General features: G+C 36.7%; 72 protein-coding genes, 2 tRNA genes and 1 pseudogene. 9 read left to right on the top strand and 66 right to left on the bottom strand.

Going from position 1 to position 54,714, the window contains the following annotated elements:
* Nucleotides 1-146: 146 nt before the first annotated feature.
* The 18 genes and pseudogenes from KQI94_RS07530 to KQI94_RS07445 all read right to left on the bottom strand — a co-directional run.
* On the bottom strand, nt 147-602 hold the full coding sequence (locus KQI94_RS07530) for a hypothetical protein (protein ID WP_002380802.1): 456 nt from the start codon (nt 600-602) through the stop codon (nt 147-149).
* Entirely contained in the window at nt 602-1,246 is a 645-nt protein-coding gene (locus KQI94_RS07525; protein WP_002385663.1) for a major tail protein, read from the bottom strand. The genes KQI94_RS07530 and KQI94_RS07525 overlap by 1 nt, the downstream gene beginning before the upstream one ends.
* Nucleotides 1,243-1,605, bottom strand: a complete 363-nt coding sequence (locus KQI94_RS07520; protein ID WP_002385662.1) for an HK97-gp10 family putative phage morphogenesis protein — start codon at nt 1,603-1,605, stop codon at nt 1,243-1,245. Before KQI94_RS07520 ends, KQI94_RS07525 begins: the two co-directional genes overlap by 4 nt.
* A complete protein-coding gene (locus KQI94_RS07515; protein ID WP_002385661.1) occupies nt 1,595-1,933 on the bottom strand; it encodes a hypothetical protein in 339 nt (112 codons plus the stop codon). The genes KQI94_RS07520 and KQI94_RS07515 overlap by 11 nt, the downstream gene beginning before the upstream one ends.
* Nucleotides 1,923-2,249 (bottom strand): phage head closure protein, encoded by a 327-nt coding sequence (locus KQI94_RS07510; RefSeq protein ID WP_002365100.1) that lies wholly within the window; start codon nt 2,247-2,249, stop codon nt 1,923-1,925. The genes KQI94_RS07515 and KQI94_RS07510 overlap by 11 nt, the downstream gene beginning before the upstream one ends.
* Nucleotides 2,227-2,517, bottom strand: a complete 291-nt coding sequence (locus KQI94_RS07505; protein ID WP_002385660.1) for a head-tail connector protein — start codon at nt 2,515-2,517, stop codon at nt 2,227-2,229. The genes KQI94_RS07510 and KQI94_RS07505 overlap by 23 nt, the downstream gene beginning before the upstream one ends.
* A complete protein-coding gene (locus KQI94_RS07500) occupies nt 2,510-3,874 on the bottom strand; it encodes a phage major capsid protein (RefSeq protein WP_002415255.1) in 1,365 nt (454 codons plus the stop codon). The genes KQI94_RS07505 and KQI94_RS07500 overlap by 8 nt, the downstream gene beginning before the upstream one ends.
* A 12-nt stretch (nt 3,875-3,886) precedes the next feature.
* Complete coding sequence (locus KQI94_RS07495) at nt 3,887-4,459, bottom strand: HK97 family phage prohead protease (RefSeq protein ID WP_002385658.1); 573 nt, start codon at nt 4,457-4,459, stop codon at nt 3,887-3,889.
* Nucleotides 4,431-5,657 carry a phage portal protein gene (locus KQI94_RS07490; RefSeq protein ID WP_010714098.1) on the bottom strand — a complete coding sequence of 409 codons (1,227 nt, stop codon included), beginning with the start codon at nt 5,655-5,657 and terminating at the stop codon, nt 4,431-4,433. The genes KQI94_RS07495 and KQI94_RS07490 overlap by 29 nt, the downstream gene beginning before the upstream one ends.
* An 18-nt stretch (nt 5,658-5,675) precedes the next feature.
* Nucleotides 5,676-7,403 (bottom strand): terminase TerL endonuclease subunit, encoded by a 1,728-nt coding sequence (locus tag KQI94_RS07485; RefSeq protein WP_010706848.1) that lies wholly within the window; start codon nt 7,401-7,403, stop codon nt 5,676-5,678.
* Entirely contained in the window at nt 7,400-7,852 is a 453-nt protein-coding gene (locus tag KQI94_RS07480; RefSeq protein WP_010714099.1) for a P27 family phage terminase small subunit, read from the bottom strand. Before KQI94_RS07480 ends, KQI94_RS07485 begins: the two co-directional genes overlap by 4 nt.
* A gap of 110 nt (nt 7,853-7,962) precedes the next feature.
* Nucleotides 7,963-8,337, bottom strand: coding sequence for an HNH endonuclease signature motif containing protein (locus KQI94_RS07475; protein WP_002365108.1), 375 nt, complete (start codon nt 8,335-8,337; stop codon nt 7,963-7,965).
* Nucleotides 8,337-8,744, bottom strand: a complete 408-nt coding sequence (locus KQI94_RS07470) for a hypothetical protein (protein ID WP_010714100.1) — start codon at nt 8,742-8,744, stop codon at nt 8,337-8,339. Before KQI94_RS07470 ends, KQI94_RS07475 begins: the two co-directional genes overlap by 1 nt.
* Before the next feature lie 155 nt (nt 8,745-8,899).
* A tRNA-Trp gene (locus KQI94_RS07465) sits at nt 8,900-8,971 on the bottom strand.
* 300 nt (nt 8,972-9,271) lie between these two features.
* A complete protein-coding gene (locus KQI94_RS07460) occupies nt 9,272-9,739 on the bottom strand; it encodes an ArpU family phage packaging/lysis transcriptional regulator (RefSeq protein ID WP_002358088.1) in 468 nt (155 codons plus the stop codon).
* A gap of 207 nt (nt 9,740-9,946) precedes the next feature.
* Nucleotides 9,947-10,180, bottom strand: coding sequence for a hypothetical protein (locus tag KQI94_RS07455; RefSeq protein WP_010714101.1), 234 nt, complete (start codon nt 10,178-10,180; stop codon nt 9,947-9,949).
* Between the two features lie 182 nt (nt 10,181-10,362).
* Nucleotides 10,363-10,545 carry a hypothetical protein gene (locus KQI94_RS07450; protein ID WP_010714102.1) on the bottom strand — a complete coding sequence of 61 codons (183 nt, stop codon included), beginning with the start codon at nt 10,543-10,545 and terminating at the stop codon, nt 10,363-10,365.
* Nucleotides 10,546-10,558: 13 nt separating this feature from the next.
* Nucleotides 10,559-10,732, bottom strand: a pseudogene (locus KQI94_RS07445) (DUF3850 domain-containing protein); the annotation flags it as partial.
* Between the two features lie 305 nt (nt 10,733-11,037).
* Here KQI94_RS07445 and KQI94_RS07440 point away from each other — a divergent pair.
* Nucleotides 11,038-11,856 (top strand): DUF4393 domain-containing protein, encoded by an 819-nt coding sequence (locus tag KQI94_RS07440; RefSeq protein WP_010714105.1) that lies wholly within the window; start codon nt 11,038-11,040, stop codon nt 11,854-11,856.
* A gap of 157 nt (nt 11,857-12,013) precedes the next feature.
* Here the strand turns inward: KQI94_RS07440 and KQI94_RS07435 are convergent, their stop codons facing one another.
* The 12 genes from KQI94_RS07435 to KQI94_RS07380 all read right to left on the bottom strand — a co-directional run bounded on the left by KQI94_RS07435 (nt 12,014) and on the right by KQI94_RS07380 (nt 18,523).
* A complete protein-coding gene (locus tag KQI94_RS07435; RefSeq protein ID WP_002395701.1) occupies nt 12,014-12,220 on the bottom strand; it encodes a hypothetical protein in 207 nt (68 codons plus the stop codon).
* A gap of 18 nt (nt 12,221-12,238) precedes the next feature.
* Nucleotides 12,239-12,841, bottom strand: a complete 603-nt coding sequence (locus KQI94_RS07430) for a hypothetical protein (RefSeq protein WP_010714107.1) — start codon at nt 12,839-12,841, stop codon at nt 12,239-12,241.
* A gap of 19 nt (nt 12,842-12,860) precedes the next feature.
* A complete protein-coding gene (locus KQI94_RS07425; protein WP_010706850.1) occupies nt 12,861-13,331 on the bottom strand; it encodes a DUF1064 domain-containing protein in 471 nt (156 codons plus the stop codon).
* A 148-nt stretch (nt 13,332-13,479) separates the two neighbouring features.
* On the bottom strand, nt 13,480-13,749 hold the full coding sequence (locus KQI94_RS07420; RefSeq protein ID WP_002393796.1) for a hypothetical protein: 270 nt from the start codon (nt 13,747-13,749) through the stop codon (nt 13,480-13,482).
* A gap of 138 nt (nt 13,750-13,887) precedes the next feature.
* Nucleotides 13,888-14,739, bottom strand: a complete 852-nt coding sequence (locus KQI94_RS07415; RefSeq protein ID WP_002370005.1) for an ATP-binding protein — start codon at nt 14,737-14,739, stop codon at nt 13,888-13,890.
* Between the two features lie 11 nt (nt 14,740-14,750).
* Nucleotides 14,751-15,539 (bottom strand): DnaD domain protein, encoded by a 789-nt coding sequence (locus KQI94_RS07410; RefSeq protein WP_010714108.1) that lies wholly within the window; start codon nt 15,537-15,539, stop codon nt 14,751-14,753.
* Between the two features lie 15 nt (nt 15,540-15,554).
* Nucleotides 15,555-16,370 carry a PD-(D/E)XK nuclease-like domain-containing protein gene (locus KQI94_RS07405; RefSeq protein ID WP_216454350.1) on the bottom strand — a complete coding sequence of 272 codons (816 nt, stop codon included), beginning with the start codon at nt 16,368-16,370 and terminating at the stop codon, nt 15,555-15,557.
* Nucleotides 16,333-17,349 (bottom strand): RecT family recombinase, encoded by a 1,017-nt coding sequence (locus KQI94_RS07400; RefSeq protein WP_002393794.1) that lies wholly within the window; start codon nt 17,347-17,349, stop codon nt 16,333-16,335. Before KQI94_RS07400 ends, KQI94_RS07405 begins: the two co-directional genes overlap by 38 nt.
* A 102-nt stretch (nt 17,350-17,451) precedes the next feature.
* A complete protein-coding gene (locus KQI94_RS07395; protein WP_002370012.1) occupies nt 17,452-17,676 on the bottom strand; it encodes a hypothetical protein in 225 nt (74 codons plus the stop codon).
* Complete coding sequence (locus tag KQI94_RS07390; RefSeq protein WP_002385643.1) at nt 17,673-17,972, bottom strand: hypothetical protein; 300 nt, start codon at nt 17,970-17,972, stop codon at nt 17,673-17,675. The genes KQI94_RS07395 and KQI94_RS07390 overlap by 4 nt, the downstream gene beginning before the upstream one ends.
* A gap of 66 nt (nt 17,973-18,038) precedes the next feature.
* Nucleotides 18,039-18,218 (bottom strand): hypothetical protein, encoded by a 180-nt coding sequence (locus KQI94_RS07385; protein ID WP_010785685.1) that lies wholly within the window; start codon nt 18,216-18,218, stop codon nt 18,039-18,041.
* A gap of 35 nt (nt 18,219-18,253) precedes the next feature.
* Entirely contained in the window at nt 18,254-18,523 is a 270-nt protein-coding gene (locus KQI94_RS07380) for a hypothetical protein (protein ID WP_002385641.1), read from the bottom strand.
* Between the two features lie 75 nt (nt 18,524-18,598).
* On the opposite strand from KQI94_RS07380, the gene KQI94_RS07375 reads away from it, so the two are divergent.
* Complete coding sequence (locus tag KQI94_RS07375; RefSeq protein WP_002385638.1) at nt 18,599-18,913, top strand: hypothetical protein; 315 nt, start codon at nt 18,599-18,601, stop codon at nt 18,911-18,913.
* On the opposite strand, the gene KQI94_RS16720 is transcribed toward KQI94_RS07375, so the two are convergent.
* Together KQI94_RS16720 and KQI94_RS07370 are read right to left on the bottom strand one after the other, a co-directional pair.
* Entirely contained in the window at nt 18,894-19,022 is a 129-nt protein-coding gene (locus KQI94_RS16720; protein ID WP_002385637.1) for a hypothetical protein, read from the bottom strand. The genes KQI94_RS07375 and KQI94_RS16720 overlap by 20 nt on opposite strands.
* Before the next feature lie 15 nt (nt 19,023-19,037).
* The gene (locus KQI94_RS07370; protein ID WP_002385636.1) at nt 19,038-19,214 is read right to left on the bottom strand and encodes a helix-turn-helix transcriptional regulator; all 177 of its coding nucleotides are present in this window, start codon (nt 19,212-19,214) and stop codon (nt 19,038-19,040) included.
* Nucleotides 19,215-19,297: 83 nt separating this feature from the next.
* Here KQI94_RS07370 and KQI94_RS07365 point away from each other — a divergent pair, with 83 nt between their 5' ends.
* Nucleotides 19,298-19,681, top strand: a complete 384-nt coding sequence (locus KQI94_RS07365) for a DUF2513 domain-containing protein (RefSeq protein ID WP_002385635.1) — start codon at nt 19,298-19,300, stop codon at nt 19,679-19,681.
* Here the strand turns inward: KQI94_RS07365 and KQI94_RS07360 are convergent.
* Nucleotides 19,678-19,887 carry an MW1434 family type I TA system toxin gene (locus tag KQI94_RS07360; RefSeq protein WP_002415277.1) on the bottom strand — a complete coding sequence of 70 codons (210 nt, stop codon included), beginning with the start codon at nt 19,885-19,887 and terminating at the stop codon, nt 19,678-19,680. The genes KQI94_RS07365 and KQI94_RS07360 overlap by 4 nt on opposite strands.
* Before the next feature lie 305 nt (nt 19,888-20,192).
* On the opposite strand from KQI94_RS07360, the gene KQI94_RS07355 reads away from it, so the two are divergent.
* The 4 genes from KQI94_RS07355 (at nt 20,193) to KQI94_RS07340 (ending at nt 23,010) form a co-directional block, all read left to right on the top strand.
* On the top strand, nt 20,193-20,525 hold the full coding sequence (locus tag KQI94_RS07355; protein WP_002385633.1) for a helix-turn-helix transcriptional regulator: 333 nt from the start codon (nt 20,193-20,195) through the stop codon (nt 20,523-20,525).
* An 18-nt stretch (nt 20,526-20,543) separates the two neighbouring features.
* On the top strand, nt 20,544-20,888 hold the full coding sequence (locus KQI94_RS07350; protein WP_002385632.1) for an ImmA/IrrE family metallo-endopeptidase: 345 nt from the start codon (nt 20,544-20,546) through the stop codon (nt 20,886-20,888).
* 57 nt (nt 20,889-20,945) lie between these two features.
* Entirely contained in the window at nt 20,946-21,674 is a 729-nt protein-coding gene (locus KQI94_RS07345; protein WP_002385631.1) for a potassium channel family protein, read from the top strand.
* Nucleotides 21,675-21,828: 154 nt separating this feature from the next.
* Nucleotides 21,829-23,010: a site-specific integrase gene (locus KQI94_RS07340; protein WP_010774242.1), complete on the top strand. Its 1,182-nt coding sequence runs from the start codon at nt 21,829-21,831 to the stop codon at nt 23,008-23,010.
* 102 nt (nt 23,011-23,112) lie between these two features.
* Here the strand turns inward: KQI94_RS07340 and rpmG are convergent, their stop codons facing one another.
* The 6 genes from rpmG to KQI94_RS07310 form a co-directional block, all read right to left on the bottom strand.
* Nucleotides 23,113-23,262, bottom strand: a complete 150-nt coding sequence (gene rpmG, locus KQI94_RS07335) for a 50S ribosomal protein L33 (RefSeq protein WP_002356321.1) — start codon at nt 23,260-23,262, stop codon at nt 23,113-23,115.
* Nucleotides 23,263-23,387: 125 nt separating this feature from the next.
* Entirely contained in the window at nt 23,388-25,526 is a 2,139-nt protein-coding gene (locus KQI94_RS07330; protein WP_024041710.1) for a penicillin-binding transpeptidase domain-containing protein, read from the bottom strand.
* A 164-nt stretch (nt 25,527-25,690) separates the two neighbouring features.
* A complete protein-coding gene (thrS, locus tag KQI94_RS07325) occupies nt 25,691-27,628 on the bottom strand; it encodes a threonine--tRNA ligase (protein WP_002368775.1) in 1,938 nt (645 codons plus the stop codon).
* A gap of 396 nt (nt 27,629-28,024) precedes the next feature.
* Complete coding sequence (locus tag KQI94_RS07320) at nt 28,025-28,204, bottom strand: 2-hydroxymuconate tautomerase (protein WP_002356318.1); 180 nt, start codon at nt 28,202-28,204, stop codon at nt 28,025-28,027.
* A gap of 165 nt (nt 28,205-28,369) precedes the next feature.
* Entirely contained in the window at nt 28,370-29,815 is a 1,446-nt protein-coding gene (locus KQI94_RS07315) for a L,D-transpeptidase family protein (protein WP_002368773.1), read from the bottom strand.
* Between the two features lie 146 nt (nt 29,816-29,961).
* The gene (locus KQI94_RS07310) at nt 29,962-30,825 is read right to left on the bottom strand and encodes an aminoglycoside 6-adenylyltransferase (RefSeq protein ID WP_002368771.1); all 864 of its coding nucleotides are present in this window, start codon (nt 30,823-30,825) and stop codon (nt 29,962-29,964) included.
* Nucleotides 30,826-30,946: 121 nt separating this feature from the next.
* Between KQI94_RS07310 and KQI94_RS07305 the strand changes: the two genes are divergently transcribed.
* Together KQI94_RS07305 and KQI94_RS07300 are read left to right on the top strand one after the other, a co-directional pair.
* Nucleotides 30,947-31,528: a YdcF family protein gene (locus KQI94_RS07305; RefSeq protein ID WP_002359392.1), complete on the top strand. Its 582-nt coding sequence runs from the start codon at nt 30,947-30,949 to the stop codon at nt 31,526-31,528.
* Between the two features lie 157 nt (nt 31,529-31,685).
* Complete coding sequence (locus KQI94_RS07300; protein ID WP_002389875.1) at nt 31,686-32,630, top strand: endo-beta-N-acetylglucosaminidase; 945 nt, start codon at nt 31,686-31,688, stop codon at nt 32,628-32,630.
* A gap of 278 nt (nt 32,631-32,908) precedes the next feature.
* On the opposite strand, the gene KQI94_RS07295 is transcribed toward KQI94_RS07300, so the two are convergent.
* The 27 genes from KQI94_RS07295 to KQI94_RS07165 all read right to left on the bottom strand — a co-directional run bounded on the left by KQI94_RS07295 (nt 32,909) and on the right by KQI94_RS07165 (nt 54,633).
* Nucleotides 32,909-33,739: a DUF6287 domain-containing protein gene (locus KQI94_RS07295; protein ID WP_002368769.1), complete on the bottom strand. Its 831-nt coding sequence runs from the start codon at nt 33,737-33,739 to the stop codon at nt 32,909-32,911.
* Between the two features lie 234 nt (nt 33,740-33,973).
* Nucleotides 33,974-34,693: a YebC/PmpR family DNA-binding transcriptional regulator gene (locus tag KQI94_RS07290; RefSeq protein WP_002356305.1), complete on the bottom strand. Its 720-nt coding sequence runs from the start codon at nt 34,691-34,693 to the stop codon at nt 33,974-33,976.
* Between the two features lie 86 nt (nt 34,694-34,779).
* Nucleotides 34,780-35,967: a nucleotidyltransferase gene (locus KQI94_RS07285; protein WP_002368768.1), complete on the bottom strand. Its 1,188-nt coding sequence runs from the start codon at nt 35,965-35,967 to the stop codon at nt 34,780-34,782.
* An 80-nt stretch (nt 35,968-36,047) separates the two neighbouring features.
* Nucleotides 36,048-36,788, bottom strand: coding sequence for a class I SAM-dependent methyltransferase (locus KQI94_RS07280; RefSeq protein ID WP_002356302.1), 741 nt, complete (start codon nt 36,786-36,788; stop codon nt 36,048-36,050).
* A gap of 1 nt (nt 36,789) precedes the next feature.
* Complete coding sequence (gene rsfS, locus KQI94_RS07275) at nt 36,790-37,128, bottom strand: ribosome silencing factor (protein ID WP_033072556.1); 339 nt, start codon at nt 37,126-37,128, stop codon at nt 36,790-36,792.
* 46 nt (nt 37,129-37,174) lie between these two features.
* Nucleotides 37,175-37,765 carry a bis(5'-nucleosyl)-tetraphosphatase (symmetrical) YqeK gene (yqeK, locus tag KQI94_RS07270; protein ID WP_002368767.1) on the bottom strand — a complete coding sequence of 197 codons (591 nt, stop codon included), beginning with the start codon at nt 37,763-37,765 and terminating at the stop codon, nt 37,175-37,177.
* Nucleotides 37,743-38,402 (bottom strand): nicotinate-nucleotide adenylyltransferase, encoded by a 660-nt coding sequence (locus KQI94_RS07265; protein ID WP_002368765.1) that lies wholly within the window; start codon nt 38,400-38,402, stop codon nt 37,743-37,745. The genes yqeK and KQI94_RS07265 overlap by 23 nt, the downstream gene beginning before the upstream one ends.
* A gap of 17 nt (nt 38,403-38,419) precedes the next feature.
* Nucleotides 38,420-38,731 (bottom strand): ribosome assembly RNA-binding protein YhbY, encoded by a 312-nt coding sequence (gene yhbY / locus KQI94_RS07260; protein WP_002356298.1) that lies wholly within the window; start codon nt 38,729-38,731, stop codon nt 38,420-38,422.
* Between the two features lie 23 nt (nt 38,732-38,754).
* Nucleotides 38,755-39,864 carry a ribosome biogenesis GTPase YqeH gene (gene yqeH, locus KQI94_RS07255; protein WP_002381381.1) on the bottom strand — a complete coding sequence of 370 codons (1,110 nt, stop codon included), beginning with the start codon at nt 39,862-39,864 and terminating at the stop codon, nt 38,755-38,757.
* The gene (locus KQI94_RS07250; protein WP_002356296.1) at nt 39,861-40,388 is read right to left on the bottom strand and encodes a YqeG family HAD IIIA-type phosphatase; all 528 of its coding nucleotides are present in this window, start codon (nt 40,386-40,388) and stop codon (nt 39,861-39,863) included. The genes yqeH and KQI94_RS07250 overlap by 4 nt, the downstream gene beginning before the upstream one ends.
* Before the next feature lie 221 nt (nt 40,389-40,609).
* A complete protein-coding gene (locus KQI94_RS07245; RefSeq protein ID WP_002368763.1) occupies nt 40,610-41,398 on the bottom strand; it encodes an acetyl-CoA carboxylase carboxyl transferase subunit alpha in 789 nt (262 codons plus the stop codon).
* 1 nt (nt 41,399) lies between these two features.
* Nucleotides 41,400-42,266 carry an acetyl-CoA carboxylase, carboxyltransferase subunit beta gene (accD, locus tag KQI94_RS07240; RefSeq protein WP_002356293.1) on the bottom strand — a complete coding sequence of 289 codons (867 nt, stop codon included), beginning with the start codon at nt 42,264-42,266 and terminating at the stop codon, nt 41,400-41,402.
* 94 nt (nt 42,267-42,360) lie between these two features.
* Entirely contained in the window at nt 42,361-43,731 is a 1,371-nt protein-coding gene (locus KQI94_RS07235; protein WP_002359385.1) for an acetyl-CoA carboxylase biotin carboxylase subunit, read from the bottom strand.
* Nucleotides 43,732-43,738: 7 nt separating this feature from the next.
* The gene (fabZ, locus tag KQI94_RS07230) at nt 43,739-44,164 is read right to left on the bottom strand and encodes a 3-hydroxyacyl-ACP dehydratase FabZ (RefSeq protein WP_002356286.1); all 426 of its coding nucleotides are present in this window, start codon (nt 44,162-44,164) and stop codon (nt 43,739-43,741) included.
* 3 nt (nt 44,165-44,167) lie between these two features.
* On the bottom strand, nt 44,168-44,656 hold the full coding sequence (accB, locus tag KQI94_RS07225; protein ID WP_002368761.1) for an acetyl-CoA carboxylase biotin carboxyl carrier protein: 489 nt from the start codon (nt 44,654-44,656) through the stop codon (nt 44,168-44,170).
* A 1-nt stretch (nt 44,657) separates the two neighbouring features.
* A complete protein-coding gene (fabF, locus tag KQI94_RS07220) occupies nt 44,658-45,893 on the bottom strand; it encodes a beta-ketoacyl-ACP synthase II (protein ID WP_216454349.1) in 1,236 nt (411 codons plus the stop codon).
* A gap of 18 nt (nt 45,894-45,911) precedes the next feature.
* Nucleotides 45,912-46,649 carry a 3-oxoacyl-[acyl-carrier-protein] reductase gene (gene fabG / locus KQI94_RS07215; protein ID WP_002356283.1) on the bottom strand — a complete coding sequence of 246 codons (738 nt, stop codon included), beginning with the start codon at nt 46,647-46,649 and terminating at the stop codon, nt 45,912-45,914.
* A 3-nt stretch (nt 46,650-46,652) separates the two neighbouring features.
* Nucleotides 46,653-47,582, bottom strand: a complete 930-nt coding sequence (gene fabD, locus KQI94_RS07210) for an ACP S-malonyltransferase (protein ID WP_002356280.1) — start codon at nt 47,580-47,582, stop codon at nt 46,653-46,655.
* Nucleotides 47,583-47,614: 32 nt separating this feature from the next.
* Entirely contained in the window at nt 47,615-48,571 is a 957-nt protein-coding gene (gene fabK, locus KQI94_RS07205) for an enoyl-[acyl-carrier-protein] reductase FabK (RefSeq protein ID WP_002356279.1), read from the bottom strand.
* Nucleotides 48,572-48,707: 136 nt separating this feature from the next.
* Nucleotides 48,708-48,935 carry an acyl carrier protein gene (locus KQI94_RS07200; protein ID WP_002356278.1) on the bottom strand — a complete coding sequence of 76 codons (228 nt, stop codon included), beginning with the start codon at nt 48,933-48,935 and terminating at the stop codon, nt 48,708-48,710.
* Nucleotides 48,936-48,987: 52 nt separating this feature from the next.
* Nucleotides 48,988-49,953: a beta-ketoacyl-ACP synthase III gene (locus KQI94_RS07195; RefSeq protein ID WP_002368755.1), complete on the bottom strand. Its 966-nt coding sequence runs from the start codon at nt 49,951-49,953 to the stop codon at nt 48,988-48,990.
* A 15-nt stretch (nt 49,954-49,968) separates the two neighbouring features.
* The gene (locus KQI94_RS07190; protein ID WP_002362455.1) at nt 49,969-50,409 is read right to left on the bottom strand and encodes a MarR family winged helix-turn-helix transcriptional regulator; all 441 of its coding nucleotides are present in this window, start codon (nt 50,407-50,409) and stop codon (nt 49,969-49,971) included.
* Nucleotides 50,410-50,798: 389 nt separating this feature from the next.
* Nucleotides 50,799-51,029: a YkuJ family protein gene (locus KQI94_RS07185; protein ID WP_002379802.1), complete on the bottom strand. Its 231-nt coding sequence runs from the start codon at nt 51,027-51,029 to the stop codon at nt 50,799-50,801.
* A gap of 100 nt (nt 51,030-51,129) precedes the next feature.
* Nucleotides 51,130-52,020: an NAD(P)-dependent oxidoreductase gene (locus tag KQI94_RS07180; RefSeq protein WP_002356274.1), complete on the bottom strand. Its 891-nt coding sequence runs from the start codon at nt 52,018-52,020 to the stop codon at nt 51,130-51,132.
* A 72-nt stretch (nt 52,021-52,092) separates the two neighbouring features.
* Nucleotides 52,093-53,316, bottom strand: a complete 1,224-nt coding sequence (bgsB, locus tag KQI94_RS07175) for a cell wall glycolipid biosynthesis glucosyltransferase BgsB (RefSeq protein ID WP_002389260.1) — start codon at nt 53,314-53,316, stop codon at nt 52,093-52,095.
* Nucleotides 53,317-53,362: 46 nt separating this feature from the next.
* Entirely contained in the window at nt 53,363-54,367 is a 1,005-nt protein-coding gene (gene bgsA / locus KQI94_RS07170) for a cell wall glycolipid biosynthesis glucosyltransferase BgsA (protein ID WP_002368752.1), read from the bottom strand.
* A gap of 192 nt (nt 54,368-54,559) precedes the next feature.
* Nucleotides 54,560-54,633, bottom strand: a tRNA-Asn gene (locus tag KQI94_RS07165).
* Between the last annotated feature and the right edge of the window lie 81 nt (nt 54,634-54,714).

Genomic DNA, 54,714 nt, shown 5'->3' with positions numbered 1-54,714 from the left:
ACTTCTGGGTGGTTCAAACTCCGTATTACTTACTAACCACTGAATATATGACTTAAGCCACAAGTTGGGAGTTGCTTTTAAAAAAAAGTCCTCACTCCATCCCAAAAGAGTGAGAGCTACATATAAATAAAAAGCCCACGGCGTTCCTATTTCCGTTGAGGCTTTTTCTTTTTGTTTTTCCTTTTTTTCGGAGTTTGATAATCTTGTGGCTTCTTGGATTTTTTTAAGTCTTCAACTTGAAAATTCTGCTTTGCAAATATTTCCATACATGCACCATAAATTTCAACAATTGTGGCACTCATACCTAAAAACTTAAAAATGGTTTCTGGCGTTTCTTCCAATCCACCAGTTCTTAGCATGCCGTAAATCAATGCACGCATAATTTTTAAATCAGAAGCTGATAAATCTTTTGATGAAATACGACCACCACTCTTGTTAATCATTTCATTCATATCTGCTTCAAATTTTGAATAGTCATCATCATAAACATCAGCAATATACTCCATTGTTTCCATCGTTAACAAAATGGGAAACTGATGCCCTTGAATAGTAACTGTGGGTGTATCTGAAATAACAATCCCATAATCCGCTAATTTTGCCATTATTCACTGCCACCTCCACGTGAAGGACCTGCTAGTTTCTTCCATTGTTCTTCGTCATAAACAGGTTGTGCGATAAATTTTTCAAATAGTTCTATTGAAGCACTATCCCGATTAGAATCAAAACTTGAATACATAACATTATTGTATGTTAAACCAGTTGAAACAAAGTTAGCAGTTACATCATCAATTTTGGTTTCATCTTCTGCAGTAGTGTATTCTTCATCAATAACATTTGATAACTGCGTTTTAGGATACCAAACAGCTTTTTTTCCACCATTTTCAATATTTCCGATAAACCCAAAGGCAAAATAAGGAAATTCTCGCGCAGTGTTTTTACCAAAAGTCACTCCACTTTGAGCGATTAATCCTTTTATTTCATCCATCACCGCAATAGGAATGCCCACATGATCTAGCGCAATTTCATGTTTCGTTTCACGACTTACGCGTCGGAACATTTTACTTGATGCCCATTTTTCTAAAGCTGTTCCATTTCCTTTAATTCCCAATTTTGTGGCTATTGGCAAACGAACAACCTCGCCAAATGCTGGTTCTGTACCTACTGCATCTTTTGTGGTCATCATGGCAATTAAGATGTCATCTAAGCCTTCAAAATAATACACATCTTGTTTTCCCAATTTACTCATCCTTTCCATAAATCTAATATTTGTTGAGTCATAATTTTTTCAATTTGATCTTTATTTTGTTCAAATGTTCCACTGGCAAAATGTTGCGCTTTTTGATTTACTGTTCCATTTTCAGCGAATCGCCAATAAAAAGCTGTATCTTCAAAAGCTACTTGTACTTCATTATCTTTAATATTTACTTTCACTTGATCAACCATGTGCTTCTTTTTTAGAAGCGATTTAGGTATATTGGGTAGTAATTTTTCCATATAAAAATTAGCTGCAGCGGTTAATGATTCTATTGATAATTTTGTCGCATCTACTTGCGAAAGCTTTCCTAAATAGTCTGCCATATCTGCAAAACCATTATTATTTTCCATCTTCAATACACCTCACATATGTGTAAAAATTTGTCACAGTATCATCATTTTCATCGCCTTGAATGCCTACAAAATCAGTGTAAGGAATACCAGCTTCCTCCAATGCATTTTCTAAAGCAATTAAATCCTTTTCAGTACCTGTTGTATAAAAAGAGATTTGATAGTAGGGCATTCGTCTATGCACTTTAGACGATGCCATTTTTTTACCTTGACTAACATTTGAATAAACAATATATGGATAGTCCGTTCCTTTTTCCGCTTTATCACGTGTCACAGGTACGCCTACTGATTTCAGAGTTATTCTCAATTTTTCAAAACTAATCGACATAAGCCAAACTCAACTCCATTTCTCGTTTATCCATATTTGTGTAAATACGAGTGATTTTATAGGTCACAGAATCGATTCTAACAGCGCTAAACTTTTCTGTGATAGATTTATCCAATCTCACTTTAATCCGTCTGACAACGTCTGTTTTGGCTTGCTGTGAAAGATATTTTTCTTGTGCAGTTACTCCAATATCTTCGTACCATAAAAGCCTATTAAGTTTATAGGTCGTAACTACTTTATCGTTCGAATCTGTTTCTTCTTTTACATTTAGCAAGTCCGCTTTCCATCGAAACCTATTCGTCTGCCTCTTCGGCATGTTGAATCACTCCTTGGATGATAAATGGCGTGATCGCATTCAACGCCTTATCTAATTCATCTTCTGAAACACGATATTCATAAGCAATACCAGCAACCATCAAAATTAAATATTCTTCTTGCCCTCCAGTTGCAGTTTTTACATAATTTTTTGCCATATTTAAATAAAAAGAGAGCATGGAATCATCCATCCCCTCTTCAAAATGAATATGTGCTTTGAATTTTTCTTCTAAAGATAATGTTTCAGCTTCGTTATTCACATTAACCACCTACTGGTTTTGTAATTTCATAACGATAAACAGCCGGCTCGAATGGTGAGTAAACTAATTGGCCATCTAACAAGTTGTAAATTTGGAAACCAACTTGATTTTTTCCAGAGAATTTTTCAACCAATTTTTGAATTTCTAACGCTCCAATAACTTCTTGAATTTTGAAAGCAGAAAAATCACCAAAATATAATACTGGTGTATCTGGTTCACCTTTTTTATCTGCTGCATCGGTCCAATCAACTGGATAACCAACTAATTGATAACCAATACCACCTTCTGCTTGCGTGAATGGTCGTAACAATGGGAATCCATCATCTGTTTTCATTTTTTCAATAGCAGTTAAAGCTGCACGATTAATAATAAAACGACCTTTTTTCATTACTTCTGTTACTGGTGTATTTTTAAATTCAATCAATGCATCATATAATTTTTGACCAGCACCTGCAGCTGTTAAATCTACAGGTTTTTCAAATGCAACAGCTTTTTTAGCTAAAGCTCCTGGGTTTTCATTTCCTGCATCGTCGCCATTAAACATATAATTAATTTCTTTGCGAACATATGCTTTTTTCAATTCTTCTACAACAATATCTTCTACTGGCACACCAGACATTTTTAATAGTTTTTTCGTTACAGTTGCTAATGCATCAAATTCTGCTGGATCAAGTAGAATTTCATCAAATTGAATCGCTGTTTCAGTAATATCTGTCGTACGTTCTTTTTTGTTTACATTAGCCTCTGCTTTTTTCACAAGAATTGGATACTTCACATCGCCAGCCGTGCGAATCACAGTTCCGTATTTACGCAATAGGTTTTCTTCTTGAGCATAAGAAATCACTTCGGATGCAATCACTTCTGGTACTGTCACTGAACCATTGCCTGTTTCAATACCTAATGCACGTGCTTCACTTTCTGAAATATTACCAATAACAAAATCAGCAAATGCTTTACGAATTTGTTTTTCACGTTGTTCATTAGACATCACATTTCTAGCCTCCATTCCTTCATGAATTGTGCGTAACAAACCATCACGCTGTTCTTGGCTAATCATGCCGCCACGATTTTCTTCGTTTTTATCATCGTTGTTTCCGTTCGTATCTTTCTCACGATCTTCTTTACTTTCATCATCAGTATTATCAGATTTAGCGGTCCCGTCATCGCCTTCACCATCACCAGATTCTGAATTATCATCCCCTAATTCAGCTTTAATGGCTTTTAATTCATCGATTAAACCATCAATTTCTTCATTAACTGAATCTAAATCTGCTTCACGCACTTCTCCAGATTCAATTTTGCCTTGTAAATCACTTAATCGTTTCTCGTGACGAGCTTGTAATTGACGCAATAATTCTTTGTTCATAATAAATTCCTCCTACGCTTCAAGCGCTGTTTTGATTTTTTCAATTAATTTTTTTCTAGTTTTAATATCTTGCTTCATTTCTTGTTTGTTTCTTGATAGTGCTGCTTCTGTATCTTCATAAGCAGGTAAAGAAACAATAGAAACTTCATACAATTCGACTTCATGGATAGTTCTTAAAACTGGGTCTGAACTATAATCCCAAGTTTCTTCCGTTGGATAAAAACCAAAGCTACACTGATTAATGTCCCCACGTGACATTGATTGAATCAAGTCATTGGCAACAGTTGTATTGGGCAACTCAACTTCAAATCGTAGTCCCTTATCATCTTCTTCAAGTTTCAAAGTTCCACTTCTTGTGCGCCCTAATACTTTGCCCCAGTCATGATCGAATAAACAACGAACATCAGAATTTGACAAAGCACGACTGAAAGCTCCAGGCTTAATCACTTCATTTAGGCCTTCCCATAATTCTGTTGGACTATTAAACACCGCCGCATAACCAGTAACAATCTGTGTTTGACTATCTTCTTCGCTTCTTGTTTTAAGGTTTGTGATGTCAAATGTCCGAATTTCCTGTTTCTTCATTCTTACCACCTCCCTTCAAGTCATCCTCTGTTGTCAATGAGTTATCGGTAGCATTCTTTTTGCCGATTTCCGTTAAATCATTTGAAATATAGACGGCTTGTGTTGCTTCAGTATTTTGTCTAGGAAAACCAAGCATTTCTGCCACATTATCAGGACTGGTAATACCAGTTCGAACAATGTTGTACCCAATATTTGTTTTGGTGGAATAAGGTACAAAGTCCAAAATATTAATTTTCCATTCCACTCGATAACCAGAATTAGGCATAAAAAAAAGAGCCGAGTAATGCTCGCTCTTATTTTTTAATATTGGTTTAATTGCTTTGTTGTGCAGATACATCATTGCTTTTTCAATATCTGTTCTCATTAATGCTTGATAAGTATTTACATCTATTCCTAAAAATTTTCCTAGGTCTTTTTTGTAAACACCCAAATAATTAAGAATAGCTGCATCATCAATTGGGCTTTTTAAAGTATCAATTGAGTATCCTTTGCCCAAAGGAATCATTTTAACTGAATGACTATCATTATCTTGCGTTTCTTCCAACTGATTTAAAATAGCTTTTACTATCTTTTGTTGAGCGCTGTTATTTGGATTGATATGCGCATCCAGCTTTAACAAGAAAGCGAGCAAGCCGCCTTTCTTATATTTTTCTGTCAAAACCTTTTCAGCACTTAAAACACCTTCTAGTGTGCTTTTTGCAAGATCAATAATTCCAGCACCTTTTAAGGAATCCACACCAATATTTTTTATATGACGAATCATACTCCCTGGTATTGGTTGGCCATTCATTGAAAATCTTTCAATCAAACGATCATCTAATTTCGTTTGAACACCATATCCCAAATGTAACTGGTCATTATCTGTAATAGGAAAAGCTTCTCCATTGATTAACAATGTATTTGTTTCAAGCTTTGCAAATTCAAAACCAGTTAAATAATCATTAGGATTTTTCAATATGTTTAACAAGAAATGATTTTTCACTTCCTCGCCATCAGGCCCAATTACTACTGGTTCTGCTAGTGCAACTTGATTAGAAATATCTTGTACCAATTCATAAACATCAGACGATTCCATAATAGAAGAATCGTTAACAAAACGTTGTGAATATCTTGTTACATTGCCATAAATATCTTCAATCCAGCCACGCTTTTCCAAAAATCCATAGACTGCATTTGAAAGTCTATCTCTTAGCTTCAAAATCTCACCGCCTCTCTATTATCGATAGATAGAATCTAAATATTCATCCATATCATCTTCGTTGACATCAATCATTTGATCCATTGTTTCCTTATGCGCACAAAGGAAAGCAACAAATCCATCAATCTTTCTCTTTGACTGGTTTTTACTTGGTACTTTACGGCCTTGAAAATCCATTTTGACAACCACATTTAAAGCGCAATACAAAAATAAAGGATTATCAAACATAATCCTTTGCTCATAAAATAATCGCTCGGCATCTTCAAGCGGCGAGTTCAATACTCTTGCGTACTGATCAACTTGCACACATTCCAAGCCTAAATTTTCCAATTTTTCAACTAATCGGTCACTCATCGCTGGATCATAATTGACTTGTTGAACATCATAAAAATCCATGCAATCTTCAATAAAATGAAATATTTGTTCTTGATCAATTAACTTACCATCGCAAAATTCAACAAATCCTTGTTCTGCTAATTCAGAATATGGCACATTATCTTCCTTTTCTCGAAAATCAATATTTTCACTAGGAATAAAATATAATTGTTTTACTTTGAGTATCGCTTTTCCTTCGGCATCCCATGTAGGAAAATTTAATGATACACAAGTTAAATCTCGACTTTTAGATAAGTCCAAACCAATCCAACATGGCTCACCACTTAAGTTACCTAATTCATTTGTGGGAACCAAACACGGTTCCACTTGATCTTGTTCAAAGAAATTATCTGCACCATTCACAAACACATCTAAATGCTTCGTTAAAAATTCAGCTTTCGAGTGAGCGGAACGTTGCGCAGTTTTAAAGGCTGATTCTAAAGCAGACAAATCAACAGATATTCCCCAGTTAGGATTGCACATTTCCCAAACTTTTCTATCTGTCCAATCGTATCCCTTATTTGGTTCATAAATCAAAACAAAGTTTGAATCATTATCATCGCGCTTCAAGACTTCTTTTGCTTCTTTATAAACACGAATACCAACCGAACTACTTCCTTTACCAGCTGTAGAAATATTAAACATTAACGGCTGTGGCAATGAAATTTGTGCAGATTTAAAGTTATCGTACTGTTCCATTTTCTCTTGTTTATGCAGCTCATCATTTAAAACAAAATATGGATTGGAACCTTCTATGTTATCAATGTTTTTTGTCTGAACAATAAACTTATTTGTATAAGCCATATCTCCATGTAAATAGTCATACGTAATACTTGAAACGGTGCCTTTTGGACCTTTAAATATTTTAGTCCCATCTAATAGCACTGGATTATTTAGGATAGTAGCGGCAAAAGGCTTAGCAGCATACTGGGCTTGCGCAAAATCAGAAGCACATGCATAGCAATCGACAGATAAGGCACCTTCGCCATACATAGCATATCCCAACGCCCCTACGGCTATTAATGTTTTCCCATTTTTCTTTGGTATTTGTACGTATGCCTCACGAGTAACACGGACTACTTGCCCTTTTTCATTTTCTTTTACCCAGCCATAAATCCAAGAATAAATGAATTTTTCCCATGGCTCTAAAAGAAATGGTTTACCTACCATATCGCCTTTTGTATGAACAATAAAAGATTCTACCCAGTCCATCATTTCATTTGCACGATCAACATCAAACCAAATATCTTTTCGTTTCTTCCATCGATACCAACGATCTATTGCTAAACGAACCGTTTTCGGATATTTCTTAGGATGTTTTCGAACTTCTTTCGCAAATAAATCAGCATAATTTACACCAGGTTCAATCATGTTTCATTCCCTGCCTTTTTACGCCATTTTTTCCGATGTTCTGCCAATTCATTTACAGGCTTTTCTTCTGGCCGTTTCATTTCTTCATCTGCTCTAGCTGTTGAACCACCAGTAATTTGTCTGCCTGTTTTTGACTTATTGGTCAATCCTAATAAATCCAATGCTTTCATTTTTTTATCGGCCCAAACTTCGACTTGTTGCGCTAGTGGATGCTTGCTATTGTTAGTAGCTCCAGCCTTGTTTGTTGTTTTTTGGGTTTCGGGAAATCCTTTTTCTTTCCACAGCATGTATTTGTATTGGTAAACTTCAAAAATATCCAAGTATGATTCAATCAATGGATCAAGAGTAATAGTGTATAAATCAGACTTGCGCATAATTTCTAAAATTCGCGTTTTTTCGTGATTAACTTTTTCATCAATAATCGCTTTGCGTTGCGCTTTTGTGGTCATTTTTTATACACCCCCCTTTTATTTTTAAAATTTTTGACCTAACGACACGCGTGACTGCCCCCTACCCTATCCCCCGACAAAAAATTTGAATCAGATTTGATAGGGGGGCTTCATTTTTTAAAATAAGATGGAAAAACTTTTTTCTCATCTGCTTCATTTTCTTCAATCACATGACACTTCGGACACAACAAACGAATATTGTTTGGATCAAGTTTGAGCATTTCGTTCTTCTTGATTGGAATCACATGATGCCGATGCGCTTGCCTTCCAAATACAAAACGGCCACATCTTTGACAGCAACCACCTTCTCTTTCATAGACAAAGTCAGCGACATCTTGCCATTCTTTTGTTCGATAAAATGATTTGTTATCATGATGATAAACATTGATTGGCTTTTTCTTTTTTCTTGACTTCCTAGCATGTTCGGAACAATAAGCTCCTTTTTCTGTTGTATTAGAGCAACCTTCAAACTGGCAATAGCGCATTATTCAGATTCTTTAATAATATTGAGAATTTCACCTTTTGCACGTACAGCACTTGGAATCTCAATACCTTTTCGTTTTGCATATTCACGCAATTCTTTTACATTCATTTCTTCTAATACAACAGATTCATCATCAGACGGAACAAGCTCATCTTGTTCTTCATCATCAGCAGCACTTGCAGTTGTTAATAATCGTTCGCCTTTAATTCCATCAGTATCAATCGTTACATTCCCTACAGTAATTGGTAATCCACCAACATGTAAATCAGCTTCTTTACTTAGCATTGATTCAGGATTTTCAGTAACTTCAAAATCAGGTTCTTGACCTTTAGGTACAAACACATTTCTTTTTTCTTCGGTATCCCAATACTCTGAACCAGATGCTGAACTTCTAATTAATACACGCATTGTCTTACTTATCCCCTTTCAAAATGAAAAATCTACTACACTTAAAACAAAAAGGACTGCATATAAATGCAGCCCTAGTGAAAGGTAGTAGCGCCAATTTGTTTGTCCGAACATTTATTGACGATCTATTTTATTTAAGCAGCTTATGCCACTTACTGGAACAATAGGACTCGAACCTATACCAACGGTTTTGGAGACCGCTGCTCTGCCGATTAAGCTATGCTCCATTAACTCTCGCAAACCTGTAGAAAAAAGAGAGAGGAAATTCACCTCACTTCTTTAGTTTTATAATTGGTGGTTTGCGAGAGAATTTAAATGAGATCACAAGTGACTAAACGAAGAAAGTAGAATTTTTTTACTTCCTTGTAATCTCAAATCAAAAAAATAAGTAGGCAATCGTTCCGTTTAAATTTTGTGTAAGTGTGTCGCATTTCTTATTTTTTTGACACTATCATAATAACTCGTTTAGAAGGTATATGAAGTGTAGATAAAGTGTATAAAAGAGGTATAAAAAGTGTAATAAATGGCTACTTAAAAGCAACCAGTTCCAGCGCTGAAGCAAATTGAACAATAATCATGTTAGATTCTTGTTTCACTGATTCTTCGCTGATGCAGTTTCGTTGCGCTGCTAGATAGATTGGATTACCGTTGATATATCGATCATAGAAGATTCTTTTTCTTCGCTCGGTAACATCTGGTTTGTGCGGATGCTGAATCGCAGAATAACCTCTAACAAAAAGCTTATGCAAATAATCAAACTCTTCTTGGGCTTCTTCTTTCTGGATTAACATTTGCTCGGCTTCAAAAGTGTTTTTGGCCGTGGATGGTGGAACCAAAGAGAATGAAGCTGTTACTTTTGGTTCCCTCGGCTGGCCAACACGACATCTAGCAGCAAGATAGGCAGACAGGAACACACTGACGTTATGTTTAGTTTGCTCCATATCTACGTCCTTTGCATCCGGTGTTTCATATTTCTTTACGTCAAAAAGTACCATCCTTTGATTCCCCCGTTTGTGATTTGTGGTATAATGATAACGACTTTTCCACAAGGTTATCCACACATTATCCACAGTCGGAGAAATCCGGCTTTTTTTGTTGGCAGCTTTCTTTACTCATGATAAAATATTTTTATTGTGACCAATGTTTGGGGCAAAGTAACCTCACATATCACAAGCTACCACTTTTCTGGTAAAATATTCTTCTTAGTCAACCATTGGTCGGTTGGCTTTTTTATTGTTTAATTCGACCGTTATCGGTCTACCATATTTCAAAATTTTCCAAGTACCATCTTTCATATTGGTTTTATTCATATGATTTCTTTCATCACGAGCTATCGTATAATCGAAAAATAAATCGGCTTGCTCTGCTCCATGTAAGTATTCAACATAAACGCCATCGACTTGCCTTCCTATGATATAAACTTCTGGATAACTCATACACTGGAACCTCCTAAATATAGCCCTAATCCCAAAATAAACGAGCATGAAAGGAAATAAACAAGGTCACTGCTTGTTATGTCATTTCCATACACGAAATGGCTCACGGTTGCTTTTGCTACAAGAATCATTATTGCAATGCCACTAACTTTATTTATTACACTTTTACAGTTACGTTTCATTTATTCACCATCTTTCCACAGCACGTACATACTTTCGTTTAGTATTGCTTTTGTTAGGCCTAATTCTTTGCTATATCCAACTAAAGTAGCAGCTAACGTAAAGACAATTTCGTTATGATCCATTCCCGTACCCTTTATATCAATTTGTTTTTTACCAGTTTTTGTTAATAAGAATTGTTCCATTTATTAATCCTCCTCACTTAATTCCTAACACTAGATAACCATCTTGTTGAGTATAATCTGTAATGTATGTTATTTCTGAGACATGAACATCACCTGTATACTGTCCGTCTTGATATTCGTTTAAGCGTAAGATATCGCCTTTTTGATAGTTACGGTCATTCTTAAGGATTTTAAAACGTTTATCACCTCAATTGTGACTAGTTTTACTGTTTCATCTTCCTCAGGATCGTCAACCATCAAGTAGCCTTTTTCCTTTTCAAATTTTTTATTTGAGTGATCTAGGCCTTCTGTCCAACACCCAGTATTTTTTGAACTTTCATATCAATATATTTTCATTCAGATTCATCCTGCAGGCAAAACTAATGATGTTTTCTTTTTCTTATTCTCCCATTCATTTTGAACAGCGGAACGAGATTCTTCTTGATATGGTCTAAGTTGCATAGAAAATTCCTTTCTTTATTGGTATAATATTTTGAAAAAGGAGATGTTTTAATGTCTGACGATAAAAAATCTTTAATTAACATTGAACTATTACCAAAGGAATTGATAACTAATCTCTTTGGACCTGCTACAAAATCAATTGGAGAAGGCCTTGGCGGGATTGTAAATTATGTTGTAGGTCCTCTTAGAAAACTAAATGTTGTTAGTGAAAAATCTTATATTGATTTTGTAGAAAAGATTAATTCTAAAACCGATAGTATCCCTGTAGATAACAGAGATGATTCGAAATTAGGGTTTGCTTTAAAAACAATGGAAGACGCTAGATATCAGTTAGAAGATGAAGATATGCGTGAATACTTTTCTAATTTACTTGCTGGATTAGTTGATAACAGAAAAAATCAAGATTCTTCGCCAAGGTTTTCAATTATTTTATCTGAACTAACGACTATAGATGCAAATCTATTAAAAAAATTGTATAAACTTAGTATTACCCCAACTATAAAGGTTAGAGTACAGGCTCCTAATGGTAACGGTATAGATTATATAGAAAATTTAATCCTTACTCAGAAAGGAATTGTTGAAAATAATTTTTCTGATTTAAGTCCCTCTTTACAAACTTTACGCTCTTATGGATTAATTGATATAAGACCTTCTATTGAATTAACACAAAAAAAACATACAAAAATTTATGATGATTTTGAAAATTCAACTTATTTTAAAACTTTGAAATATAATCTTAATAGTTTTTTTGCAAACAGTTCTTTTTTTAAAGATACAGGGTTTAGCATTATAAGTATTCGTGGCTCCATACATGTAACTGACCTTGGCTTTTTATTCTGTTCAAAAATTTTTTCTAGCGAAGAAGAGTAGTAAAAAGCTACTCTTCTTCACTTTTTATTTACCCAATGTTTTCACTTCTTTTACCGCAAAGGACTTTCATAACTTTACCCATTTTCTTTTGGTAAATATTCATAATCTCAACGGAGTAAAAAGCTTTTTAATCGCGGCCGCAAACCTCCACTCCCTTCTATAAATTCACTGGCTCTTTTTTATAACCAGCATCAATCAAAATTCCCTCAATTACATAAAGATCCGTTTTCTGCTTCAAGCTAGCCTTAAATTTCTTGGCAATATTTCTAGCTGTTTCTAAAGAAACGACTTCATATGTTTTAGCCAGTGCATCCGCAATAATTGCGGATGTTGGCGTATAATAAATCTCAAGCAAAATGAACACTCACTTTCTACGAGATTATTATTCGATTTCTTCTTCATCATCTTCAACTGTCTTTTCAGGGAAAATGATGTTCTCTTTATTTTTGCTCCAAGAATCTGCAAACGGTGCAAAATGTTGGCGTGCAAGTTCAACTTGGTTGATTAGATTTTCAACTGAAACATCATGATCAGCTGCAATTTCTTCTAAGGCTTCCCCTTCATCGATTCGATGCAACACGCCACGAACGTTGATTGTTACTGATTCTGGCCATTCGATTGTTGTTGCCTTCTTGATGAATTCGTCAATGGTTTCTTTCGATACTTGCACAGCAACTTCTTCAACTTCTTGCACATCATCGCCCATTTCTAAAGAAGTTTGTTCTTCTTTTAGAACTTCAACTGTTCCGTCGTTATTCACAATATATTCGACATTCGGTTTATTGGTCTGCTTGTTAACTGGTACCTTGTATTCTACTGTTTCTGGCTCAATGGTCGTTGATACTGTTTTACCTAAAAATTCGTTTAAACTTTCATATTTCCCTTTTAATGAAGCGTTGCTAACCACTAATAGCACTTCGATATTTCCGTTTGATTTAGATGTCACTTTTTTCACTTCTGGTCTGAAATTTACTTGTTTTGTCATTTTATTTTCCTACTTTCGTTTAATAATTAGTTGCATCTTTCCATTCGTAATCGAAATTATCGGTTATGAATGGTCTTTTTTCGTTTAAAGGCTTAGTTACACCTTGAGTGATCACTTTAAAATCTCTAGCACGAACAACAATCGCTTCAACTGGATGACCATATCGAAGGGCAAATAGACGAAAACGAAGCTTAACGGATTGGTCAATACCATACACGCCAAAAGAGTTTTTAATATCAATGACATGTCTCCAACTCCCATCTAAGTTTTTTATGATGAAGTCAGGTGAATAAGCTATCGCCGAAATTTTGCCTATACCATCCGCAGTTGGTGTAAGTTCGGTTAGTCTAAAACGCGGATGAACTTCAAAAGGTAACCCACAATTTTTGACAAACTTTGTATAAAAGTTAGCTTCCTTCTGGCTATCAAATGTGTAACCATCAATTGTGACTTTGTTTCCTCGCTTATTCAGGGCTGTTGGTGATTGCATTGTTTTAACTCCCTTTCCTTGGTCGCAGTTTCCGCTCGAACTGCTTTTCCATCTTTGTTGCATTCAGGACATGGAATAGGTGTTGCATAATTAAATCTGTCTTTGCCCCAAATCACGCGCTGATCTTGACATCTAACACACTTCATTCTTATTTAGCCCCTTTCATCCAGGCTTGATTACTTTTGGTAGCTTTTTCGGTCGGTTCCTTCTTATCAATCCGTTTAATAGATTTCCCTATATGTTTCTTTGGTTTTTCTGGTATTATAATGGCTTCCTTTACTTCTGAAACGGTTCCGCCAGATACGATTGTTGCAATAGCTGCTGTCTCTTTTTGCTCAAATAGCACAGCATCTTTTAAATTGGCTACAGGTCGACCATCTTTGCCAAGATAGGCTGAAATTTTCACTACATACGGCATTGAATGATTCCCCTTTCTATCGATTTGTTTTTAAGGCTTTAAAATGCGTTTTAATCCGTTTTTCTTTCTTTGTATCTATTTATATTCACTTGATTGTAAAACCGCTCTACGCTGAATATATTCGCTAAAAATAACATTTTAGATGCCTGCTACTCGTTTGTCTGATGTCCCTTCAATTTTCATCACAAAACCTTGTGAATTACTCATGATACGAGAAAGAATTCTCTCCCCATAAGCTTGACTCATTTCTTTACCAGTTAAGTTCGTAGTAAAAATAGTTGCTTTATTCTGCCGAGCTTCTACAATGCGATTCAAGGTGTCGTTATTGAAGTTAGTACTTTTATTCCTATCATCAATTTGTTTAACTCCCAACTCGGCTCCTAAATCGTCCAGAACTACTAAATCTGCGCTTTTGATTTCTGCCATCAAACTACCTGTTATCTCTTTTCTGGCTTGCTCATCATTCATCGCAAATTTTAGTTGTTCTAAGAGTTCCGCATAGCTAATAAATAAGCAGCGTTTATCATAGTTTGATTTCTCCAACACTTCCCAAGCCGTTGACATAGCTAAATGACTTTTTCCAACACCACTTTTGCCTGAAAGAATCATATGAATTGGTTTATTCAAAAGAATTTCAGTTGTGGCTCGATTTGCAATTTCAAAAGCAAGCTTAGTTTCTGTGTCTACTGTTTTGTAAGTTTTAAAACGACAATTAATTAAATTTTTGTCGGTGTAAAGCGAACTATATTTCAGATAATTAATCGCTCTGGCTTTCAAACTATCGTTAAACATTTTCTCTGTTTCAAGGTCTTCTGCTTTTTTGCGTGCTTTATAGCCACATTCCATGCAAGTTGGCGGACACCTATCGGACCCATCTTTGTTTTTTGCACGCCAAGCATAAAGATTTCCTCCGCACTCTGGACATGGATCAGGCGTGATATAAAGCAACGTTTTAATCATTTTTGAAAATCCATCTGATGCTGACTGCATTCTTTCACTTCCTAAAATCCAAGATCATCGTAATCAGAATGACCTGTGTTTGATTTCTGTTTTTTGGTTGTTTTCTTTTGCTTCCTTGCCGCTTCTCGTTCCTCAACAGATTTGAACCCTCTTTGTTCCCAATCTTTCAATATGGCATTGATATAGTTATAGTTTCTTGCGTTTGCATCAATAGCAATTTCAATAGCTTTAACAATTAATTGTTCAGCTTCTTTTTGACTAGCTCCGATTTTTTCAAAATCAGAAATCCAATAATCAAAATCGGTCATGGTTTTAGACGACATCAATCCAAATCCGTTATTTTCCCAAATTGAACGAATGAACGCCCCTTTATTGTTATTATTATTATTTCTTAGGTTCTTAGGTTCTTTAGGTTCTTGTTTATGTTCAGTTCGTTGTTCAGTTTGATGTGCAGCTTGTTGTTCCCTTCGTTGTTCAGTTCGTTGTTTTTTTATTTCAGAAAAGTTTTGATATTCTGCGTAGTTACTGACTTTGTACCATGTCCCGTTTTGTCTACTTCTGCTTAATTCAATCATGTCATCTTTAACAAGCAAATCTAAAAATTTTCTGACGGTGTTTCGGCTTACTTCCCACCTTTCAGAAAGTTTTTTTTCGGATGTAATTCTTTCTCCGACTTTCACCGTTTTTAACTCTCCATCAAAAAGAATCTTTCTGTCTTGGTGATTGGCCATGAATATTAAATCAAGCCACCATTTAAGGTATTGAGGATTTTCCCAAATCCAGTGATCTTGAATGGTCCTATAAAGTTTTATCCAACCTCCAATGGCCAACCTGCTCGCCTCCTTTTATAAATCGTCCATACTGGTAAAATTTGTAATTTTGTTGTGTCCTCTACAATATTCACAAATCCCACAACTAACTGGTTCTTCTTCGCCGTTTTTCACTCGCACAACATGCTCGATGTTTTCTTTTAATTCTTCTAATTCGTAAATCATTTTTTCTTCGCTAAGAGTGATTAGTTTTGCTTCACTAGGTGTTTGTTTCGAAACGGCTGCAATGAGAGGAAGAAAAATTTTGTCATATTGTTGCCGAAGCAGTTCGCAATAAACAGCCATTTGTAACACGTAACCGAAGCGTTCAATGAAGTTTGCTTTTCTGTTTAAACGTTCATCCCATTTCTTCTCATGCATATCTTTGGTTGTTTTGATGTCTACAAAATACTTTTCTTCTAAATTAAAACAATCAATTTTCCCTTTCCACATTGCACCACCAATTTCACCTGTGACGATCACTTCTTTTTCACCTTGATAAATATTTAAAAAGGCTTCTTCTTGTTTTAATCTTTCAATCATCTGCTCCGCAATTTGGAAATCTTTCAGTAGGCCAAACGGTTTTCTTGAAGAAAACATCTTGCTTTTATTTTCTTCTTTAAATGCTTCATGAATTTCTGGTGATTCAAAGTAAGAATGAACATAATTACCAACTAGCAATGCTTTAGGATCGTTTTCTGGTGTCCATTCGCCTTTTAACTTGGCAAGAGCTGCAGCTTCACATTCAAGAAATTTTTTATATTGAGAGACAGACATATAAGCTAGGTCCGCTTCTTGTGAATAATAATTTTCATCAGAAAGGATAATCGTCTTCTTCAATCGTTGAGACATCAGCTTCACTCTCTTTCTGATTGGTTTCATAACCAGCCATCACATCTAAAGTTTCTTGAACTGGTTCTTCTAAAATTTGGTCAGCTACTTTCGTTAAATTATCTTTTTCAATTGGTTTGGCTTGTTCAATATCGGGTTGCTCTGGTACGTCAGCTACACGTGTAATTCGTTCATTCTCGTTTTCTTGATCAACAGCTTTTATATTGTTGGAAAATAGTTTTTCTTCAAGTACCGCAGCTTGCTCTTCTCGCTCTGGTGTTACATCTTTTCGTTCGAATTCATTTTCGAGTGTGTCTTTAGCGGCTTGCACAAATAAATCATTATCGTTACTAGTATTGATTAAATATTTAGCAGCTCGATTGATGACAGTTCTTTTTGCCATTTCTTCTGGAAAATCATTCTGAACATTTTTTGTTTTTGCTTTGCTCCATGACTTATCAATTTGTTTCTTTGTCATGACGGTTGTTACTTCTTTACCATTTGCTAGCTTAATAACCACATAAGCAGCCTTAATGTCGTTGTCTAGGTTTTCGAAGGCCGTTTCATGTTTAGCAACAACTAAGTCGGGACCATCCATAGCAATTTCAAATACATCGCCTTCTCTTACTACAACAGGCGTGATATCTGCCCCTCCAGTTACTCGATCTAATACAGCCATGGTTCCGAAATATGAGCGCATAAGCTGAACTTTATTTCCATATTTGATGAAATAACATTGTTTTTTAGCTGGCGATAATCCTTGGATGACCATATCAAGCAAGGCGTTAGAAATAGATGTTTTAGTTTCTGGATTGTTAGCTGCCAACTGAAGAAGGTTTCCTCCTGAATTGTTGGTTAGTTCAAAGAAAGCACTTTTCAATGCATTCTGTGGACTATAACCTGGTGGCATTTCTAATCCCTGCTCTTGCAATCTATTCAAATTTCCGATGACTTGTTCATCTAAAGATCGTTGTGTTATTTGTGTTAAATCGTTACTCATTGTCATTCTCCTCTTCTTCGTCATATTCCCATGTTGGCTCTAATGCTTCTTTTTCTTCTGGAGGTTCTTGTCTAGCCCCTAATGAATCAAATTCAGGCATTTTCACCACTCCCAAAATATTTTCGTTTTGTTTTCTTCAAGTTCAACGTGATCAAATCCTTCTGTTTCTAATTGAGATAAAAACGTTGATGTAAGACCTTTACTATTCACTACGCAACTTGTATTACCATTTGCTGCTGCAGTTCGAATTGATTGAATAATCCTATTTTGAGCATTCGCTAACATTAATTCGTAAACATCATCACTTAAACCTCTTACTTCAATCATTGCAGTTCACCTCGTAAAAATGCAGTTAGTAGTTCATCCATAGATTTTTCATTTGCAGCATCTTCGGCTTTTTCTGCTACACATTCTGGACAATCACAAGATTCGCTTATACTTAATTGCTCTTTTAGATCACCTACAAGTTTTTGCAAGAGTATAGCTAAACCGATAACTGAACCACAAAACGCAGTACTTCCTTGGCCTGTTTCAAAATTTGTAGCACATAAAAGAAGTTCAACATTCTGTGCCTTACATTCTTTTTCAAGTTCAATAATCATTCTTTCAATTTTTCTATTCATGTGGTACACTCTCCTTGAATTTGATATTTGTAACTGACCTACTTTGATGGCCGTCGAAGTGGGTCTTTATTTTTGTTTTTTTTCTTCTCGATCTTCCAACGCTAAATCGTAGTAGAGCAACCAAATGATAAAAGCTGCTATATATATGTTTTGGATTAATGGGCCAATATTGCCACCTACCAATAGACCTAGTCCGAATACAACCAACAGTGCCGCCATACGTCTTAAGTGATATATTTTTTTCATATTTATTTCCTCCCTTGATTTCGCTTGCCCAAGATTTATCTTTTTTGTGATAGAAGCCATCTCCGACACCCTTCTTTGTCGTAGAACTTCCCTTGTTTACTTACTGATCCATGTGGAAGACCTAGCTTCTCCCATTCCCTTATTGTTGTTGTGGAAACATTGAAATATTTTGCAATCTCTGTTTGATTTAAGACTCGCTTATCAACTGCGGTATCTCTTCGTGCTTTTTCTATTTCATCAACAATAATTCCGTGTACAAAATCTCTTAGAGAAGCTTCATTTTCTGGAGTTAAAATCACTTCCATTGCTATCACCTCCTATACTGATTGTTTTACAATTCACCTCTTGGTAAAATGAATTTGAAAGCGAGGTGAAATATTATGAAATTCGAATTAAATGGATTTGACGAATTACAACATGAGCTAAATCAATTTGCTAAAAATGGCGAGTCTTTAGATGACGAACATTCTGTACCATTCGATAAACTATTCACTAAAAAATTTATGATTGAAAATACTAAATTCTCTAATATTGATGAGTTTATTGAAAAATCCGGATTTGATTTCTCTGATATGGAATCAATAGATGACAATAAATTAGATAATTTCATTAGCTCAAACACAAACTTCGATTCGTGGGAAGATATGAAGTCTGCTGCTGGATCAGAATGGGTAGCTAAGAAATTAGGATTTTAGTTTTATTTATCTCATCTAAAGTTTTTTGAAGTTGGTCAGCTTGCTCCTTTGCTTGTTTGATCAACTTCTTTAAGTTTTGTAAGTCAACTTTGATAATCGCTTCTTCCACTTTTACCTACACCTCCTATCTAATATCTAATATTTTTTTGATATTCCGAACTTGCTCTTCTGAACGTCTACGACCATGAAGAATATCAGATAAGTACGGACTTGAAATCCCTAATTGTTTCGCTAACCAAGATTGAGTTTTCTTTGCACGAATTAGCGCTGCCCTTACTTCAATAGCTAAATCTTGTGACATTTAATTACCTCACTTTCTTTTTTTGATATAATTTCCTTATCAGCAAGTGGTCTGCTGAAATAACTGATAAGGTGGTGAATGATATGAAACTGTCTCATGATTGTATTCGTGATATTTTATTATTTAGCGAAAGCCTTCCGTACAATGAACCGGCTTTTGGTGATAAAATATTTAAATCAGATCTACTAAAAAAATATAGTTCAGAGGAAATTAATTATGCCGTCTCCAAATTAGGTGATGACGATGCACAACTTATAAAAGGATATGTTAAGTTTGCATCTAACAAACCTTATATGACATGTATCTCTTCCCTTACATTCGATGGTCATAAATATTTGGACAATATTCGAGATCCGAAAATTTGGAAGGAATCAAAAAAAATATCATCCAAACTAGCAAGTGTCTCAATTGACATAATGAGTGAAATCGCAGCTAAAGTTATTACAAAAACACTGGGCCTTGACTAACGTATTTCCCAGTCACTCGCCATTAAATCATTTGCTGTAGGGTTCCACCGTTTGCCAACAGAATTACTATTTTCTTGTAGTAATAGACAACAATCATAGGTATTTGTAGGAAGTATATTTACATGAGCTGAACAGTCATTTTCAGACTCCCTGTAAATATATTTTCCTTTTTTCATTGCTTTTGAAACAGCTTCGTCAATTTTCATTTCTTCCATTCCTTTCTTTTTAATTTGTAAGCTAAAAAATTAGCTAATTTAATAAAATTCGTTGACACTTTCTAACACATATTGTAAAATGAACCCATAGCTAAATAAGACTTTAAAAGCCTTCTAAAACAATACTTTTACCGTTCCCCAACGATTTTCAAGTTTTGTTTATAGGTTTTATTTGAGAACTTATTAGCTAATAAATTAGCTTACGTGATTATATTACTAACAAATATTGTAAATGTCAAACATTTTTACTAACTTTTTTTGTAAATAACGCGTAACTAGAAGGAGAATGTTTTCATATGAACCTTTTGGAACGTATAAAAAAACTAGCAAAAGATAGAGATGTGTCTATTTATCAGCTTGAAGAAGAAATAAATATTGGACGAAATACTATTTATCAATGGAATAAGCGAACACCTTCTTCGGATAAACTTGAAGCTGTAGCCAATTATTTTAATGTTTCTGTTGATTATTTATTAGGTCGTACTGAAAATCCAAACCAAGCTGGTGCTAAACCATCTGACGATTTAGATGATGTACTGGATAACGTCATGAGTTTTGACGGTGAACCGCTTGATGATCATGACAGAGAAGTTATCCGTGCATATTTAAAGGGTAGATTCGGGAAATAAGTCAAAGGTTGTGCTTATATGAAAAGTATCAAAGAGTTGGTAGAAGAATATAATGTGGAGTTAGTTTTTACTACTTTGAACAAACGCGCATGTTTCGACCCTACCTACGGTATCATATTTGTAAATCAAAATTTAACACCATCAGAACAAGAAGAAGCAATATATCACGAATTAAAGCATGTAAAAGAACATGTGGATATAATGGCATTGTATAAAATTCCTGTTTTTCGTTCTAAGATGGAAGCTGAAGCAGAACAATATATGTTTAGAAGCTTAATCGAAAAATATGAAGGACAATACAATTACTCAAATGTTATAGCTCATTACAACTTAAAAATGGGACAAGAAGTTTATTTGAAATAAAAAAGTCCGTGCTGGGAACACGGACTTAAACCTCATTTAGAGAGTGAGAGAACTTCATTGAAAATAAATCAAAAATTCTATAATTACTCTATTGTTGTTTTAGCATTAATCTCAATCGCGTTAGTTATTCTTGATTTTTCAAATGTTATTAATATTAGTAATCCACCATTTAACGTTATTGATAGTATTATCTTAATCACATTTACAATTGATTACATTGTTAGATTTTTTATTTCAAAAAATAAAATCAAATTTTTTAAAGAAAATATTTTTGATCTGATCGCGATAATTCCTTTTGATGCTATTTTTTCTTTCTTTAGAATCGCTAGGTTGTTTCGAATAGCTAAAATAGCTAGACTAGCAAAGCTAACAAGAGCGATAGGTGTGGTTGGCAAATTAACAAGAAACACTAAATCATTTTTAAATACTAACGGATTTTTAAACGTGATTTATTTAAGCTCGGTTCTCATTGTTATTTCAGCAATGATTTACTCATATGCAGAAAACGTTCCATACATTGATGCGTTTTGGTGGGCTTTGGTAACAACAACAACTGTCGGGTATGGTGATATTTCTCCAACTACTCCATTAGGAAGAATTGCTGCAATCATTTTGATGATTGTGGGAATTGGGTTTGTTGGCATGTTAACTTCTACTATTACTGAATATTTTAATAAAAGTAATGAATCTAATAACAATGATGAAAAAGATGAAAAAATAGATATGCTAATAAAAAAAATAAATGATTTAGAAAAAGCTATTAGAAAATTAGAGAATAAAAAGTAACGCGCACTGCTTAACAAAAAAATATGCTTTATTATCCCCCTCTCTGGTGAGTTCTAGCGTGTTCGATTCATGCTAGGGGCTTTAAAATCTAATAAGGAGGTGCTAGAAATTTGTCATTCCTTCTATTCGCTTGCCCAAGTGGAAAGGATAAGCAATGGCAACTTTTAAACAATATACAAAAAAAGGGAAAAAATACTGGAAAGTAACTGCCTATTTAGGCGTAGATTATTTAACTGGAAAACAAATTAATGTCACTATCAGAAACTGTAATACAAAAAAAGAAGCACAGCTCAAGCTTAATCAAAAAAAATTAGATTTTGATAATGGAAATCTAGCTAACGAGCATACTCGTTTAACCACTTTTGAAGAAGTTTATTATATGTGGTTGGACGAATACAAAAAAACAGTTAGGGAATCCACATTCATAGCTACTGAACGACGTATGAAAAAACACATTTTACCCACATTCGGGAAAATGCGACTTGAGCGTTTAACAGTCAAGATCGTGCAAAAATCTGTTAATGAATGGTATAAAAAGAATGAAATGGGAAAAGTACTTTTAAGTTATGCTTCTCGTGTTTGTGACTATGCTGTTGGTTTAGAAATAATAGACTCAAACCCATTTAAGAAAATAACTAAACCTAGTTCGCTAAAGAAATTAGAAAAGAATACAAAAAGAAAGTTCTATACAAAAGACGAACTGGAACATTTCTTAAATACAGCTGATAGCATTGCCAATCAAGCCAAAGAAGAAAGTTTAGTTCTAAAATACTATGCCGACTTAGACTGTGCTATTTTTCGCTTACTTTCTTTTACTGGTATACGTGTTGGTGAAGCTTTAGCATTGAATTGGAATGATATTGATTTAAAAAAGCAGGTAGTTAATATAAATAAAACTACTGCTATCAGTACAAATGGATTGACTATAAACGATCCTAAAACTCCCAATTCTATTCGTAAAATTTCTTTTGATAACAAGACTGCTTATATCTTAAAAAAATGGAAACTTAGACAGCATGAAGCTTTAATGAAAAAAGGTGGATTTAAAACACAACTCATTTTTACAAAAATTGATGGTACCATGTCCCGAAGTCAAGACATTTACCAACGTTCTAAAAGATTGGCAGAAAAAGCTAACTTACATTCTATTGGTTGTCATGGTTTTCGGCATACCCACGCAACATTATTATTCGAATCAGATAACGTTAGGTCTAAAATAATCCAAGAACGTTTAGGACATTCTTCTTTACAAATAACTATGGATACTTACACTCATGTTTCTGATGAAGTTACTAAAGAAGCAACAGATGCTTTCAGTAGCTATGTAAATTTTTAAAATAGCAAATCTACATCAATAACTAAATCAGTAAATTCCTAACAACAAAAAAAGCGCCTAGAACCCTTATAAAGCAAGGATTCTAGGCTATATTCAAATAAATTATTTAGTTTCACGGTGTAAAGTAACTTTTCTTTCACGTGGGCAATATTTTTGTTTTTCTAAACGATCAGGATTGTTACGTTTATTTTTATTTGTTAAGTAGTTACGTTCTTTACAAGAAGTACACTCTAAAGTGATGTTTACGCGCATGTTTTCCCCTCCTACTAATAATTGATCTTTCCAAGAGATTTCTTAGACTTGAATATCATACCATTTTTTTTGTCATTTGACTACCCTTTTGGGCAAATTTGTAAAGTAGTTCTACTTTACAAATTTTATTTTTTGTACATTTCCATATACGCTTCTAAAACTTCTTTGGCAATCGTTTGGTTTGGTTTTGATTCTTCGTCATTTAAGTGTGGTAAAACAACGCTAATTGCAATTTCAGGGTTTTCGTAAGGCGCATAAGCCACCAAGTTACTATTAACCGTCGTGTGAACAACTCCGTTAGCATCCTTTGCTTGCGTTTCGGCGGTCCCTGTTTTAGCAGCAATCGAAAACTTGTCTGATTTTAAACCTGGTGCCGTAGTCAATTGACTAGTTCCATTTACCACATTATAGAAACCTTGTTGAAGAATTCCTATCTGGTCTTCAGAAATATTCACCTTATTCAAAACTTTTGGTTCGATTTCTTTCAAAATTTTTCCTAAAGCTCCATTTTCATCATTGCCATAGATGCCTTCTACCACATGGGGTTGTACGCGGATACCATTATTTGCGACAGTGGAAACGTACTGTGCTAATTGTAATGGTGTGTAGTTATCATATTGTCCAAATGATAAATCTAATAGATTTCCGCCTTTAGGCGCTTCAGCAGGATCTTTGAAATCTTTATTTACATATCCAGGACTTTCACCAGGTAAATCGATTCCTGTCTTAATCCCCATTCCATATTCAGCATAAGCGTTTCTTAGCTCTTTGAAAACTTTGTCATCGCCAATTTCATACGGGAAGACCATATTAGGATAGTAATTTACACCCATTAGTTTAAACACAACTTTCATCATGTAGGCATTAGAAGAGTACTCTAATGCTTGTTCAGCAGTTAATTGCATTTGTGCATTACGACCACCACTATTCCACCAAGAAGCTTTTGGATTTGTACCAGCTAAAATAATTGGTTCATCTAATAGAGTATCATTTCCTTGTAATACTTTCGCCTCATAACCAGCTGTTAAAGTACCTGCTTTCACAACAGATCCAGGTACCTCAAAGTTTAAAATAGGCCCTAAAGGATTAGGTGTTACTTCTCCTGTCTGTAAATCATGACTAACTCCGGACATCGCTAAAATAGCACCTGTTTGAGGGTTCATAGCAACGACATACGCATTTTCTGAGTATGGTCCAATGGTTTTGACTATTTGTGAATAGTTTCGTTGTAAAATTTCATCAACTTTGTTTTGGAAATTTGAATCAATCGTTAATTTTAAGTTGGAGCCTTTTTCCCCTTTGGAAATTGGGGTTTGTGAAACAATCTTTCCGTTATTGTCTAAAACGACTTCTGATTTTGCTTTTTTACCTTGTAGAACGTCTTCATATTGTTTTTCTAAATAGCTAGTTCCAACACGGTCATTTCGTGCATAGCCTTTTTTCAAATATTCATCGACTTCTTCGGCTGGCAATCCTTGTTTTTCAGTTGAAACGGTGCCCAACAGGCTACGCAATGCACCACTTTGAGAATAATCACGCGTCCAATCAGTCCCTGTTGAAACACCAGATATTTCCGCTGTGTGTTCACCAATTGTCGCAATTTCACCTTCTGTTACCCCTTCATTCTTGATGAAGACCGTGTTCATTTGTGACGCTGCATTCATTCGTTTAAAAATCGTTACTGCTTGTAAGGTTCGGTCATCAAACGCAATTTCTTCGGGGGTGACTTTTTCAACTGCTTTGGCATATAATGTGCCTTCGTCCGTAATTTTGTTGCCTTTTTCATCTTCTTTATCTTGATCGGTTAAACGGGCTTGGGCTGCTTTTAAATTTTCAGGATTCGCTAACCAATAATCTTTTTTGTCACGATCCGTTAAGTTTGGATCAACTGGAACGTTAATAAGTTCATTAACTTTATTCGCAATCGGTAAAATATCTTTTCCTTCAATATTTTTTCCTCGTGTGTATGTGATTGCTAAATTGGCTTTGTTAGAAACCAAGACTTTTCCTTGTGAATCATAAATTTGTCCTCGAGGGGATGGTGTCGTGATTTGTAGTGAAGAATTGGCAGTGATTTTTTTGTTAAACTCTTCTCCTTCTACAATCTGTAAATACCCTAAACGAACAATTAATGAAACAAATAAAGTGAATATCACAAAAAATAATAAGTTCAATCGAAAAGGAATATGTGGCTTTCTACCTCGTTGACTCTTTGCTGCGGCATCTGTTTTTTTTATTTTATCTATAAATGAGTTTTTCTTCATACCTCTAGTCCCTTCACTAAAAAGTTTCGCATTCTCATTGTAACAAAAAATAGTCAAAAAATCAGGATTATTCCCAGCTCTAAGGAAATATTTAATTATTTTGTTGTTGAAAAAAGTCAAAAGGACTTCTGAATTCAGAAGTCCTTTTGACTTTTTCTCTTTTTTTAACGGCTGTAATTGTGAACTTCAGCAGCCATGCTGTCAATGAAAATTGATAAATCTTCGACAGACGTTTCTTTGCTTCCATAACGACGGACGTTCACCGTTGCGTCTTCCATTTCTTTGTCCCCGACCACTAATTGATAAGGTACTTTTTGTGTTTGAGAGGCCCGAATTTTGTAGCCCATTTTTTCGTTACGATCATCGACTTCAACACGTAAGCCTTGTGCTTGTAAACGTTCTTTGATTTCATAAGCATACTCAGAATGCGCTTCTACAGAAACTGGGATAATAGTTGCTTGAATTGGTGCTAACCAAGTAGGGAAAGCGCCTTTGTAAACTTCTGTTAAGTAAGCCACAAATCGTTCCATTGTTGAGACAATACCACGGTGGATAACAACTGGGCGATGTGTATTTTCACCATCTTCGCCAACATAAGTTAAGTCAAAACGTTCTGGTAATAAGAAGTCTAATTGGATGGTTGATAATGTTTCTTCCATTCCTAAAGCTGTTTTTACTTGAACATCTAACTTCGGACCGTAAAAGGCAGCTTCGCCTTCTGCTTCAAAGTAATCTAATTCTAATTCATCCATGGCAGCTTTTAACATCGCTTGCGCTTTTTCCCACATCGCATCATCATCAAAATATTTGTCTGTATTATTTGGATCACGATAGCTTAAGCGGAAACGATAATCCGTAATGTTAAAGTCAGCATAGACTGCCACCATTAACTCCAAAGTACGTTTAAATTCGTCTTTAATTTGGTCAGGACGAACAAAAGTATGGCCATCGTTTAAAGTCATTTCACGAACACGTTGTAACCCTGATAATGCGCCAGATTTTTCATAGCGGTGCATCATCCCTAATTCAGCGATTCGAATTGGCAATTCGCGGTAACTATGAATGTCATTTTTATAAACCATCATATGGTGTGGACAGTTCATTGGACGTAATACCAGCATTTCGCCATCGCCCATATCCATTGGTGGGAACATATCTTCATGGTAATGATCCCAGTGACCAGATGTTTTGTATAATTCCACATCTGCCATAATTGGTGTATACACATGTTGGTAACCTAAGCTAATTTCTTTGTCCACAATATAACGTTCAATTGTACGACGAATGGTTGCGCCTTTTGGTAACCAGAAAGGTAACCCTGAACCAACTTCTTGTGAAACCATAAATAAATCTAATTCTTTTCCTAATTTACGGTGGTCACGTTCTTTGGCTTCCTCGCGCATTTTGATAAATTCTTTTAAATCTTTTTTATCGAAAAAGGCAGTGCCATAAATCCGTTGCATCATGTGATTGTCAGAGTTTCCGCGCCAATAAGCACCAGCTACTGAAAGTAATTTAAAGACTTGAATCCGTCCTGTTGAAGGGACGTGAACACCACGACATAAATCGACAAAATCGCCTTGATCATAGATAGTGATGATTTCATCTTCTGGCAAATCTGTAATTAATTCAACTTTGTAAGGATCATCAGCAAATAATTCTAACGCTTCTGCACGTGAGATTTCTTTACGAACGATTGGGTTATTTTCCTTCACAATTTTCATCATTTCGGCTTCAATTGCAGGGAAATCTTCCGCTGTCACAGGGGATTCCCCATTATCTGTATCATAGTAGAACCCAGAATCAATCGCAGGACCTACGCCAAATTTAATGTTAGGGAAAAGACGACGTAAGGCATTAGCCATTAAATGAGCTGATGAATGACGTAAAATTCCTAAAGCATCTTCATGATCAGGTGTCACGATTTCAAGCGAACCATCTTCTACGATAGGACGATCTAAATCGATTAAAACACCATTGAATTTACCAGCTAAAGCTTTTTTGGCTAAACTGTTGCTAATACTTTTAGCAACATCAAATGTTGTAACCCCAGAATCAAACGGTTTAACAGCGCCATCTGGAAAAGTAATGTGAATAGACATAATAAAATTCTCTCCTTTTAATTTTTTTGATTTGAAGCGTTTCATTGTGTTCCTGTTTTTCACAATGAAACGAAACAGCCACCTGTTCCCCTTGTTAAAAAACAAAAAGTCCTAGTATTCTAACGAATACTAGGACGAAAATATCGTGGTTCCACCTAATTTTGAACACAAATAATCTGTGTTCCTCTAGCGTGTTAACGGTGCGACCGCCTTTGTTTCAACAAAGGTTTCGAAAGTGGTCATCCCTTGTGCCAATCTGGAAAATTTTCAGCCAAGATTTTCCTCTCTAATAGATCGCGGGCAAGTTCAGTTGTCTTTCTCATCAATCATTTATGCACTTATTTAACCACTTATTTTCAGAAAAAGCAAGTGATTCAACAGAAATTCTCTGAAAACTTATTTTTTCCATTCGCCGCCTTGTGCATAGCGGTCTTTTTTCAATTCATTGACAATCACATGGATATTCTCTTTTGGTGCACCAGCGTTTTTTGACACAGCTTCTGTAATATCTTTGACCATATTAGTTAACTGTTCTTCTGTGCGGCCTTCAATTAATTCTACATGTACAAATGGCATCTTCGTTCCCCCAATTTAAATTGCTTGTTCTGTTTGTATCATAGAGCGGGTTATGACGCTTGTCAATAAAAAATTGGAGACGTCAGTCGTTACGGTTGACGTCTCCAATTTTTATTTTTCAGATACATAGTTGGACCAAAGTGCGGTCTTGCCTAATATCTCTTTTTATACTTCTTCGCCGTAATCTACAGGTTTATCAAATTCACCTGGTGCATCATCATAGATATGTCCGTAAATAATTACCGGCATTCCGTCATAGGATACATCAAAGATTTTTGAAACTTCTGTTCCTGGCGTATTGATACAGCCATTACTACCAGCATCGGTTTTAAAGGCTTCTTTATCGCCATACTTATCCAATTTATGGTCAGAGTCATGAATCCCAATTTGTGTGACAACGCCCCCTTGACTTAATAACGGCATCCAATATTTTACTGGCACACTGTATCGAGAACCATCGAGCATTTGACCTTCTAAATTCACATCGGTTGTCCGATATAAAATTGTATGGAATCCTGGTACTGTTGCAGTTCCTTTGTTATATCTGCCAGTAATGACATCTGTGGTGACTATTTTTTTGCCATCAATGAAACAATACATTTTTTGATCTTTTAAATCAATTTCAATGTAATTATTGGCAATTTTACTATTTTCTTTGGTATCGCCAACCAACGGAGCAGTGATTGCATTCGTTTGTTCTTGGCTATTCAGCGCGTTTACTAGTAGTTCTTGCGTTTTGGCCCCATCAATCGACCAGCCATAACTTCCGTTGTTTTTAAAACGACGTGTCGTACCGTGAACATCTGTAAATAAAACTGGTTGATTAGCAGAACCATATGTTGTTTCTAATTGTGTCACCCAAGTAGTTAGTTTTTCTTTGTTGATTGTGCCATCATCATTCAGCACGTTTTGAATTTGTGTTTTATCAAAGGCTACTTTTTCACCATTAATATCAACTGTAATTGTTTTATTTAACTTGTTATTGAGCGTTGTCAATGTTGCCTTTAACGTTTGATCCTCTTTTGTAATTTCAGGGGCTTTATAAAAATCTTTGGCATTGTATTGATAGTTGCCTTTTCCCGCTTCAACATCCGCAATAATCTGCTGATTTAAGCGCTGTGTGTCCACTACTGTGCCTTGTTCTTCGGGAACAATTTCAAAAGTGCCATTGCCTCGACGAATACTCGCATTTTTGCTTGGTTTCCCCTCTGGAAAACTTAAAGTCGCTAATTTAGCTTCTAGTTCTTTTTTGAATGCCTCGTTTAACGGTAGCTTCACCTTGCTACTGTGTAAATGGTCTTTTAAAAATTTTTGATCCAATTGGTATTTTTTAGGAAGTTGAATTTTTTCTTCTTTTGTCCCCGTTTTAACCACAACTTCTTCGGTTTGATTAACTTGCGCTAATTTTTCTTCCGCTGCATTTACATTTAACCAGCCTACAGAAACTCCATTTACTTTTGTAGTTGGTAAAAAGTGACTTTGAAAATAAACATAGCTGCCCCCAGCAACCAGAGCTAGTCCAACCAAAGAAGTAATAATTACTTTCTTTTTATTATTTTTTCCTGATTTTTGACGACGTGTATTACGCATTTGCATTTCTTCTTTTTTCATTTGTTCATCCTTTATATCAATAATTTTAGGTTTATTTCTTAGAGACTAGGCAACAAACAACTGCGGTGATCTACAATCAAAAAAGGTTCCCTTTCTCTCGCAGATTAATTTTTTCAATTATACACTATTTTTATGTTGTTTTCAGCTTATTTTCCTTGTAAATCCTTTAATCTTAAAGAATTTGTATACTCTGTGACTTTTTTTGCTTCTTGTAAATGATACGTAAACTGGGCCATTTTAGCAAAATCCTGAGCGACGACGTCAAAAAAGGCTTGTGTCTTTATTAAGCTGTTCCAACAAGCTTCTTTACTAGAAAAATCCAGCAACGATGCTAATTGATCCATCGTGTCAGGAGTGACATAATTTCTCAGATACTTAAATTGTTTCCCAACAGAAATTGGCTTCGGTTCCTGCCAAGCCGCTTGCCAAGAAAGCAAGCGCAACAGTTCCTGCTGACAATATTCATAGAGATGTGTGACAGCGTAAAATAGTTCATTCCGACAAAGCCCCTTAACTACATACGTACTAACCCACCAAAATTCATTGCAACAATCGTTAAACTGCTGCTGATTCGGAACTGTTACTGTATAATTTTTATCAGATGCTACAGGTAAAGGCGGCAAACTTTCATCTTTGTCTAACAAGATAATTGCTAAAGAATCGCCTTCATGCCAATTATCTTTTTCTGCGAGAGGACACAACGTTAAATCGATACGTTGGCCATCTTCAAATAACATTAAAAATGTTTCCCGCGTCTTCGGTTCTGTGGGAAATAAGGTCATTTCCTTGGGACGTTGCATAATTAATGGTTGTCCAAATTTTGCTATCCACGTTGCTGTTTCAAAAAACTCAGCACATGGTTCTACAATATAAACAATGTCGAAATCTTGAAAACTATCTTTTGGCGCTTTCACATTCGTGCGAGAACCCACCATTCCCACGGCTCGAATGTGTTCTTCTTGTTTTGCTACATCCATAATAAGTTGAAACATTTCTTCTTCTGTACGCATGCACTCGCTCCCTCTCTTCAAAAGTTTCTATTAAAACATAGATTTTTTTATAAGTCTTTTGTTTTCTATCGCTTTTTCTATGGTACTTCGTATACACTAACATTACAAGGAGGGATGTTTCATGCATTGGTTAAAAATAACAAGTTTATCCATTGTCAGTTTTGGCTTTTGTATTCTTTTGATTTTAGGTCTACTTATTTTTACTGGCAAAAATACGCAACCCACCGATAAACCAGATGCTATTTTAATTTTAGGGGCCCGTGTTTTAGGGACGTCTAAAGAAACCGCACTGCCCAGCCGTGTTTTGCAAGCTCGGTTAGATGTGGCTATCCCCTATATTAAACAACACCCCGAGACACCCGTTATTGTTAGCGGAGGGCAAGGAGCAGATGAGCCGGCTACGGAAGCCGCGGTTATGAAACAATACTTGCTAAATAAGGGTGTTCCAGAAAAACAGATTCTCTTAGAAAATCGTGCCACACGCACCAAAGAAAATATTGTCAATTCACAAAAACTCCTTTCTTTTAAACGGCTAGTGATTGTTACTAGTGACTTTCACATGTACCGCTCGCAACTTTTAGCCAAGCGAGCAGGCATCTCAAATGTTTCAGGCATCACTGCGGCTTCTTCTTTTCCAAAAGATATCAAAAATTTTGGTCGAGAGCTGCTTTCTTTAGGCTATGCCTTACTCTTTGATTGGTAAAAGAGCGTCCTTCGCAAGACCATTTTGCGAAGGACGCTTTTATATTCTGTGGATTTGCTCACTTTTGTTCTCTTCTTCTTGTGTTTAAATTATAAAAATGATAACATATCTTTGTTAGCGCTTACAAATAATATTTATTTTATAGGAGGAGAAAGTTATGGGGCATCAATTGAGCACTCATTTTTTTAACAAGAAAACAGGGATTATTTCAACTTTTTTAAGTTTGATCCTTTTAGTCGGTGGGTTACTGTTTGCACTACCTGCATTTGAAGTACAAGCAGCATCAACTGTTACACCTAAAACAGTCATGTATGTAGAAGTAAACAACCACGATTTTAACAATGTGGGAAAATATACTTTAGCTGGAACCAATCAACCTGCTTTTGATATGGGGATTATTTTTGCAGCCAATATTAATTATGATACGGTCAATAAAAAACCTTACTTATATCTAAATGAACGGGTCCAACAAACTTTAAACGAAGCTGAAACACAAATTCGTCCAGTTCAAGCACGCGGCACTAAAGTCCTATTGTCTATTTTAGGCAACCATGAAGGCGCTGGCTTTGCTAACTTCCCAACTTACGAAAGTGCGGATGCCTTTGCAGCTCAATTAGAACAAGTCGTTAATACGTATCATTTAGATGGTATTGATTTTGATGATGAGTATGCTGAATACGGAAAAAATGGAACGCCTCAACCAAATAATTCTTCGTTCATTTGGTTACTTCAAGCCTTAAGAAGTCGCTTAGGCAATGATAAATTAATTACTTTTTATAATATTGGACCAGCGGCTGCGAACTCTTCTGCTAATCCTCAAATGAGTTCTTTAATTGATTATGCTTGGAACCCTTATTATAGTACCTGGAATCCGCCACAAATTGCGGGGATGCCTGCTTCTCGTTTAGGTGCTTCTGCCGTTGAAGTTGGTGTCAATCAAAATCTAGCTGCGCAATATGCTAAACGTACAAAAGCGGAGCAATATGGTATTTATCTAATGTATAACCTCCCAGGAAAAGATTCATCTGCGTATATCTCGGCGGCGACACAAGAACTTTATGGTCGAAAAACGAACTATTCACCAACTGTTCCAACACCTTAATATTATCTCGTGTCTACAAGCGCCAACATGTAAAGAGTTAAAAGCCAGCTTACTACAAGCTGGCTTTTTGGTATCTTGAGCGAATAGTTTTACACAAAAAAAGACCCGCCCTTTGGGTAAGGACGGGAAAGGAGTTAAAAATGAAAAAGTGTTTTGTGTTGTTAAGGTTGTTTGTTGATATGCTTATATCTTACAAAATAAATGTGAAGATTTTGTGATCATTTCATTCTTATTTTGCTACTTTTATAGGAATTAAATAGATTGCCACGAGACTATCTTTAGTTGCCTCGTGCATCCGTTATTCTGACTGCTCCTTGTGGTGATACTCTGTAAAAACCGACAGTCCCTGTCCCTCCATTTGCAACCATCTGTTTCGATTGGGCTCTAAAAAAGAAGTCATTTCCATTCATACCCAAAAATCCAAGGTTCGTATCATTATTTTCTGCATCAGTCAGTGTCTTTCTAATATATGTCTCTGCTTTTTCTTGTGTATCGATGATTTTTGCCTCTTCATTTTGGTCTTGATTTTCCTCTTCAGAAGAACGATAGTAATACTCTTCCGCAGGATAATTTCCACTATCTTGAGTAATTAACAATCGTGGTTTCGTCTTATCCGATTGGTCGCCGTTAGGATTTTCAACACCAATTTTATATAATAATAACGCAGCACCAGTAGGCCCCCACCTAATACTTAAGCTTGTAATTGGTCGCGACTCATCAGTAGGTGAATCCTTCGTAATCATTCCTCCGGTATTTGTACCACCATCAGGATGAATGATCAAACTCTCTCCTTTACCATTTTTCCATGTTCCAACTAAAGTAGTAAAATCGCCAGCATTAATCGCTGTAGTATCTAAATCAGCTACAGTTAGCTGACTATTGTTTCCATCAGCTGTCGGCTCTTCATTTTTCACTGATTCGTTAGACTCGACACTGCTGCTCGCTTGTTCGTTTGTCTTATCAATTGTTTCACTGGTTTTTTCATTCGTCTCTTCAACTTTAGAGGATGCCTCCGTTGAAGCGGTCACTTTCTTTTCTTTTGGTTCCCGACAAGCAGTTAATGATAAAACCGCTAGCCCGACAAAAAACGCTAACATTCCCTTTTTCACGCCTATTCACCCCGTTCAATGATCTATCTTACTAGACTATTGTACTATTAATTCAACTGTTTAGACAAATATTTATGGAACAGACAAAAATTGAACCTGTCATTGAATGCTTTGTGTCACATGGACCTATCAATCAACTTTCTTTTTTCTATGTATTATATGAAAAAAAGTGAGCCATCAGTCAAAATGACCGATGGCTCACTTTCTAAATCTTAAAACAAACGAACAAATGGGTTATTCAGGTAAATCTACATTATGATGGACTTTTTGAACATCTTCTAAATCTTCTAAAACATCTAACATTTTTTCAAAGTTCGCTAAATCGTCGCCTTCTAATGTTACTTCGTTTTGTGGAACCATTTCTAACTCAGTAACCGTGAATTCTTCAATGCCTTTTTCTTTTAACGCTTCTTGTGCATGGTGGAAATCTTCTGGTTCTGTGTAAACGATAATTTGACCGTCTTCTTCAACAACATCGCGAACATCAATGTCTTTTTCCATTAAGTATTCTAAAATTTCATCCGCATCGTCACCAGCAAAGCCAATGATACCTGTATTATCAAACATGTAGGAAACAGCACCGCTGACACCCATGTTTCCGCCGTTTTTACCAAATGCGGCCCGCACATCTGCTGCTGTTCGGTTCACGTTGTTTGTTAAAGCATCAACAATGACCATTGAACCATTTGGCCCAAATCCTTCATAGCGTAATTCAGAATATTGTTCATCTGCTGAACCTTTTGCTTTTTCAATAGCGCGATCAATAATATGTTTTGGTACATTGTATGTTTTGGCGCGTTCGATTACAAACCGTAATTTTTGGTTTGCATGAGGATCAGGGTCTCCTGACTTCGCTGCTACGTAAATTTCAATCCCGAATTTTGCATAAACACGGCTATTGTTTGCGTCTTTGGCAGCTTTTTTCTCTTTAATATTTGCCCATTTACGGCCCATATTCTCACTTCGCTTTCTCTGATTTGTTGTTAGTATCTTATCCCTTGTTTATTATACTGGGGAAACTGATTTTTGTTAAGTATTTTTTAGGTATCTGGCGAAAATCGTAAGGGAAACCGACCAAAATTTTGTTCTTTTAAAGAAGAATCTCCCATCTGGTATAGTTGATTGGCGCGAATATCTAACGAAAGCATTGCGCGGTTTTCTTTAGATACTTTAGAAATTACCGGCAATTGAATCTGTGCTTTGGTTTCTTTTAGATAAGCTTGTCCCTTTGGCGTAAATCCTAGCACATGGAGATAACTGTTTTGCCAAACAGTTTCAACTTCTTCTTTGGTCATATTTAACAATATATAAGTTGCTAATCGTTGCAACCTTGTCCAAGTATAACGCTTCGTTTTCATACGTTCCATTAATTCGTGAAAAGAACCTGCTGCTTGGATTTGATCTTTTAGTCGATATTCAAGTCCTTCCGTCATTTGGTAAATGGCTTGTAACTCTTCTAACGAGGATTGAACAATTTTATACTTTAGGAAGGGCCAATAATTTTCCCATGAAATCATTGTCTGTGTTTGTAAATGTTGTGCGGTTATAGAAGGCACCGTTGGCAGCACTTGCGTTATTTCTTGTTGAAAAACACTTTGCCTAATCGCCGTGGCGCTAGCAACTTTCCCAGAAATCGTTGCATCATGAAAGCCCGCTTGTTTTCTAGCAATTGGGTAGAGCGTCATCGGGGTTGGATACGTGGCATTTTCCTTTGCATAACTCATCCCCAAAATATGATTAGGCGAAGAAAAATCAAACCTGCTTTCAGGATATACTTGACGAAAAACAGCAGTCATTTTTTGTGGATAACTCAATTGTTTGTCTGTCAATGCGTGGAACGTTTGATCAATTAAGGATTGATTTTCTTGGACAAACTGGCCGAAAGCCGCATAATCAATTGCGCTTGTACTATCTGTTCCAAAACATAAGCTCTCACATTGCAACGCCTGCAATAACTTTATACCGCCTTTGGCAAAGTAATCCGCAGACTGTACCGACCAAGCTGTCGGCAATTCAATGACTAAATCCACACCATTTTGCAAAGCTTCTTCTGCTCTGGCCCACTTATCTAGTAAAGCTGGTTCTCCTCTTTGTAAAAAATTTCCACTCATTATAGCAATCACTACTTCAGCTTCGCTTTGTTGGCGAGCTTGTTGGGCATGATAGCGATGTCCATTATGAAAGGGATTATATTCCACGATAATGCCACAGGCTTTCATTCTAGCCACCTCCGTTATAAAAAAATGGACTTATCAGCAAAGAGACAAACGTTTTTAAGCGCTGTCCCAAGCTCATAAGCCAAATCTTATTAATCTCTTTGACAAACAAAGAACCAGCGTTCACTTGTTTCAGTTGGTGCTTCATCTGTAAAATCTGCATAAACTTTGACGTTCATGAAACCAGCACTTTCTAACATTCGTAAATAGTTATCTAACGAATAGGTTCGTTCTTGATGCAATTCATCATACCGAACAAAGTGCTCATCTGTTTCCTGTTCTTTCACAAAAAATGTTAAGAAATGTTCGATGCTGTGTTCTTTTTCACCAGCGTAACTATCCCATAGAAAAGCAAATTCTTCTGTTTGATAATGATAGCTATATTCTGGAAAAACTGAATCAATTTTGTAAGTAGAATGAACATCAAAAATGAATGTTCCTTCCTCTTCTAACGCTTGATAAACTTCATCGAACACTTGTTGTACTTCTTGGCGATTAGCCATATAGCACAGTGAATCAGAAAAACAAGTGATGGCTTGGTATTGTCCCACTTCAGATAAATCTAGCATATTTCCCTGAACAAATTGAACTGGTACTTCTTCTTCAAAGGCTCGTTCACTAGCAATCATCAACATTTCTTCTGATAAGTCTAAGGCCGTCACATCGTAACCACTTTTCGCAAAATCAACTGCTAAAGCGCCTGTGCCACAAGCCATTTCAAGAATTTGTTGGGTTCCCTGTGGGAGATGACGATTGGAAAAATCCAACCATTTTTGGTATAGGCTTTCGTCCATCACTTCGTCATAGACGAAAGCAAACGTTTCATAGGCCATTTTAGTCGACCCAAGCGCTTAGATCAACCATTGGGGCATCTGACCATAATTTTTCTAAGTTGTAAAAGGCACGTTCTGAAGATTGGAATACGTGGACAATAACATCGCCTAAATCGATTAAAATCCATTTTCCGCCTTCTTTACCTTCCACACGCTTGACTTCTACTTGATTTTTGGCTTCTTGTTCGTTAATTTCATCAACAATCGCATTGATTTGACGTTCACTATTGGCTTGGCAAATTAAAAAATAATCTGCTAATAATGAAATCTCTCTTACGTCTAATGCGACAATTTCTTCTGCTCGTTTTGAATCTGCTGCTTTGACAGCAATTTCTAAAATTTTCTGGCTATCTATGATAGTTCCCTCCTAGTAATTCTTTCTTCTTTTATTTTTGATTAACGACCCATTGATTGTAGGTCTCTAACGTTTTTGGATAAATTTTATGTTCTTGTTCAATCAAATGTGACAAGGTATGTTTCGTTTCATAAGCAACCGCTGCATCTAAGTCAACAAGGGCAATTTCACGGGCTTCTTTCACACCTGGAAAATCACGTCCTGGTTCAATGTAATCTGCGACATAAATAATTTTATCTAGCAAGCTCATCTTAGCAGCCCCAGTTGTATGCACACGAATTGCCTGCAAGATTTCTTCGTCATCAATGGCTAATTCCCGTTGAACAATATCCGCCCCAACTAAGCCATGCCAAATTTCATTGCCATAGTTTAATAAAGCCAAATCAAAACCATCTCGGCGAATAATCAACTCGAATTCATCGTTTGGACGTTCTTTGGCGTAATCATGCGTCAAAGCAGCAATACTGGCTTTGGCTTCATCGGCACCATATTTCGCTGCCAAGGCCACAGCTGTTTCCTCGACTCCTAACACATGGCGAAAGCGACGTTCACTCATTTGCATTTGAACTTTTTGCATTAATAATTCACGTTGTGCAGCATCATAATTTGTTATCCAGCTCATCTTGATACAGTCCCTTCTCTTGAATATAGTTTATCACATTCTCTGGAAGAAGATAGCGTGTTGAGCAACCACTTTTGACTTTTTGTCTAATCAAAGTGGAACTAATCGCCATCTGCGGAACATCGACCCAAATAATTGGATAGGTAGATTCCGTTGGATAATTAGGACGCCGAATGCCGACAAATTGAACTAAATGGAGTAATTCATCAATCCGATGCCATTTGGGCAAGTATTCCACCATATCTCCACCAATTATAAAATAATAATCAGTATCTGGATTGGCTTCTTTTAAAGCTTTCATCGTATCATACGTGTAACTTTTGCCTTTGCGAATTAACTCAATTGGCTCAATATCTAAGCAGGGATTATCAGCCACTGCTAGTTCTAACATCGCTAACCGATGTTCACTGCTAATTGTTTTCTTTTCGTCTACATGTGGTGGTAAGTACGTAGGCATTAAGTAAACTTTGTCCAAACCTAGTTGATTTTGAACTTGATCGGCCATGACAAGATGTGCTAAATGAACGGGATTAAAATTACCACCTAACAAGCCGACTTGCTTTCTTGTTTGAAAACGTAACGGTTCCTCTTGCAAGAGAACGTCCGCTCCTTGACGCGCTTGTCTTTTTTCTCCCATTGTTCATCCCTCCAATATTAAATCTCTTTGACTGCTGCTGAAATTTTTTGATATTTTTCTTTACTTGATGGCTTGAATAAGACCAACACGCGACCAATAATTTGTACCACATCGCAATGAATGGCTGCTGTTAGTTCTTCTGCAACCTCTTCTGCTACTTCATCTGTATTTTGTAATAACGTGATTTTAATCAATTCACGTTTTTCCAACGCTTCATCAATTTGTGTAATCATTGCGTCATTCAAACCACCTTTGCCTACTTGAAAAATAGGTTGTAAATGATGTGCCTGACTACGTAAATAACGTTTTTGTTTTCCTCTAAGTTTCAAATTGTTTGCCTTCTCTCTAAAATTTAAATTAATGCTTTTCTACGTAAAACATCGACACCTTTAGGCGCCCAACCAGCGACTACACCAGGTTCTGTGACAGTAATCCAACCTAGACCAGCAAACACAATATCCGTTTTTTCTTTCACGGAAAATTCAAAGCGCACTAATTCAGGAAACTCAGCGACTTCATCGGCACGTGGGGGCTGCAATAAGCCACCAACATGTTTTTCATAAAAAGCATCGGCGGTTGCTGTTTTTGTTCGGTGTAAATTTAAGTCATTGGAAACGTAGGCAATGAAGGAACTTTTAGCACCTTGGACATAATCAAAGCGAGCCAAGCCACCTAAAAACAAGGTTTGTTCAGCATTTAATTGGTAAACTTTCGGTTTGATTTCTTTTTGCGGTGCAATAATTTTCAAGTCTTTTTTACCTAGGTAATGTGCCATTTGATGACGGTGAATAATTCCGGGCGTATCGATTAAGAAGTGGCCATCGTCTAATGGAATTTCAATTTTATCTAGCGTTGTTCCAGGAAATTGTGATGTCGTAATCACATCTTGAACACCCACTGTTTGTTGAATGATTTGATTGATTAATGTTGATTTTCCAACATTGGTCACACCTACGACATAAACGTCTCGGCCTTCACGATATTTTTCGATCGTATCTAATAACTCTTGCATTTCTTGTGGTTTCTTGCCACTTGTTAGTAAAACATCAACAGGGCGTAATCCTGCTTCATGGGCCCGTTCTCTCATCCATTGAACCATTTTAGGTTTTTTTAATGATTTAGGCAAAATATCCACTTTATTGCCAACTAACAACACAGGATTATCTCCGATAAAACGATGCAGTCCTGGAATAAGAGAGCCATTAAAGTCAAAAATATCCACTACGTTCACAATCAGTGCATCTTCTGTTCCTAAACCATTCAATAAACGTAAAAAGTCATCGTCTGTTAATTGGACATCTTGAATGTCATTATAATGTCTTAAGCGAAAACAACGTTGGCAATAAACTTCCCCTGTTTCCATTCCTTTTTCGAAAGCTGTTTTTGGTGTATAGCCTAATTCATGAGGATTTTCCGTTTGGATAATCGCACCACAGCCAATACAATGAATTGCCTCTGTCATTCTAATCCGCCTCTCCATGTCATTTCTGGATGTTTTTTTGATAAGTATTTCATAATTTTCCGTTCAAAGAACCGATTGATTCTAGTATTCCAGCCATCTGTATCGACAATCGGTTGAACTAAAACATTGCGTATACCCGCTGCGTTAGCTCCCCGAATATCTGTCATAATCTGATCGCCGACCATTAACATTTCAGAAGGCTTCAAGCCTAATTTTTTTTCTGCTAATTTGAAGCCACGTGCGGTTGGTTTCAAGGCACGTGCTACATAATCTAAGTCAAACTTTTCAACAACGCGTTTAATCCGGCTGTCTTTGTTGTTTGAAACAACGAGGACAGTAATTCCTGCATTTTTCATTTCTAATAACCAAGTTTTTAATTCTTCTGTTCCATCGGGATTATTCCAAGCAATTAACGTATTATCTAAGTCAGTTAGTACTGCCTTAATCCCCAGTTTTTTTAATTGTGCGGGGGTAATTTTATAAATCGCATCAATCATCCATGTCGGTTTATATTTTGAAAACATCGTGACTCCTCTCACTGACACTATGTAGTTTCTTCGATTTTAAGAGACTGAAACATAACTAAACAATTATGCTTCAGTCTCTACCTATTGTATTATACTGCATTTTACTGAAAATTTCTATAAAGGACGGTCGTTCCTTGTAAAAGAACAAGTAAAATAAAAGAAAAAATAAAAAAAGCCACCCATCAACCCCTGAAAAGTTCGTTGATGAGTAGTAACTTCTAATATTTGCGAAAACGTTGGTATCTTTTTTCTAGTAACGTTTCCGTATCTAATTTAGCTAATTCAGTTAATTTTGAAATGAACGCTTTTTGTAACATCCGATTAATTTTTGTTTGTTTCAGAGGCTGACCGTTCATAACTTCTGGAATTACTTTATCTACAATAGCTAATTCCTTCAGCTCTGTCGCTGTGATTTTCATCAATTCTGCTGCTTCTTTCGCACGACTGCCATCTTTCCACAAAATAGAGGCGAAACCTTCTGGCGAAAGAACCGCATAAATCGTGTGTTCCAACATCCAAACTTCATCTGCGACTGCTAAAGCTAAAGCACCGCCACTGCCACCCTCACCAATGATGACTGAAATGATTGGCACTTTCAAATCAGACATCTCTAACAGGTTTTGCGCAATGGCTTCCCCTTCTCCCCGCTCTTCGGCACCAATCCCACAATAGGCACCAGCAGTGTTCACAAAGGTAATGACTGGGCGATTAAATTTTTCCGCTTGTTTCATTAAACGTAACGCTTTGCGATACCCTTCAGGATTAGGTGAACCAAAATTACGTTCAATATTTTCTGGTAGATTTCGGCCTTTTTGGATACCTACCACTGTAACTGGTTTACCTTGCAAAGTAGCAACACCACCGACTACAGCTAAATCATCGGCAAAGTAACGATCCCCATGAAATTCTAAAAAGTCCTCAAAAATTGCTTCTATATATTCTAAAGTTGTCAAACGATCTTGGGCTCTTGCCAAGGTAACAACATCATTGGCTGTTTTCTTTTCCATGTTAGCGCCACCCTTCCAAAGAATGTAAACGTAACAAGTCGCTCAATCGTTGACGCAAAAGATTTCTTGGCACAATCTGATCTACAAAACCATGTTCTAAAAGAAACTCGGCCTTTTGAAAATCATCTGGCAACTCTTGACGAATCGTTTGTTCAATTACACGGCGGCCAGCAAAACCGATTAAACTCTGAGGCTCTGCCAAAATAATATCGCCATCCATCGCAAAACTTGCGGTAACACCGCCAGTCGTTGGATCAGTCAATACCGTAAGATACAGCAAGCCTGCTTTGTTATGCCGTTGCAAAGCGGCCGAAATTTTCGCCATTTGCATCAATGAAAAAATTCCTTCTTGCATACGGGCACCACCAGATGCAGTGAAAATCACCACTGGTAAATGCTTTTCTGTCGCCCGCTCAAACAAGCGTGTGATTTTTTCACCAACAATCGTTCCCATACTGCCCATGATAAAATTAGCATCCATGATTCCAATTGCAACAGCTTGTCCTTCAATTGTTGCTTCTCCCGTTAAGACAGCTTCATCTAGTCCAGTTTTTTCTTGCATTTTTTCAATTTTTTCAAGATAACCAGGAAAATTTAGTGGATCTTTTGTCACTAATTCACTGTCCCAATTGTGGAAACTTTTTTCATCAACGGTTATCGCTAATCGTTCCCATGCACCAATCCGAAAACTATAGCCACAATGCGGACAGATTTTTTCTGCACCCATTTCTTTTGTATACAGTGTTCGCTTACAAGAAGGGCATTTTGCCCACATATTATCTGGAACAGAAGGCTTCTTTGATGCATCATTTGCATCAGCACGATTTGGATTAATGCGAATGTAATTTTTCTTTTTAAATAATGCCATTTGCTTACTCCTCGTATTTTAGCGGCAAGAGCTCAGCTCCTTTCAAAAGATCACTGATCTTTCCAAGCAAGAGAGCTCTTGCGGCGTTCTTTCTTTAATGATTGCTTTCTGGCTCCCAATTTGGTAGAAATGTTTCTTGTAAAAAGCTTGTGTCATAGTCACCTGTCAAAACATTGTCATGTGTAATTAAATCCAATTGGAATTCGGCATTCGTAATAATACCTTCTGTTACAATTTCATTTAAAGCCCTTTGCATTTTCATCAAGGCATCAAAACGATTTTCACCATGTACGATGACTTTCGCAATCATTGAATCATAATAAGGCGGAATTGAATACCCTGAATACATAGCGCTGTCTACACGCAAGCCCATTCCACCACTAGGCAACAAGAGATTTTGAATTTTACCTGGTGAAGGAGCAAAATTAAAGGCAGGATTTTCAGCGTTAATTCGGCACTCAATCGCATGCCCAGTCATGATAACATCCTCTTGGGTATAGCCTAAAGGTTCACCTGAAGCAATTTCTAATTGTGCTTTGACTAAATCAATCCCTGTTACCATTTCCGTAACTGGATGTTCGACTTGGATGCGGGTATTCATTTCCATGAAATAAAAGTCGCCAGCTGGATCCATCAAAAATTCAATGGTTCCGGCATTTTCATAATGTACAGCTTGTGCCGCTCGAACGGCCGTTTCGCCTAACATCTGACGCTTTTCTTCAGAAATAGCAATCGATGGTGATTCTTCTAACACTTTTTGATTATTTCTTTGTAGTGAGCAATCACGTTCTCCTAAGTGAATCACATGCCCATATTGATCACCTAAAATTTGCACTTCGATATGACGTGCTGGATAAATAATTTTTTCTAAATACATATCATCATTACCAAATGCGGCTTTGGCTTCTTGCTGCGCTGAAGTAAAGTGTTTCGGTAACTCTTCTTTTGAAAGAACTTTTCGGATTCCTTTTCCGCCACCACCAGCAGCTGCCTTTAACATCACTGGGTAACCAATTTCTTCAGCAATCGTCAACGCTTCTTCGACAGAATCAATGACGCCATCACTCCCAGGAATAACAGGTACTTTGGCTTTTTGCATCAGTTGACGTGCGTTTATTTTATTGCCCATTGCATCAATCGTTTCTGCTTTAGGACCGATAAAAGTAATGTTGCATTCTTCGCACATTGAAGCAAATTGACTATTTTCAGATAAGAAACCAAACCCTGGATGAATCGCTTCAGCATTGGTAACAATTGCTGCACTTAAAACAGCTTGAACATTTAAATAAGAATCAGTTGCTTTCGCCGGTCCAATACAAATGGCTTCATCTGCTAACTGTGTGTGTAACGCTTCTTGATCCGCTTCAGAGTAAACAGCAACTGTTTGAACGCCTAATTCGCGACAGGCACGAATAATACGAACAGCGATTTCTCCGCGGTTTGCGATTAATACTTTCGAAAACATTTTTCACCTATCCAATCATAAAGGTTAATTCAGCCTCGGCAACTTTTTTTCCATTAACTTTTGCCACACCTTTACCCATTCCAGCAGAAGCGCGGACTTTTAAAAGTTCAACCTCTAAAATTAATGTGTCGCCTGGTGTTACCTTTTGTCTAAATTTTGCTTTATCTAATCCACCAAAGTATGCCGTTTTCCCTTTGAATTCAGGCATTGAAAGTAATGCCACGGCGCCTGCTTGAGCCAACGATTCAATAATTAAAACTCCTGGCAAAACAGGATTCCCAGGAAAATGACCTTGAAAAACTTGCTCATTAACCGTTACATTCTTTTTCGCTACAACGCGTTCCCCAGGAATGACTTCTTCAACACTATCTAATAATAAAAAGGGATAGCGATGTGGTAAAATTTCTTGAATTTCTGTAATTGTTAATTTCATGTTTTATTCTCCTTTAGCAACTCGGAATAGCGGCTGACCAAATTCAACCACATCTTCATTGTTGACTAACACTTCCGTAATCACACCGTCAACTGTCGCCGTAATTTCATTCATTAATTTCATCGCTTCAACGATACACACAACGTCACCCGTTTTAACAGTGTCTCCTACTTTGACAAAGTTCTCTTTATCTGGTGCTGGTTGTAAATAAACGATTCCTACAATGGGTGACGTAATTTCTTCTGTCTTTTCATTGGCTGTCGGTGTATTGGTTGGCGTTTCTTCAGCTACAGAAACTGTTTCAACAGGCACTGACACACCACTAGCGGCTACTGGTGTTTCTTGTGGTTGCGCCACTGGTTCTACGGCACTTCGTCCAGAAACTGTATTTTTATTCATATATAATTCAAACGAGCCTTCTCGTAAATCAAATTCGGTTAAAGTTGATTGATCAAATTGTGTTAATAATGCTTTTACTTCTTCTAACTGCATGTTAATCCTCCCAGCGTTTTAAGCAAATAACTGCATTGTGGCCACCAAAGCCTAGCGAGTTACTTAAAGCATAATCAAATTTATGCTCTTTGCTTTCGTTTAAAACAACGTTCACCGTAATTGCTTCATCTTGATTTTCCACATTAATGGTTGGCGGAATAAATTGATGTTGTAAAGCATTTAGGGTAGCAATTCCTTCAATTCCACCAGCGGCACCTAAGAGATGTCCCGTCATACTCTTCGTACTACTTACATACGCCGTTTTTGCGGCATCACCTAAAGCCAATTCAATTGCTTTAGATTCTGCACTGTCATTGGCTTGTGTGCTTGTTCCATGGGCGTTAATATAGCCAATTTTTTCTGGAGAAATCCCAGCTTCTTCCATTGCTAGTACCATGGCTTTCGCTGCGCCGCTCCCATCTGGTGTTGGTGATGTCATATGATAGGCATCGCAATTAGCACCATAGCCAACCACTTCACCTAAAATAGTTGCGCCTCGTTCTAGAGCATGATCTAATGATTCTAAAATAAAGACACCCGCACCTTCTCCCATCACAAATCCACTACGTTCTTTATCAAAGGGAATTGAGGCTTTTTCTGGGTCAGTCGCCTTTGTTAAAGCGGTCAAGGAAGCAAATCCTGAAATACCGATTTCTGTAATAGGCGCTTCTGCTCCACCAGCAATAATGACATCGGAGTAGCCATGTTTGATATTGCGGAACGCTTCCCCAATTGAATGAGTTGCACTAGCACAAGCTGTCACTGTTGAAGTACAAATTCCTTTGGCACCAACACGTAAAGCAATATTTCCCGCCACCATGTTTCCAATCGCCATTGGAATAAATAACGGTGCCACACGTTCAGGTCCTTTGTCGTGCATCCGAATTACTTGATTTTGAATTGTTTCCAAACCACCAATCCCGGAACCCACCATGACGCCAAACCGATCCACATCTAGTTGACTGGTATCCAAGCCACTCATAGCCATTGCTTCTAAGGCCGCATAAATGCCAAATAACGAAAACTTATCCATGCGTTTTCCATCTTTTTTAACAAAACATTTTTCCATTGGAAAGTCTTTCACTTCAGCTGCTAAGGTGACACCTGTTTCACTAACATCAAATTTACTAATCGGTCCGATACCATTTTTCCCTGTTTTCAAACTTTCTAAAAAAGTCTCAGGTTCATTGCCAATCGGCGAGGTGACACCGTAACCGGTAATAACTACTCGATTCATCCTTTTGACTCCTTTCGTTTATCCGTGCATGACTAAGCCGCCATCAACATTCACGACTTGCCCAGTAATATAGGGACTTTTAGCTAAGAATATCGCTGTAGCTGCGACATCTTCGACTTGCCCAAACGTTTGTAAGGGAATTTGTGCATTCATTTGTGTTTTAACTTTTTCTGATAAAACATCCGTCATTTCTGTTTGGATAAACCCTGGTGCAATCGCATTGCAGGTAATACCGCGCGGCGCAACTTCTCGTGCCACTGATTTAGTAAAACCAACGACACCGGCTTTACTCGCAGCGTAGTTTGCTTGACCAACATTTCCCATTAAACCGGAAACGCTAGCCATATTAATAATCCGACCACTTCGTTGTTTCATCATACGTTTAACCGCTTGTTGGGTCATGTTAAAAGTTCCTACCAAGTTAATATCTAAACAGGCATTAAAATCCTCTTTTGTCATTCGTAATAATAATTTATCATTCGTAATCCCAGCGTTATTCACCAGAATATCAATCGAGCCTAATTGGTCAACGGTTGCTTGAATCATCTCACCTGCTGCATCAAAATCGGAAATATCTCCAGAAAGGCCAATACATTTTACCCCAAAGGCTTCAATTTCTTGTCGTTGTTCTGGCGTAATCTCACTCCGACCGTTTAAAACAATATTGGCGCCCTCTTTCGCAAAAGCCAACGCAACTGCTTTGCCAATCCCACGAGTGCTTCCAGTAATAAATACGTTTTTCCCTGTTAATTCCATTTTTTACCTCCCAGTAAGTGCTGTTAACGTTTCTGTTAATGTTGCAACATCTTCCACACGGTGCATTTCAATTGTTTTGTCAATTTTTTTAACAAAACCAGTTAATGTTTTCCCTGGACCAACTTCAATCATCGTTCCCACGTTCATAGCCTTCATCGTTTCGATACTGTCTTCAAAACGTACCGCAGACATGACTTGCTTTTCCAATAACGCTTGAATTGCCTCTTGGGGCATAATTTCGGCAGTCGTATTACTAATGACAGGAATTTGCATCGTTTGAAAGTTCAATTTTGCTAAATCCTGAGCCAATTTTTTTGATGCTGGTTGTAACAGCGCCGTATGGAAAGGACCACTCACATTTAACGGAATCATTCGCTTCACACCAGCTTCTTTGAGAAGTGTCATCGCTTGATCAACAGCAGCAACCTCACCACCAATCACGATTTGTTGTGGTGTATTATAATTTGCTGGAGCCACAATTCCGAAAGCACTGGCTTCTTGACAGGCTTTTTCAATTACTTCACGCTCAGCATTCATGACAGCAACCATTTTGCCAGTTCCTTGTGGTGCTGCTTCTGTCATGTACTGACCGCGCTTTTGGACCAAGGCCACTGCTTCTGAAAAACGCAAAGCCCCGCTGGCAACCAAAGCGCTATATTCCCCTAAGCTTAAACCCGCTACGACATCAGGCGTTAGTCCTTTTTGTTGCAAAAGACGGTAAAATGCGACACTGACTGTTAAAATAGCAGGTTGCGTATATTCTGTTTCATTTAAACGTTCATTTTCAGTAAAACAAAGTTCTGCCATCTCATAACCTAAGATATGACTTGCTTCATCGAAAGTTTCCCGAACAATCGCTTCTTGGTGATATAATTCTTCACCCATCCCTTGATACTGGGCTCCTTGTCCACTAAATAAAATCGCTGTTTTCATACGACACCTCATTTTTTGTTAAAATTATTCACTTAGCCCCAACGCTGATTCATCTTATGTACAATCGCTTTGCATTCAGACATGAGTGAATCAATGATTTCTTGGGCTGTTTCTTCTTTTTTTATTAACCCGGCAATTTGTCCCGCCATGACGGAACCGTAATCCATATCCCCGTCAACGACAGCTTTGCGCAAAGCGCCTTGACCAATCTTTTCAAACATTTCTAAATCAGGTACTTCTTTTTGAAGTTCTTGCTTTTCTAATTGATTATATTGAGCAGTTAATTTATTTTTTAAAGTACGCACTGGATGGCCAAAATGTTGGCAGGTAATTACTGCATCTAAATCACGTGCCTTTAAAACTTTCTGTTTATAATCTGGATGAACGTTGCATTCTTTGGCAATTAAAAAACGTGTGCCTAACTGGACTGCTTCAGCACCTAACATAAAGGCAGCAGCCATACCACGACCATCACCAATCCCACCTGCTGCAATCACAGGAATTGACACAGCGTCAACGATTTGCGGTAAGCCACTCATAGTGGTTAACTTGCCAATATGTCCACCAGCTTCCATCCCTTCAAAAATGACAGCATCGGCTCCAATTTTTTCCATTCTTTTTGCTAAAGCAACTGAAGGAACTACTGGGATTACTTTAATGTTATGTTCTTTAAAACGAGCCATGTATTTGGCTGGATTGCCTGCACCTGTCGTTACGACAGGAACCTGTTCTTCACAAACCAAATCGACAATTTCATCGGCAAAAGGTGAAAGTAACATGATATTGACACCAAAGGGTTGCTCCGTTAATTCTTTAACTTTTTTAATTTCTTTTTTTACGACTTCTTTTGGAGCATTGCCGCCAGCAATAATCCCTAATCCACCAGCGTTTGACACGGCACTTGCTAATGAAGCATCGGCTACCCAAGCCATACCGCCTTGAAAAATGGGATAATTGATTCCAAGCAACTCACATAACTGTTGATTCATTGATTTTATACGTCCTTTAGTTCTAAGATAAGTACACTTCATTCAAGTAAAAAAGGATTTTTCCGGCTTATTTACTTGTTTTTTTAGGGACTGGGTCATTTAGCAATTAAATGTCCCAGCCCCCTATTTTCATGTATTAGTTTGCTTGTTGTTTTTCTACATATGTTACTAAATCTTGAACGGTTTGGATGCCATCTTCTGTTTCGATTTTCACATCAAATTCATCTTCGATTTCGTTAATGATTTGGAATAAATCTAAGCTATCCGCATCTAATTCTTCTTGAATGTTTGTAGTTAATTGTACCTCTTCAGCATCTTTTCCTAATTCTTCTACGATAATTGCTTGAATTTTTTCAAATACCATGTGTATATTCCTCCAAAATAGTCATTTTCTTCATTTATATGTGAACAGTTTTTTACAGCGTTAGGAGCAGTGAGCCCCATGTTAAGCCGCCGCCAAATCCTGTTAGCACCACGCGTTGTTGGGAACCTAAAATTAAGGTCCCATTTTCAACTGCATCATCCAACAAAATAGGAATGCTAGCAGCTGAGGTATTGCCATATTTATCCATATTCGTTAAAAACTTCTCGCGGGAAATCTTCGTCTTACGTGCAATTTTATCGATAATGCGCACATTTGCTTGATGTAGTAGAAGATAATCCACGGTTTCGTCCGTCACGAGGGATAAAATATTTTGTGAAACATCTTTAATCGCAAAATCAAAAATACTACGTCCTTCCATCTGTAGCGTCTTACTAGCCTGCTCATGCCCCTGATAAAAAGGACTTTCGTTGATCGTGTAGCCTGACGTTAAAGCCGCCCACCGTTGTCCATCTGCTTGTAATTTTTCATTTAGAAAATGCGGTGTCTCAGCCGCTTCAATCAAGACGCCGGCAGCCCCATCACCGAAAAGCACCGCTGTGGAGCGATCGGTCCAATCCAACATTTTGGAAAATGTTTCGCCACCAATTACTAGACCTGTTTGATAACGACCACTTAAGACTAGTTTTTCTGCCATGCTTAAGGCATAGACAAAACCAGAACACGCTGCACTGATGTCAAAAGCAAAAGCCTCAGTGGCGCCAATTGCGCCTTGCACTTGGCAAGAAACAGAAGGCATATTGAAATCTGGTGTCACTGTTGCAACTAAAATAAAGTCAATCTCACTTGCTTGCTTTCCAGATTTTTCCAATAACTGTTTTGCGACTTGATGACATAAATCAGACGTATTTTCTTGCGTAACGATGCGACGTTCACTAATGCCTGTTCGCGAATGTATCCATTCATCAGAGGTATCCATCATTTCACTCAGTTGGTGATTCGTGACACAATTCTCTGGAACATAACGGCTTGTACAACTAATTCGTGCATAATTCTTCATGGGGATCCTCACTTTTTATTTGTATTCTTGCAAGAAATCATGAAGATTTTTTAGTGCTCTTAACAGCGCTTGTTCTTCTTCTTGCTCCATGCCTTTCAAAATGTTTTTAACCATTTCACGATGAAAATGCTGATGGACTCTAAAAAGTAATTTTCCTTTTTTAGTTAAGCCAAGCTTTACTACACGTCGATCATCTTCACTACGCAAACGTTCAACATAGCCTTTTTTAACTAAGTTGTTAATCGCTACAGTAAGTGTTCCGACGGTAATTGACAGTTCCTTGGCTACTTCTGAAGACGTTTTTTTCTTGTACATACCAATTGCTTCGATTGTGTGCATCTCCGTAATGGATAAATCATTAAATTGTGATTTTTTCAATTCAGATTCTTCAATCGTTAAGATGTCATTAAAGACACTGACTAAGTAATCGTTGACTGTTTCTAAATTAGGTTCCATTCTGTGCACCATCCATATACTTTGATTATCAAAACATTTGATGTTCAAACTATATCGTAAATAAGCAAAGAATGCAAGAGAATTTTCTATATTTTTAATGAAATATTCTTCAAATATTTCAAAAAAGGCGCATTTTCAAGGGACGAGGCTTTTAAAAAAAGGATCAATTACTTTGATACCCAAACCATTTTCACAGAAAAAGGAAAGAAGTGCAACTAAAAAGCATCACTGGCACTCCCCTGATTGAGAAGTGCCAGTGATTTTTGTTATATAATTCTTAAACTCCCACTAAGCTATTGCTACAACTTGACTGGATAATACGAGAAGAGAGTGAACCAGAAGCTTTGGTGCTTCTACTCCACTCCCTTATTAAAATGTAGGACGATTAATTATTGAATTAAGTCGTAAATTTCCATTGCTACAATATCGATGTTATCGAATTGATAGCTTTGGTGCGTATCAGATTCTGTTAATTCAAATGTTTCTGTTGATTTATCAAAACTTACAATACATTTCTCTACGCCTTCACGTTCAAAGCGGCGTACTTGTACTTCATTATCTGCTGCTTCGATCATTGCTTCCAGTCTCTTAATAATCGCCACAAGTTGTGAATGTTTCATCAGTGGGCCTCCTTTTGCAAACTAGTTCTGTACCATTGTAACAAAACATTGCCTAACTTGCATGATTTTTCGTCATTTTTTTTGATTTTTTTGTTGTTCTTTAATTTTTATTCGTTGGTTGCTTGCCATCTGTCCACCAAAGCTTAATTAAGGCCTGTGTGCCATCATTTTCAAACCCTTTATCTGCAAGGCTTTCATATAATTCTGTCGCTTTTTGCGTCGCTGGCAATGGAAGGTCAAGTTTTTTTGCTTCATCTAACGCAATCTTTAAATCTTTGATAAAATGTTTAACAAAAAAGCCTGGCGTATAATCTTCTTTTAAAATACGCGGTCCATAATTACTTAATGACCAGTTCGCAGCACTACCACCACCGACTGTTTCCAGAACTTTTTCTAAAGTTAATCCTGTCGCATTTGCATAAACGAGCATTTCAGTCAAACCGGTCATTGTGCCTGCAATCATTAACTGATTCGCCATCTTAGTATGTTGCCCTTTTCCAGCTGAGCCGTGTAGCATAAACGTTTTACCAAATGTTTTGAAAATTGGTAAGACGGTATCATAACTTTCTTGATCGCCACCAACCATAATTGTTAAAGTACCATTTTTAGCACCTAAGTCACCACCAGAAACTGGCGCATCCAACGCATGAGCACCCACTTCTGCTGCTTTTTTGGCAATCTTTTCAGCCAAGGTCGGCGTACTTGTGGTTAAATCTACTACTATTTTACCTGTAAGATCTGCTTGAAAAATCCCTGTTTCATTAAAATACACGCCTTCAACATCTGAAGGAAAGCCAACCATTGTAAAAATGATATCACTCGCTTCCGCAATTGCTTTTGGCGTATCATACCAAACTGCTCCTTCAGCAACTAAATCATCTGTTTTACTTTTTGTTCGATTGTAAACATTGACAGATAAATTGTTTTTCATCATGTTACGAATAATTGATTTTCCCATGACACCTGTTCCAATAAAGCCGATTTTAGACATAGTAGCTTCCTCCGTTCTTAAAATAAAAAACTTTCCTCCTTCAGTATAAACGAAGGAGGAAAGTTTTGCAGTTTATTTTCTTAAAGATGTAAATTTTACTTTAATTTTTTTAATTGAGTCCGCATTTTCTTTTTCCATTTGAAGTTGATCAAAGTAAATCAATGTGTCTTGATAAAATTCAATCATTTTGTTGCCAAAGTTAGTAGAAGAAATTTCAAATAATTTTTCATCTAAAATAGTTTGGTCCATTTTAATATTTGCTTGTATATAGTCAATCAATGTTGGGGCAAAATCACTGTCTGTCTTAAAAGTTTTGCCTAAGCTTTCATGATCAAATAAATTATTTAAATAGGCGTTCCCTTCTGCAACACATTGAACGCCAGCAGCCATCGCTTCTGTATAAGTTAAGCCTTGTGTTTCCGACGTTGAGGCGCTGACAAAATAGTCAGCAGCTTTATAATAAATGGCGACTTCTTCATTTGGCACTTCACCCGTAAATTGAACGTATTCACTGACTTCTAGTTCTTCTGCTAATTCTTTTAAATCCTCTAGATAGGGACCATTTCCAACTATTACTAAACGAGTTTGTGGTAATTTTTCAATAATTTGTGGTAATCCTTGAATAATTGCTTGAATATTTTTTTCATAAGAAATTCGACTTAACGATAACAACATAATCTGTTGCTCTTCAATACCTAGTTGTTGACGCATTCCAGCGATCATTTCTTCAGTAATATCGGGACGTAAAAACTTATCAATTTCGATCCCTGTTGGAATAATTCTCATTGGTGCGGTCACTCCATAATCCCGTAATTTTTCAATTACACGTTCACTGGGACAAACAACACCTGTCGTATGATTTGTAAACACTCTTGAAAAGAATTTAACATGTGATGGACGGACAACTTTTCCTTTAGCAATATAATGTAAGTAATCTTCATACATCGTATGATACGTATGGATGACAGGAATTTTCATTTTTTTCCCAACCATTTTCCCTAAAATACCCGCACCAAATTCAGTATGTGTATGAATTAAATCTAATTCCAATTCTTTGGCAATTAAATAGGCGTACCACATGCCGCGAACCACTACTCGGCGATCTTTAAAAGATACGAATGGCACACTAGGCATTCGTATGACATCTTCTTCAAAATCAGTCGCGTTAGGATCGGTTGTCGTAAAAATATACACTTCATGGCCGTGCTTTTCTAATTCATCTTTTAAGGTCTTAATAGAAGTCGCTACCCCACTCACTTGCGGGAAATACGTATCAGTAAAAAAACCAATTTTCACTCTCATTACCTCCATTTCATCTAACAATAACTGCCTTCAATATTTGTTAAGATAAGACTGTTTCGTAGACTTCTTTTAACTCGTAACCAATTTGCTTGATACTTCTTTGCTCTGCTACTTGATAGCCTGCTTCTCTAGTGCTAGGTATTTTCCCTTCTAATAAGCCTTCAATATATTTTTTAAATTCTTCAATAGAATGACCCATATAACAATTTTCATTAGCTACTAGCCAGCCTTGATAAACTGGAATATCACGCACTAAAACTTGTTGCTGACTAGCTAATGCTTCTAAAACAACAATTCCTTCCGTTTCTTCACGAGAAGGGAAAAAGAAGAGATTCGCTGCCGCATAGGCCCCTTCGATGACATCTCCTTTAATATAACCTGGGAAAATAACATTTTCTGGATGATCTTCTTTAACTAATTGTCGGATATTTTTTGGGATAGAATACATTGGTGTATCACCAAACCAAATAAATTGATACTCTGGTAATTGTCGTGCAACTTCAATAAAATCAGTGATTCCTTTGCGTTCAAAAAATAATCCCACACAAATAATTACTTTTTTCTCTTCATCTATTTTAAAATATTCTCGGAATTTTTGTTCCTTTTCTTCTGAAGGATAAAAGCGTGATAAATCAATACCATTTGAGATCGCCGAAATAGGCACTTTAATGCCATATCCTTCTAGCAATGTTTTAGAATACGGTGTTGGTGTAATTAAATGATCCGCTTTGGAATACAAACTGATAAGATATTTTTTTACTAATGGTGCCAGTTGATTAGACCCAATAAAGGAATTACGAAAATCTTCTTCTGTCGAATGGGCATGATAAATAACTTTTTTTCCTAGTTTACGTGCTTTTCTGACCATACGATGGCTATTTATGCCATATGTATTAATATGCAATATATCATAGTCACTGCAATCAGCATCTAATGTATATTCTATTCCAACTTCAGAGAGCGCTCGTTTCTGGTGATCTAATGCTCGACCAATACCTGATTTGGCTAAGATTTTCTCACCTTCAAAATATAACAATATTTTCAAACCCGCTCCTCCTTTTCTGCTTTACTAACTATAATAAACACATTATACCATAGCTAAAATTTGATGTATTCATTCTTCGGTAGGATCCTTTTAATCTTATAAATGTTTTTAAAGTCCCTTCTTCAAGCTTATCAAAAAATAGTGAATAAAACAAAAAAAGCAAAAACCAAGTTGGTTTTTGCTTTTGCTCAACTCCGGCAGTAGGACTCGAACCTACGACATCATGATTAACAGTCATGCGCTACTACCAACTGAGCTATGCCGGAATAATCGCGTGGCGACGTCCTACTCTCACAAAGGGAAACCCTTCACTACAATCGGCGCTAAGAAGCTTAACTTCTGTGTTC

The organism is Enterococcus sp. S183_ASV_20 (assembly GCF_018919685.1).
GTDB classification, from domain to species: domain Bacteria; phylum Bacillota; class Bacilli; order Lactobacillales; family Enterococcaceae; genus Enterococcus; species Enterococcus faecalis.
This window is presented reverse-complemented; position numbering and strand designations above follow the sequence as displayed.

What these genes read in the sequence shown, in the direction of transcription:
- KQI94_RS07530 (WP_002380802.1), bottom strand. Translation starts at nt 602, where the DNA reads ATGGCAAAATTAGCGGATTATGGGATTGTTATTTCAGATACACCCACA.
- KQI94_RS07525 (WP_002385663.1), bottom strand. Translation starts at nt 1,246, where the DNA reads ATGAGTAAATTGGGAAAACAAGATGTGTATTATTTTGAAGGCTTAGAT.
- KQI94_RS07520 (WP_002385662.1), bottom strand. Translation starts at nt 1,605, where the DNA reads ATGGAAAATAATAATGGTTTTGCAGATATGGCAGACTATTTAGGAAAG.
- KQI94_RS07515 (WP_002385661.1), bottom strand. Translation starts at nt 1,933, where the DNA reads ATGTCGATTAGTTTTGAAAAATTGAGAATAACTCTGAAATCAGTAGGC.
- KQI94_RS07510 (WP_002365100.1), bottom strand. Translation starts at nt 2,249, where the DNA reads ATGCCGAAGAGGCAGACGAATAGGTTTCGATGGAAAGCGGACTTGCTA.
- KQI94_RS07500 (WP_002415255.1), bottom strand. Translation starts at nt 3,874, where the DNA reads ATGAACAAAGAATTATTGCGTCAATTACAAGCTCGTCACGAGAAACGA.
- KQI94_RS07495 (WP_002385658.1), bottom strand. Translation starts at nt 4,459, where the DNA reads ATGAAGAAACAGGAAATTCGGACATTTGACATCACAAACCTTAAAACA.
- KQI94_RS07485 (WP_010706848.1), bottom strand. Translation starts at nt 7,403, where the DNA reads ATGATTGAACCTGGTGTAAATTATGCTGATTTATTTGCGAAAGAAGTT.
- KQI94_RS07480 (WP_010714099.1), bottom strand. Translation starts at nt 7,852, where the DNA reads ATGACCACAAAAGCGCAACGCAAAGCGATTATTGATGAAAAAGTTAAT.
- KQI94_RS07475 (WP_002365108.1), bottom strand. Translation starts at nt 8,337, where the DNA reads ATGCGCTATTGCCAGTTTGAAGGTTGCTCTAATACAACAGAAAAAGGA.
- KQI94_RS07470 (WP_010714100.1), bottom strand. Translation starts at nt 8,744, where the DNA reads ATGCGTGTATTAATTAGAAGTTCAGCATCTGGTTCAGAGTATTGGGAT.
- KQI94_RS07460 (WP_002358088.1), bottom strand. Translation starts at nt 9,739, where the DNA reads ATGGTACTTTTTGACGTAAAGAAATATGAAACACCGGATGCAAAGGAC.
- KQI94_RS07455 (WP_010714101.1), bottom strand. Translation starts at nt 10,180, where the DNA reads ATGAGTTATCCAGAAGTTTATATCATAGGAAGGCAAGTCGATGGCGTT.
- KQI94_RS07450 (WP_010714102.1), bottom strand. Translation starts at nt 10,545, where the DNA reads ATGGAACAATTCTTATTAACAAAAACTGGTAAAAAACAAATTGATATA.
- KQI94_RS07440 (WP_010714105.1), top strand. Translation starts at nt 11,038, where the DNA reads ATGTCTGACGATAAAAAATCTTTAATTAACATTGAACTATTACCAAAG.
- KQI94_RS07430 (WP_010714107.1), bottom strand. Translation starts at nt 12,841, where the DNA reads ATGACAAAACAAGTAAATTTCAGACCAGAAGTGAAAAAAGTGACATCT.
- KQI94_RS07425 (WP_010706850.1), bottom strand. Translation starts at nt 13,331, where the DNA reads ATGCAATCACCAACAGCCCTGAATAAGCGAGGAAACAAAGTCACAATT.
- KQI94_RS07420 (WP_002393796.1), bottom strand. Translation starts at nt 13,749, where the DNA reads ATGCCGTATGTAGTGAAAATTTCAGCCTATCTTGGCAAAGATGGTCGA.
- KQI94_RS07415 (WP_002370005.1), bottom strand. Translation starts at nt 14,739, where the DNA reads ATGCAGTCAGCATCAGATGGATTTTCAAAAATGATTAAAACGTTGCTT.
- KQI94_RS07405 (WP_216454350.1), bottom strand. Translation starts at nt 16,370, where the DNA reads ATGTCTCAACGATTGAAGAAGACGATTATCCTTTCTGATGAAAATTAT.
- KQI94_RS07400 (WP_002393794.1), bottom strand. Translation starts at nt 17,349, where the DNA reads ATGAGTAACGATTTAACACAAATAACACAACGATCTTTAGATGAACAA.
- KQI94_RS07395 (WP_002370012.1), bottom strand. Translation starts at nt 17,676, where the DNA reads ATGATTGAAGTAAGAGGTTTAAGTGATGATGTTTACGAATTAATGTTA.
- KQI94_RS07390 (WP_002385643.1), bottom strand. Translation starts at nt 17,972, where the DNA reads ATGAATAGAAAAATTGAAAGAATGATTATTGAACTTGAAAAAGAATGT.
- KQI94_RS07385 (WP_010785685.1), bottom strand. Translation starts at nt 18,218, where the DNA reads ATGAAAAAAATATATCACTTAAGACGTATGGCGGCACTGTTGGTTGTA.
- KQI94_RS07380 (WP_002385641.1), bottom strand. Translation starts at nt 18,523, where the DNA reads ATGGAAGTGATTTTAACTCCAGAAAATGAAGCTTCTCTAAGAGATTTT.
- KQI94_RS07375 (WP_002385638.1), top strand. Translation starts at nt 18,599, where the DNA reads ATGAAATTCGAATTAAATGGATTTGACGAATTACAACATGAGCTAAAT.
- KQI94_RS07370 (WP_002385636.1), bottom strand. Translation starts at nt 19,214, where the DNA reads ATGTCACAAGATTTAGCTATTGAAGTAAGGGCAGCGCTAATTCGTGCA.
- KQI94_RS07365 (WP_002385635.1), top strand. Translation starts at nt 19,298, where the DNA reads ATGAAACTGTCTCATGATTGTATTCGTGATATTTTATTATTTAGCGAA.
- KQI94_RS07360 (WP_002415277.1), bottom strand. Translation starts at nt 19,887, where the DNA reads ATGAAAATTGACGAAGCTGTTTCAAAAGCAATGAAAAAAGGAAAATAT.
- KQI94_RS07355 (WP_002385633.1), top strand. Translation starts at nt 20,193, where the DNA reads ATGAACCTTTTGGAACGTATAAAAAAACTAGCAAAAGATAGAGATGTG.
- KQI94_RS07350 (WP_002385632.1), top strand. Translation starts at nt 20,544, where the DNA reads ATGAAAAGTATCAAAGAGTTGGTAGAAGAATATAATGTGGAGTTAGTT.
- KQI94_RS07340 (WP_010774242.1), top strand. Translation starts at nt 21,829, where the DNA reads ATGGCAACTTTTAAACAATATACAAAAAAAGGGAAAAAATACTGGAAA.
- rpmG (WP_002356321.1), bottom strand. Translation starts at nt 23,262, where the DNA reads ATGCGCGTAAACATCACTTTAGAGTGTACTTCTTGTAAAGAACGTAAC.
- KQI94_RS07330 (WP_024041710.1), bottom strand. Translation starts at nt 25,526, where the DNA reads ATGAAGAAAAACTCATTTATAGATAAAATAAAAAAAACAGATGCCGCA.
- thrS (WP_002368775.1), bottom strand. Translation starts at nt 27,628, where the DNA reads ATGTCTATTCACATTACTTTTCCAGATGGCGCTGTTAAACCGTTTGAT.
- KQI94_RS07320 (WP_002356318.1), bottom strand. Translation starts at nt 28,204, where the DNA reads ATGCCATTTGTACATGTAGAATTAATTGAAGGCCGCACAGAAGAACAG.
- KQI94_RS07315 (WP_002368773.1), bottom strand. Translation starts at nt 29,815, where the DNA reads ATGAAAAAAGAAGAAATGCAAATGCGTAATACACGTCGTCAAAAATCA.
- KQI94_RS07310 (WP_002368771.1), bottom strand. Translation starts at nt 30,825, where the DNA reads ATGCGTACAGAAGAAGAAATGTTTCAACTTATTATGGATGTAGCAAAA.
- KQI94_RS07305 (WP_002359392.1), top strand. Translation starts at nt 30,947, where the DNA reads ATGCATTGGTTAAAAATAACAAGTTTATCCATTGTCAGTTTTGGCTTT.
- KQI94_RS07300 (WP_002389875.1), top strand. Translation starts at nt 31,686, where the DNA reads ATGGGGCATCAATTGAGCACTCATTTTTTTAACAAGAAAACAGGGATT.
- KQI94_RS07290 (WP_002356305.1), bottom strand. Translation starts at nt 34,693, where the DNA reads ATGGGCCGTAAATGGGCAAATATTAAAGAGAAAAAAGCTGCCAAAGAC.
- KQI94_RS07280 (WP_002356302.1), bottom strand. Translation starts at nt 36,788, where the DNA reads ATGGCCTATGAAACGTTTGCTTTCGTCTATGACGAAGTGATGGACGAA.
- yqeK (WP_002368767.1), bottom strand. Translation starts at nt 37,765, where the DNA reads ATGAGCTGGATAACAAATTATGATGCTGCACAACGTGAATTATTAATG.
- KQI94_RS07265 (WP_002368765.1), bottom strand. Translation starts at nt 38,402, where the DNA reads ATGGGAGAAAAAAGACAAGCGCGTCAAGGAGCGGACGTTCTCTTGCAA.
- yqeH (WP_002381381.1), bottom strand. Translation starts at nt 39,864, where the DNA reads ATGACAGAGGCAATTCATTGTATTGGCTGTGGTGCGATTATCCAAACG.
- KQI94_RS07250 (WP_002356296.1), bottom strand. Translation starts at nt 40,388, where the DNA reads ATGTTTTCAAAATATAAACCGACATGGATGATTGATGCGATTTATAAA.
- KQI94_RS07245 (WP_002368763.1), bottom strand. Translation starts at nt 41,398, where the DNA reads ATGGAAAAGAAAACAGCCAATGATGTTGTTACCTTGGCAAGAGCCCAA.
- accD (WP_002356293.1), bottom strand. Translation starts at nt 42,266, where the DNA reads ATGGCATTATTTAAAAAGAAAAATTACATTCGCATTAATCCAAATCGT.
- KQI94_RS07235 (WP_002359385.1), bottom strand. Translation starts at nt 43,731, where the DNA reads ATGTTTTCGAAAGTATTAATCGCAAACCGCGGAGAAATCGCTGTTCGT.
- fabZ (WP_002356286.1), bottom strand. Translation starts at nt 44,164, where the DNA reads ATGAAATTAACAATTACAGAAATTCAAGAAATTTTACCACATCGCTAT.
- accB (WP_002368761.1), bottom strand. Translation starts at nt 44,656, where the DNA reads ATGCAGTTAGAAGAAGTAAAAGCATTATTAACACAATTTGATCAATCA.
- fabF (WP_216454349.1), bottom strand. Translation starts at nt 45,893, where the DNA reads ATGAATCGAGTAGTTATTACCGGTTACGGTGTCACCTCGCCGATTGGC.
- fabG (WP_002356283.1), bottom strand. Translation starts at nt 46,649, where the DNA reads ATGGAATTAACAGGGAAAAACGTATTTATTACTGGAAGCACTCGTGGG.
- fabD (WP_002356280.1), bottom strand. Translation starts at nt 47,582, where the DNA reads ATGAAAACAGCGATTTTATTTAGTGGACAAGGAGCCCAGTATCAAGGG.
- fabK (WP_002356279.1), bottom strand. Translation starts at nt 48,571, where the DNA reads ATGAATCAACAGTTATGTGAGTTGCTTGGAATCAATTATCCCATTTTT.
- KQI94_RS07200 (WP_002356278.1), bottom strand. Translation starts at nt 48,935, where the DNA reads ATGGTATTTGAAAAAATTCAAGCAATTATCGTAGAAGAATTAGGAAAA.
- KQI94_RS07195 (WP_002368755.1), bottom strand. Translation starts at nt 49,953, where the DNA reads ATGAAGAATTATGCACGAATTAGTTGTACAAGCCGTTATGTTCCAGAG.
- KQI94_RS07190 (WP_002362455.1), bottom strand. Translation starts at nt 50,409, where the DNA reads ATGGAACCTAATTTAGAAACAGTCAACGATTACTTAGTCAGTGTCTTT.
- KQI94_RS07185 (WP_002379802.1), bottom strand. Translation starts at nt 51,029, where the DNA reads ATGAAACATTCACAACTTGTGGCGATTATTAAGAGACTGGAAGCAATG.
- KQI94_RS07180 (WP_002356274.1), bottom strand. Translation starts at nt 52,020, where the DNA reads ATGTCTAAAATCGGCTTTATTGGAACAGGTGTCATGGGAAAATCAATT.